The sequence below is a fragment of the Veillonella parvula genome, assembly GCF_032472435.1.
GTDB classification, from domain to species: domain Bacteria; phylum Bacillota; class Negativicutes; order Veillonellales; family Veillonellaceae; genus Veillonella; species Veillonella parvula_N.
Map to the genome: position 1 here is coordinate 1 of NZ_JAWEGM010000008.1, position 57,671 is coordinate 57,671.

The following is a 57,671-nucleotide window of genomic DNA, read 5'->3' on the forward strand; positions in this document are numbered from 1 at the left end:
TCATCCAAAGTATGTCTCGAAAAGGAAACTGTTTGGATAATAGCGTGATGGAAAACTTCTTTGGCTTACTAAAATCAGAGTTGTTATATTTAGAGGAATCTACTTCCTATGAAGATTTTATCAACAAATTAAAAGATTATATTGATTATTACAATACAAAACGTATTAAGCTCAAATTAAAAGGAATGAGCCCGGTAGAATACCGAACTCATTCCCAAAGAATAGCTTAATTATATCTGTCCAAGAAAATGGGTGCAGATCAAAAAGCGACCTTCACCCAAGGTTTTGTTAAATATCAGTACATTCCCCAAATCTAAATCACAGTTGTTAAAACATATTTCTCCTGAGAATGCTTTTTCTTCACCATCTACCAATTGATACATTTCGTCAACTGTTAACGTTAATGTTTTATTATGAATTTTAATTCTATTTACTTTACTACCATAAAGACTGAAAAGGATATTACTATGTCTATCATGTATAAAATCCATATTATCCCTCACAAGATTAAATCTAAAATTGTAATTTAAATGAATTCTAGGTTTTTCTATTTTAAATTTGATTATATGGGCGTCCTTTCACTCTTGGTAAGCAAAGCCACTGCCTCAGCGGTTCGGCGTTTCCAATCACACTTCGTCTTTCCCTCGTGTTCTTGGACGCCTATCGTATGGGCAGTGCTAATGCTCACTGCGTCGCTTCGCTCCTAGTAAGCAAAGCAACAGCTTCGACATGCGCTGTCATAGGGAACATGTCTACAGGTTGTACTTCTTGTAGTTCATAGCCGTAGTGTGTTAGTATTTCAATGTCTCGTGCCATGGTTGCAGGATTACAGGATACGTAGACAATACGTTTTGGTTCCATACCCGCCGCAGAGGTTAGTACTTCTTCTTTACAGCCCGCCCGGATTGGATCGAATACGATAACGTCAGGTCGTACGCCTGCTTTGTAAAGTTTTGGCATTTCTACGGCCGCATCGGCAACGATAAACTCTGTATTATCATAGCCATTGCGTTGGGCGTTTTCACGAGCATTGATAATAGCAGGTTCTACGATTTCAATACCGATAACATGTTTTGCCTTATGTGCCAAGAATAGTGAAATAGTGCCTGTACCACAGTACGCATCAATAACTGTTTCATTTCCTTTTAGATCCGCATAAGCTAGCGCTTGGTCATACAGCACCGTAGTTTGTTCAGGATTAACTTGGAAAAAGGAATGTGGAGATAAGGTAAACCGTAAATCCTTGATATGGTCTGTAATCGTTCCATCCCCATAGAGAACAGTATTTTTAGGCCCTAATATAACATTAGTACGCTTCCCATTTACATTATGAACAATGGTTTCCACTTGGGGAACTCGTTCAGTTAATTTTTCAACCCACTTCTCTTGATGTGGCAAGTGTTCTGTCGCGGTTACAAGGATAATCATCCATCCAGATTGTCCAATGCGACCGATTACATGACGTAGCACACCTTTACCAGTATGTTCATCATAAGGCTCAATATCAAATTCTTTAGCAATTTGGTAGCAAGCTTGAGCAATGATATTATTACCTTCATCTTGAATGGGACAATTCGTACCTTGCACAATATCATGTGATCCCATCGCATAGAATCCCATTTGAATATTCCCTTTAGTCCCACCCACAGGCATTTGCATCTTATTACGATACGCCCATGGTTCTTTAGGTCCCAATGCTGGTTTTACAAGTTCTGGATTTTGATGACCAATGCGTTCGATAACGTCCTTCACCTTTTGTGTTTTTAGTGAAAGCTGGCCTTCATAGGTAATGTGTTGCAACTGACATCCACCACAAAAGCCATAGAGATCACAGCGCGGATCGATACGATTAGGAGCCATGGTAACAATTTCTAACAGACGCCCTGTAGCATAAGTCTTTTTCACCATATTGATGGATACTTTCACGGTTTCCCCAGGCAAGGCAAAGGGAACAAAAACCGTAAAGTCATCTACACGACCTACACCTTCACCACTACTACCGATACCATGAATAGTAACTAATACTTCATCACCTAACTTAACTGGAGCATTGAGTATGGCCTGTTGCTTCTTAGATAATGTACTAGTAACTGATTGACCTGTATTCGCACGATTACCATTTCTACGTTGTTGTTTAGATTTCTTTTTACGAGATGTACAACTTGTACCGTTCATTACGAGTCTCTTTTCTTCCAAATTTTAATCATGCCAGTTACGATAAGTACGAAGAATACAGTGCCAAATTTCACGAGCAATTCTTCACCTTGAATATATGGCATAAGAAGTGGATCTTCCACAATCATTTCACCAGCAACCCAACCTAATAACGCACCACCAGCCCAAAGAATGACAGGAAACTTATTGATGATACGAGCAAATAGTGTGGAGCAGAACACAATGATGGGAACAGTAATCAACATACCAACAATAACGAGCTCTAAATGTCCTTTAGCGGCACCAACTACGCCAATTACATTATCGATACTCATCATCGCATCAGCCACAATGATTGTCCAAATGGCTCCCATTAAGGAATTCTTAGCTTCGATATGTGCCTCTTCATCTCCGCCTTTTAAGAGTTGAATGGCAATCCATACAAGTACAAGGCCACCACCTAAGTGAATAAGAGGAATTAAAGTAAGTGCTTCCACTAAAAGAGTGGCAAATACAAGGCGCATTCCAATAGCCCCTACTGTACCCCAGATAACGGCTTTCTTTTGTAATTCTGGCGCCAATTTACCCGCTGCCATACCAATAACGACGGCATTATCTCCTGCCAATAAAATATCGATCAAAATAATTTTGCTAATCGTTATCCACGTTGCAGCTTCTAAAAATTCCATTCTATACTTACCTCAATTCACTCTGCTAATTCAATAACTATCCCTTAACTATACCACAAATTCTCTATTTTCTCATCTAAAAGAAAGCTCTTAGATTACCACTGTTATTCTTAAGATTAGCCTATAAGGTTCTTTATAATGGCTATACTTTTACGAAAAAATATCTCTCCTCCTATGACTAGAAGAAGAGATTTATTACATTATTTTTTAAGTTTCTTAGCTAACAAAGATGCCCCTACTACGAGGATAACAGCTCCGACTTTGATGAGTAATGCATACGGTTCTACGGTATGTGAAATTAATTTATCTTCCACACTCATCGCTGCACCCACCCAGGCAAGGATACCGCCACCAACGTAAAGGATGATTGGAAAGCGTTCGATCACTTTTACAAATAAAGTACTACCATAAATGATAATAGGTACTGTAATAAGCATACCAATAGCAACTAATGTCATATCACCACCAGCGGCACCAACTACACCAATAACATTATCAATACCCATAATTCCATCTGCAATAACAATGGTCATGATAGCAGCGCGCAAGTTATCTTTAGCCTCAATATTGTGCTCGCTTTCATCATCAACAACAAGCTTGTAACCGATCCATAAAAGAAGGATACCACCTACTAAACGTAAAGCAGGAATATTGTTCAATGCCTCTACAAATAGGAATGCCATAACAAGACGTAAAATAATGGCGCCAGCTGTGCCCCAGAAAATCGCCTTCTTCTGTAAATTTGCGGGTAAGTTGCGAGCCGCCATACCAATAACAATGGCATTATCACCAGCTAATAAAATATCAATAACGATGATTTGAAGCATCGCCAATAATCCTTGTACAGTTAAGATGTCCAATGTATCCTCCTTAGAATAAAATAACAGTGTATATATTATAATCGATATAGTAAGGTAGTGTAAAATTCAATTATCAACATATATATACGTTTTTATCATAACTCTATCTTATTAAATAAGATAGTTTATATAAGCTCATTTCTCCCCTTACATAATCATAATATGGGCTCTATTTCTTTATATATTTAATTCCTTTTTTTCTTAGGTTTTGGCTATTAAATTAAGCTACTTTATGGTATGGTATAGTATATCGTTACTAGGGAGGTTAGTATGTATCAAACATATTCTATACTGCAAAAATTATGGTTGTTCATAAAACTATTTACTCCAATGTGCATCACTCAATTTTCCCTGATTGGGGCTACCTTCATCGCCATCTTTTTAACGGGGCAATATAGTACGACTGATTTAGCTGGTGTCGCTACGGGATATAATTTGTGGCTCCTCTTCTATATCTTTGCACAAGGTACATTAATGGGTATCACGCCAATCATTTCTCAACTATTAGGAGCTAAGAAAACAGATGATATTCCAATAATCTTTCATCAAGGCCTTTTCATCGGTACAGGACTAGCATTTTTAATTTTATTAATTGGTATATTCGGCTTACGCCCTTTATTGACATATTTAAATCTTGAACCCGCTGCCACCGAGGTATGTATTAGTTATCTGAAAGCCTTTGCACTTGGTTTATTCCCATTACTCTGGGTAAATACCTTGCGTAATACAGTCGATTCTCACGGATTGACGCATTACTCCATGGCCATTGTCTTTACAAGCTTTGTGATTAACGTATTCTTAAACTACGCACTCATCTTTGGACATTACGGCTTTCCTGAAATTGGTGGCGTTGGAGCTGGCTACGGTATTGCTGGTGCCTGTTGGACGAACTTTATTCTATTTAGCTTAGTCATTCTATTGCATCCTAAGTTAAAAGGCTATCGCATCTATAAAGATTTCCATAGTCCTAATTTCCACTATATCCGTGAACAATTACAAGTTGGTATTCCCATAGGTTTTTCCATCTTCTTTGAAGCTAGTATCTTTAGCATTGCTGGTCTCTTAATGGTTCACTTTGGATCTGCTGTAGTAGCAGCTCATCAATCGGTTATTTCCTTTACTAATGTATTCTACTGCTTACCATTAAGCATTGCCATGTCTTCTACCATTGCCGTTGCTTATGAACTCGGTGCAGGGCGAAAAAAGGAAGCCATTCAATACTCTTATATTTCTCGTGTATTGGCCATCATCATAGCCGTTCTCATTTGCGCCTTTACGTTCACTCATATGGATAATATTGCTGATCTATTTACCAATGATGATGAAGTATATGAGCTTATTTATCACTTCCTTGGGTATGGCGTATTTTTTGCTGCCATCGATGCCATAGGTACTCCATTACAAGGTATTCTAAGAGCCTACAAGGATGTTAAAGTAGTTCTTTACATCTCACTCATTTCCTATTGGGGTGTATGTTTTCCAACAGCTTATACCCTTGCTAAAAATCCTAATTATGGACCATTTGGCGTATGGATTGGCTTACTCTCTAGCGTACTAGTAGCAGGTATATTATTCACATGGCGTACATGGTACATTCAACGTAAACAAAACTAAATAACAGTTAATACAGTAAAAGAGCATCTTATGTAAGATGCTCTTTTTTATTTCAGTATATCTTGTTTTTCTACTTTGGACATACGGAAGAAATTATATAGTGTTTCTGCCGTCTTATAATTCATAGATTCTACATTTGCTAGTTCATCAATAGATGCCTCTTTCATGGCCTCTAAACTATTAAAGTGAGCCCATAAGGCCTTACGGCGTTTAGGACCGATGCCTTCAATATGATCTAGAATAGATTCAAGATTTCGCTTGCCCCGCAACTTACGGTGATAAGTAATGGCAAAACGATGGGCTTCATCACGAATTTGTTGGAGTAATTGAAGTTCCGGCGTGTGATGACTCAAAATGATACTTTCAGATTGCCCTTCTACAAAGACCTCTTCAATACGCTTAGCCAAAGAGATAACTGGCACATCAGTAACACCTACTGCACGAATCAACGGCAAAGCTGCATTGAGCTGACCTTTACCACCATCGATAATAATGAGGTCTGGCATAGGCCAATCTGTTTCATTACCATAGCGTCGTTCCATAATTTCAGCCATAGACTTAAAGTCATCAGATTTACCTTGCGTAGTTTTCAATTTAAAACGACGATATTCCTTTTTCGCTGGCTTGCCACCTTCAAAGACAACCATGGACGCCACGGTTTCAGAGCCTTGTGTATGGGAGATATCGAAACATTCCATGCGTTCCGGTAAGCGTGGTAAGTCGAGAATCTCGGCTAGCTTCTTAATCGCTCCGCCAGTCTTATCGATTTGGTGCTGCCACTGACGGCGACGTTCTTCAAGGAAGGTTTCCGCATTTTCATGCGCCATCTTAATCATATCCATCTTATAGCCACGTTGTGGCACAGATACATCTACATGTTGACCTTTGAGCTGTGTAAACCATTCTGTTAATAAGTCTCTATCTGTACTCTCCATAGGTAGTAACAACTCTTTAGGAATAAAGTTTGTATCTCCATAGTATTGCTTGATAAAGTCTGTCATAATGGTTTCTGAACTATCGCCATCATGTTGCACAAAGTAATTCTCACGGCCTAACAGACGACCACCGCGGATGAATAGCAACTGTACACAGGCCATCGATGTATCTACAGCCAATCCTAAGACGTCTAAATCGCCACGTTGAGTAACCATGCGTTGCTTTTCTTGTATCTTTTCAATGCTAGACAATTGATCACGATAACGTGCAGCATCTTCAAAGCGCAAATCTTCTGCAGCAGCCTCCATCTTTGATTTAATTTCCTTTAGCAATGGTATAGGTTTACCTTCAAAAAGTTCTATGATTTCGTCAATATACTTCCGATAATCGGGTACCGATATTTTATTAAAACACGGCGCCTCGCAGTAATGCATATGATACTGTAAGCATGGGCGTTCTACCTTCATAGACTTACAGGTACGCAATGGATAGTACTGTCGTATTAATTTCAGTACCACATGAACAGATGTGACATCTGTAAAAGGGCCAAAGTACTTGGCTCCGTCCCGCTCTAAACGACGCGTCATATATACGCGTGGGTAATCCTCTTGCACAGAGACTTTTACATATGGGTATGTCTTATCATCACGAAGTCTAATGTTATATTTCGGTTCATGCTCCTTGATAAGTGTATTCTCCAAGATGAGCGCTTCCATCTCCGTTTTTGTTTGAATGACTTCCACATCGACGGCTCGTTTCATCATGGCCGTAACCTTTGGTGCGCGATTTGCATCGTTACGCACATAGGAACGCACACGATTTCGCAAGTTAATAGCCTTACCTACATAAATAATTCGGTTATATTGATCACGCCACAAATATACGCCTGGTGTAGTTGGCAAATGGCTAACCTTTTCCAGTAATTCTTCAGACGGCATATTTCCTCCTTTCCTTGTAGATTTTTAGATGTTTTATTTCTTATTTTTTGCAGCTTTCATAAATTTCTTAGTCTGTTCCAATACAGGACCTAAGAATTTCCCGGTATAGCTTTCTTTCACCTTAACAATTTCCTCAGGCGTACCAATTGCCACGATAGTGCCTCCGCGATTACCACCTTCAGGACCAAGATCAATAATGTGATCAGCCATCTTAATAACATCTAAATTATGTTCGATAACGACAACTGTATCGCCACCCTCTACGAGTTGTTGCAATACGTGTAATAACTTGCGAATATCCTCGGCGTGAAGACCTGTAGTAGGTTCATCTAGGATGTATAGCGTTTTACCTGTGCTGCGACGAGCTAATTCAGTAGCTAATTTAACGCGTTGTGCTTCACCACCAGATAAGGTTGTTGCGGCTTGACCTAAACGAATATAGCCAAGACCCACCTCTTGCAAGGTAACCATTTTACGATTGATCTTCGGAATAGCGCTGAAGAACTCAACCGCATCATCTACCGTCATATCTAGTACATCTGCAATAGATTTACCTTTGTATTTAACCTCTAAGGTTTCTCGGTTATAACGGGCTCCCTTACAAACCTCACAAGGTACATACACATCTGGTAAGAAGTGCATTTCAATTTTAATGATACCGTCACCACGACAAGCTTCACAACGGCCACCTTTTACGTTAAAGCTAAAGCGCCCTTGTTTGTAACCGCGCATCTTTGCTTCCGGTGTTTGACTATATAGTTCGCGTATGGCATCAAATACACCTGTATATGTAGCTGGATTGGAACGAGGTGTACGTCCGATAGGGCTTTGATCAATATTGATGATTTTATCGATATGTTCAAGACCACGGATTTCTTTATGAGCCCCTACTTTGTGGTTAGAGCGATATAATTGATTAGCTAAACCTTTGTAGAGAATTTCATTAATCAAGGTAGACTTACCAGAACCGCTGACACCAGTAACAACATTAAACAAGCCAATAGGAAATTTTACATTTACATTTTGTAAATTGTTTTCCTTAGCACCGCGAATTTCAATGCAGTTCTTACCTGGTTTACGGCGTTCTTCCGGAAGAGCAATAAATTTACGACCACTCAAATACTGACCAGTAATAGAGTCTTTTACCTTCATAACTTCGTCAACAGAACCAGCGGCAATAATTTGACCGCCATGCTCACCTGCACCTGGACCAATGTCCACGAGATAGTCAGCCGCACGCATCGTATCTTCGTCGTGTTCTACAACGAGCAAGGTATTACCTAAGTCCCGCAAGCCTTTTAAGGTATCGATAAGTCGATCATTATCTCGTTGATGTAGACCTATGGACGGTTCGTCTAGGATGTACAATACACCTACCAAACCAGAGCCGATTTGCGTAGCTAGACGAATACGCTGTGCTTCACCACCAGATAATGTGCCTGCACTACGGTTCATTGTTAGGTAATCGAGACCTACATTATTAAGGAAACCTAGACGAGCATTGATTTCCTTTAAAATTTGAGCACCAATCACTTGTTCACGTTCAGTTAACTGTAGATTACCAAAGAAATCGAGTGCTTCTTTAATAGTTAACTGCGTTACTTCGTTGATATTCTTATCCCCTACAGTAATAGCTAATACTTCAGGTTTAAGACGAGCCCCATGACATGTAGTACACGGCTTAATAGACATAAACTTTTCAAATTCTTCACGCATAGAGTCTGTAGAGGCTTCACTATGACGGCGCTTAACCATCGGTAAAATACCTTCGTACTCAGTAAAGAATTCCTTTATCTCACCTCTCATATTTTCATAGGTGAAACTTACCTTATCCGTCGTACCGTACATCACCTTTTTCTGTAATGCTTTCGGCAATTCATCATAGGTGGAGTCTAAGGAATATCCATTAGCTTTTAATAGACCTTCTACTTGACGCATAAACCAAGCATTAGGATTGGAGCTCAAGGCTTGCACGCAACCATCGGCAAAGCTAATAGATCCATCTGGAATAATGCGCTCCTCATCAACCTCCATAGTAGAACCAATCCCTAAACAAGATGGACACGCACCAAACGGACTATTAAAAGAGAACATACGCGGTTCAATTTTAGGTAATGAAATATGACAATCTGGGCACGCAAAATGTTGGCTATACATGTGTTCAGGTCCGTCTACCTCTTGAATCACAACGATGCCTTCTGCCCATTTTGAAGCGGTCTCCATAGAGTCAGCCAACCGAGATTCAATGCCTTCTTTTACAACGAGACGGTCCACAACGATATCGATGGAATGCTTCTTATTTTTCTCTAATACAATTTCTTCGTCCAAGGTACGCACTACACCGTCTACTCGAGCACGAACAAAGCCTTCTTTGCGAAGTTGTTCAAACACCGATTTATGTTCCCCTTTTTTACCTTGAATCATAGGGGCCAGCACTAAAATCTTTGAACCTTCGGGAAAGCTCATTACATCGTCGGTCATTTGTTGTATTGTTTGCTGGGTAATAGGCTTACCACATTCTGGACAGTGTGCATGACCTACGCGTGCAAATAAGAGACGTAAATAGTCGTAAATCTCCGTTACGGTACCAACCGTAGAACGAGGGTTGCGACTCGTCGTCTTTTGGTCGATAGAAATGGCGGGAGATAAACCTTCAATATAATCGACATCGGGTTTATCCATTTGTCCCAAAAATTGACGTGCATACGCAGACAGGGACTCAACATAACGTCGTTGTCCTTCTGCGTAAATCGTATCAAATGCTAGGGATGATTTACCAGAACCACTGAGGCCAGTTAAGACGATAAACTGATCACGTGGCAAGGATATATCAATATTTTTTAGGTTATGCTGACGCGCACCTTTTACAATCAATTGATCTTTCATTATCTTTCCTATTTAAAGAGATGATACCAAACGGCATCATCTCTCCGATTACTAACATGAAATAATATATGTATATTATCGCACATATAGTCTATATAATCTATGTGTTTTCTTACAATCTTTTAAAATTGCTCTTAAGATTTACTTTTTGGACTCGTCCGCTTTCTAGATTTGGTAGAAGCAGGCTTCTTCAACTTGCTATCTCCTGCACTATGCATATCGGACCATTGTTGACGTAATACGCCCAATTGATCACGTAATTTAGCAGCGGATTCAAATTCAAGCTGCTTGGCGGCGGCCTTCATTTGACGATCTAGCTCTTCAATCTTATTGTACAATTCTTCCGGTGTTATATCTGCCACCTTAGGTGCTGATGTATCTTGAACATATGATTCGTGTCCATGGTCCATGCCCTCTGAGGATTTTTTTTGTTTTCCTTTTTTCGGTGAAAGTCCCTTTCCCTCGGTAACCATATCTTCTTCGATTTTCGTTAATTCGATAAGCTCTTTTACATCTTTAGATACAGATTTAGGCGTGATATTATGTTCAATATTATAAGCCTCTTGCACGGCACGACGACGATCGGTTTCATCGATAGCTCGTTGCATGGAACCTGTTACACGATCTGCGTACATGATAACATGACCATTCACATTACGAGCCGCACGACCTATAGTTTGAATCATGGCCGTATCGGAACGCAAGAAACCTTCCTTATCCGCATCTAAGATAGCAACCAAGGAAACCTCTGGCATATCGAGACCTTCACGAAGCAAGTTAATACCAACTAATACATCGAATACGCCAGCCCGCAAATCACGAATGATTTCAGCCCGCTCAATAGTAACAATATCGGAATGAAGGTAACGAACTCGTACGCCCATTTCCTTCAAAAATTCCGTTAAGTCCTCAGCCATCTTCTTCGTCAATGTCGTAACAAGAACCCGTTCATTCTTGGCAGCTCGTTTGTGAATTTCTCCAAGCAAGTCATCCATTTGCCCCTTAATAGGACGAATTTCTATAGATGGATCTAATAGGCCCGTAGGACGAATGATTTGCTCTGCAATATTCGTTTCTACTTCCATTTCGTATGGGCCAGGTGTAGCCGATACGTATACAATTTGATTGATACGCTCTACAAATTCATCGAATTGAAGAGGTCTATTATCTAATGCAGAAGGAAGACGGAAACCGTATTCGATAAGAGATTCTTTACGGGCACGGTCACCATTATACATAGCACGAATTTGAGGCATCGTCACATGCGATTCGTCCACCATGATGAGGAAATCATCTGGGAAATAATCAATCAATGTAAACGGTGCTTCCCCAGCCTTACGTTCAGACATATGACGGGAATAGTTTTCGATGCCCGAGCAATAGCCCATTTCTTGCATCATTTCTATATCGTAACGGGTACGCTGTTCTAAGCGCTGAGCCTCCAATAGACGGTCAGCAGCTTTTAACTTCGCCAACTGCTCATCTAATTCGGCTTCAATACGCTCTACAGCAATATTCATCTTCTCTTTCGTCGTTACATAGTGAGATGCTGGATAGACAGCAACGTGTTTTCTTTCCGCAATAACTTCACCCGTCAAGGAATCTACCTCTACGAGGCGGTCGATTTCATCACCAAAGAGCTCCACACGAATGGCTCTTTCACTATAAGCGGCAGGGAAAATATCAATTGTATCCCCTTGTACACGGAAGGTACCGCGGATAAAGTTCATATCATTTCTCGTATATTGAATATCTACGAGTTTAGATAAGATTTCATCGCGCGATTTAGTTTGACCTAAGCGCAAGGACAATACAAGATCAGAATAGTCCTCAGGGTCACCTAAGCCATAAATACAGCTAACAGAGGCAACGATAATGACATCGCGGCGCTCAAAAAGGCTCATCGTAGCACTATGTCGCAGTTTATCGATTTCATCATTAATAGACGCATCCTTCTCGATATATGTATCACTAGAAGGAATATAGGCCTCCGGTTGATAAAAATCGTAGTAAGATACAAAGTATTCTACCGCATTATTTGGAAAGAAACTTTTAAATTCACTACATAATTGAGCCGCCAAGGTTTTATTATGAGCAATGATCAAGGTCGGCTTTTGAACTGCTTCAATAACCTTAGCCATTGTAAAAGTCTTACCAGTACCAGTGGCACCGAGCAAAACTTGCGCCCATTCACCACGTTCAATACCTTCTGTTAAAGATTGAATCGCGGTAGGTTGGTCACCTGTAGGCGTAAAGGGCGCCTCCACTTTAAATGGTTGGCCCCCCTCGTAATTATATGTACTATGCTTCATTACTGTTCATCCTGATGTTTACGGATGGCTTTCATTTCTTCATCCGTCAAACGACGACCTACATTTTCCGCTTGATTCAACGTATCCTCACCTTCTAAGACTTCGATGAGCATAGCAATAGAAAAGCGATCTAGTGTAGGTGTGGTCTTCTGGATTTCATCAGCCATCATCCAATCTGATTCAGTATAGTTATTAATACGTTCTGTAATTTCTTCCCAGTTTGAAAGTAGCAATCTCGTAATGGGGCGATATAGTTCAATACCGAAGTACTCGATTAAGCTAACTATCTTATTCATATTTTCTAGGCTAACATTACATTCATTTTTTTTATTTTCAGATTCTACATATTCAAGTAAGAATTCCCGGTTATATTTATTTGTCACCTTGAATCATTCCTTTATTAAATAGTGCATTAGCAAATTCTTTTGCATTAAATGGACGCAAGTCATCCATACCTTCGCCAACGCCAATCCAGCGTACGGGTACGCCCAGTTCCTCTTTAATAGAGATAACTACGCCGCCTTTTGCTGTACCATCTAGTTTAGTTACTACAATACCATTTACTGGTACAGCTTGACCAAATAATTTAGCTTGGCTTACTGCATTTTGACCCGTAGTACCATCTAAAACGAGCAATGTTTGATGCGGCGCACCTTCTACGTGGTTATTCGCTACGCGCCCCATCTTTTTAAGCTCTTCCATAAGGTTAACCTTAGTATGTAGACGACCAGCCGTATCTACGATAACAAGGTCTGCATTACGAGCTTTCGCAGCTTCCATTGCATCATATACAACGGCAGCAGGGTCTGCGCCTTCTTTATGTTTAACAATCGGCACACCAACGCGATCAGCCCAAATGGATAATTGGTCAGCTGCAGCGGCACGGAATGTATCACCTGCAGCAATGATAACCTTTTTACCTTCTTTAGTATAATAGTTAGCCAATTTAGCGATTGTCGTTGTTTTACCAACACCATTTACACCAACTACGAGGATAACCTCAGGATGGTGCAAAGTAATTTCATCTTCTTGATCGATGAGCATTTCCGTGATGCGGTCTTCCATAAACGGCATTACATCGCCTGTATGATTGATGATACCTTCTGTTACACCACGACGAATTTCTTTCATCAAGTATTCTGTCGTCTTAGGGCCTAGATCACTAGTAAGCATAACTGCTTCTAAATCATCTAAAAAATCATCATCGATTTGCGCATAACCAATAACGATGCTTTCTACATTTTTTACAAAAGACTTACGAGTTTTCTCTAAACCGTCTTTAATTCTATCAAAGAATCCAAATGCCATTATGCTAGATCCTCCTTCACATCTTCAAATGCTACTGTTAATAATCGCGATACACCGCGTTCCACCATGGTTACCCCTTGAAGTACTTCGGCAGCTTCCATCGTCTTTTTACGGTGAGATACAACGATAAATTGTGTTTCTTTATTTATTCGATTTAAGTAAGAGCTAAATCGTTCAACATTAGCTTCGTCAAGCGCCGCGTCAACTTCGTCAAGCACACAGAACGGAGCTGGACGATAGTCAAGGAATGAGAACAATAAAGCGATAACCGTAAGAGCACGCTCACCACCCGATAAAAGTGTCAATTGTTGACGCTTTTTCCCTGGTGGTTGAATGTAGAAGTCGATACCACCCGTCAAGATATTATCTGGATCAGTAAGTACAATTTGCGCAGTACCACCGCCAAACAATTGGCTGAATACTTCTTGGAATCTACGGCCTACCACATCCAATACATCATATAGCTGTGTACTCATCGCCTTATCCATTTCGGCAATAACCGCCTGTAATTGCGCCTTTGCCGTATCTAAATCAGCTAATTGTGTGGTTAAGAAATCATAGCGTTCTTTAGTCTCTTCGTATTCCTCAACGGCATTTGGATTGACTGGACCCAATTCGGCAATTTCGGCTATCAAACGAGCTTGCTCATCCTTCCAATCGCTAACGGAGCCTTCAATGCGAAGGACTTGAGCATCTTCCAAAGTAAAGCCTAGCTCTTGTAATTCTTCTACAAAGCGCTCACAGTCCATGCGATGACGTGTAATTTTACCTTCCATATCAACAAGGCGACCTTGCACCACTTTGTAGCGTTGATTCAATCGGTCTTGCTCACTGAGGATAGATTCCATTTCCTCGCGCCCCGTAGATGTTTTATCATAAGCTTCATCGCGAAGGGCACGTAATCGTTCAACCTCAGCCGTAGCAGAGGTCAACTCTTGTTCTGCAACTTCCTGAGCCAGAGGGATATCCTCTTCATAGCGTTGTGTAGTACTAACTAACAAATTACGAAGTGGTGTTAAACGCTCAATAATACTAGAAATAGACTGATTACGCTGTTCACGTTGTGATTCCCGTTCCTGAATGGTATGTCGCAAGGTATCACAAGTAAGGCGAGCTTCTGTAAAAGCTTCATACGCCTCTTGTTGCACCTTTTGCAACACGGTTAATCGACCCATCAACGCCCCTTGATTACCATCCATACCATGATCCTCTTGCAAGGAAGCTAATGCTGTTTCTTGATCTTTCAAGTTAGCTGTTGTAGTAGCCAAATCAATATCAATTTGTACTAAACGTTGCTCTTCTTCATGGAGAACACGTTTCTTACGATCCAGCTGATTTTGTATATTTTGTACCTTTGTTTCACTAGCCACATAGAGTAAGTTCGTATGTTGATAGCTTTCATCAAGAGTCGCTTGATCCTTTTCAGTCTCTTCAACCCGTTTTTCAAGGCTTTCTAAGTTAGCTATTAAGGAGCGAATTTGTTCTTCAATTTGTACCAGTTCTTGTTCAAGACTAGCAGCCTCTTCCTTGCGGCTCAATACAGAAGCACGCTTACGTTTTGTGGCACCACCGGTTAGAGAACCACCAGGTTGAAATTGTTCCCCTGTAAGAGTTACGATGCGCAATTGCTGATTGTATTTTTTCTGTAATCCAATGGCATCATCCATGGAAGACACTACCAAGGTGCGCCCCAATAAGTATTGGAAAATATGGGCGTATTTATTATCAAAAGAAATACAATCAACAGCAGTGCCTAATACACAGCTTTCATGTAAAGCCGGTGTATCATATGGTTTACCTTTAACAGAATCCATCGGCAAGAAGGTTACGCGACCACCTTGGATAGATTTCAAATAATTGACACCCTCCGCAGCAGCGCGAGCTGTAGTAGTTACAACGTGGTTAACACTACCGCCTAAGGCCGTTTCGATAGCCGTAGTATATTTCTCCTCTACCGTAAAGAGATCGCCAACAGCGCCCGTGATCTGTTCGCGCCAAGAACCTTTACCATTGAGGATGTTCTTTGTGCCTTCTAAGTAACCTTCGTGCTGTTCCTCCCACTGTGCTAATAGTTCTAATCGACCTTTTGCACGTTGTTCTTGAGTGCGCAGCTTTTGTAATTCCTTACGCTCTTCACGCGCTTTCATGACCGCATCCTTAGCATCATCAACGAGGGCTTGTCGTTGAGCAGATAAGGCATTAAACTTTTGACCTAGCGCTTCAAATTCAGAACGAGCGACTTGTAGTTCACTATCTACCTGTGCTATTTCAGATTCTAGAATAGCACATTGATTTTTACTTTCCCCCTTGCGAGCTTCTAAGCTCCGAATACTAGCCTTAGCCGTTTCAATAGCACTCACAACTTCTAATTGACGTTTCTCAAAAGCCTCTCGATTGGATTGCAAGGATTGGAACTTAGCTTGTTCTGACCTTACATCTTCAACAGCCTTTTTGTAACTCGCTTCTAATTCTTCTAGATTAGACTCTTTTTCTACTAATTGAGCACTTTCATCTTGAATCAATTGATTTAAGATGCACAATTGTTGCTCCTCGCCCTTTTGCGTAGCCTCTAGCTCGCTAATGCGCATAGACGTTTCATCTAATTCACGGCGCGCTGTTTTTAGTTGCTCTTCTAAGAGACGTAAATGACCAGATAAGCGTTCTTCATCGCGTTGCTTTTCAGTATATTGAGCCTCCCACAACTTAAGCTGTTCCTGCTCTTTTGACGAGGACGATTGCAATTCGTGACGACGAGCCTCTAATTTAGACAATTCAGTTTGAAGCTCAATTTCTTCATCTTTAAAGGCAATATTATCGTTTTCAAAACGTGTTAAAAGACGATCAGAGGTCTTATAATTGTGGAAGCCTAATGCCCCATCATAATCGCGCTTTGCGCGGCTTAAGGTCATATATTTTTTAGTCTTTTCCGCTTTTTCAGACAAAGGTCCTAATTGCTCTTCAATGGTAGCCATTACGTCTCGTACACGCTCCATATTACGATCTGTACTGGCAATACGACGCAATGCATCTTCTTTATTGATCTTAAAGCGAGAAATACCTGCTACATCTTCAAAGATAAGGCGCCGTTCTTCAGGTTTAGAATTTAAAATAGCATCAATTCGGTTCTGCCCAATGATAGCCATGGAGTCTCTACCAAGACCGGTATCTGCTAGTAAAAGATGTATGTCCTTTAAACGACAAGATCGCTTATTAATGAGGAACTCACTTTCACCAGTGCGGTATATACGGCGTGTAATGGCTACCTCAGCCATATCTATATCTAATTGTTGGTCACTATTGTCAAACACAAGTGTAACCTCAGCAGCGCTCATAGGTTTGCGCTTTTCCGTACCAGAGAAAATAATATCCTCTGCTTTTTGACCGCGCAAATTACGGACATTGGATTCTCCCAATACCCATTTCATAGCATCCGTAATATTACTTTTACCACTTCCGTTAGGACCAATAACGGCAGTCATTCCTGGTGAGAATTTTACAATCGTTTTATCCGCAAACGATTTAAAGCCCTTTAATTCCAACCGAAGTAATTGCATGACTGCCTCCTTTCTACCAACAACCCTAAATAATCATATCTTTTATTATAACACATATTGCAGGCCATCAATACAGCAACGAACGGTATTTCTCGTGCGTTCTTCACACCATTCAAATGCATACTGCGGATACTGAATCTGAAAGTATTTAACGTTTCGATTATTAAGGCCTCGCACCTTAGATGTTAAGCATCTCGGATAAGAAATAACAATATTATGCTGTACTGCAATACCATTATTCCTAATATAATTTGTTCTATCATTATTAGTGTTATCTATATATCCACTATTATCAGCATTATAAGCACTAACTCCACTAAATCCTAGATTTTCATAAGTAGCGTAGTCAGTTAGATTAAAACAATCGTTACTTAGTGCGTACGTATACTGAGATGCATGCTCATCAATACAACGTTCAATTCGCTGCTTATACTGTTCGTTCACAACCAGCTCCCCCATAGCGGGCTCATATGGCCCCGCTACTAAGCTATTCCTAGAATCTAATTCTTCTGTACTTTGTAAACCCGTGCGAATGACTTCAATGCCATGCTGTTCAAACCAATCTTTTAAAAATGAACAATACTGTATAGCTAGCTCAGTACTTAGTGGTTTATATTCTCCAGCTCTATACTGTTCGGCTAGCTCTGTATTTTCTATAACTAGTACGGGATAGATACGTACAAAATCAGGTCGTAATGCGGCTACTGCAATGGCCGTTTCTATTATGGTTTGCCAAGTCTCTCCTTTTAGTCCCGGTAAAAGTTGAACCCCAACGGTCATATCACGATGTTTTAATCGTGTAACAGCCTCTACTACCTCTTGTGCCGTGTGCCCCCTCTTAGCATCGACTAAAATACCATCATTCATAGACTGCACACCAAGTTCCACAGTTTTTACTCCATAAGACTGTAATAATGTAATCGCTTCATCTCCTACAGCATCGGGCCTTGTAGAACAGCGTATGCCATCAATGAGGCCCTGTTGAAGCATTTCATAGGCAGGCATTAATAATTTATGTTGTAAATCTTTAATAATAGCCGTAAATGATCCACCATAAAAGGCAACCTCCCAAAACTTTTCATTCCGCTTTGTTCCTACATAGTCTTTGATTGTTTGTTGTATATATTCTGGAGTTAGGTGACTAATACCAGATTGGCCTGTAATACGAGATTGATTACAAAATGTACACACATAGGGACAACCTACGTGAGGTATAAAAAAGGGAATCATACCAAATGGTTTCATAGACACCTCCTCTTCTTATGTAAAAATTATTATTCATCTATTATTATATAGATTATTGTTCATCTATCATTATATAGATCATTATTCATCTACCATTATATAGATTATTACTCACATACTATATATTACTCACATACTATTATACAAAAAAAGCGCCATTCGGCGCTTTTCTATTTATCAGCCATCAACTTTTCTAAAGTCAATTGAGCCGCATGTTGTTCTGCAATTTTTTTACTTTTACCAGAGCCGGCCTCGTAAGTAACACCATTGATTTCAACCTCCATAAGGAAGGTTTTAGCATGGTCGGGACCACTTTCACTGAGCAAATGATAGACAATATGTTTATCCCCATCTCTTTGCACATATTCTTGTAATAATGTCTTATAATCTTTGCCCCGCTTACCTTCTAAGGCTTGCATGATATAAGTAGTTAAATGTTTTAAAACGAAGACCATAGCTGTTTGATAATCTGTAGAAATATAAATAGCACCGATGAGAGACTCAAAGGTATCCGCTAATATAGAGTTTCGATCATTACCACCGGAAGCGCATTCTCCATGACCGAGCAATAAATATTGTCCTAGTTGCAAAGAACGGCTCACAGATGCTAAAGAATCTTCACACACTGTAGCGGCCTTAATTTTCGTTAAATTACCTTCAGCCATATCTGGATATGTCTTAAATAGGTATTCCCCAATAATAAGATCCAAAACAGCATCGCCTAAAAACTCTAATCGCTGATTGTGATGAATATGCTTTGATTTATGTTCATTCGCATAAGAAGTATGTGTAAAAGCACAATCTATAATGGATATATCTGACACAGGTATGTCTAAACGAGCAACAAGCTCATGAAGAGATTCTTCACGAGCTTGTGTTATCTTACTCTTATGCGTTTCGATAGTAACCATTAAGCTTCATAACGGCGAATGCAAAGTGTACCGTTATGACCACCAAAACCGAAAGAGTTAGAAAGTGCACATTTTACTTGAAGTTCACGTGCGCCTTCACGAACATAGTCCAGATCCAAACCTTCATCAGGATTGTCACAGTTAATTGTAGGGTGAACTTTACCAGTTTCGATAGCCATCGCCATTACGATAGTTTCGATAGCACCAGCAGCACCTAACAAGTGACCTGTCATGGATTTTGTAGAGTTAACAGCGATATTTTTAGCATGATCGCCGAACAATTCTTTAATAGCTAATGTTTCATTTTGGTCATTAAGGCCAGTAGATGTACCATGAGCATTGATATAGTTAACGTCTTTAGGGTCGATACCTGCATCTTTAATGGCTAATTCCATACATTTACGAGCTTGAACACCACCTGGAGCTGGTGCAGTGATGTGGTAAGCATCACCATTACTACCATAACCCACAACTTCAGCATAGATATGTGCACCGCGTGCTTTTGCGTGTTCTAATTCTTCAAGAACTACGATACCAGCACCTTCACCCATTACGAAACCATCACGGTCACGATCAAATGGACGGGACGCTTTTGTTGGCTCGTCATTGCGTGTAGACATAGCTTTCATAGCCGCAAAACCAGCTACAGCAGCCGGAGATACCGCAGCTTCAGTGCCACCAGCAAACATCACGTCAGCATCACCACGTTGGATAATACGGAATGCATCACCAATCGCATTTGTACCAGAAGTACAAGCAGTTACGTCGGTAATAACTGGACCTTTAAGCCCAAGGCGAATAGATACGCGTGCAGATGTCATATTTGCAATCATCATAGGTACTGCAAATGGACTTACCCGGCCAGGACCTTTCTCGAATAATGTTTCATACACCTCATGGATAGAGTCAATGCCGCCTATACCTGTACCAACTACAGTACCACAGCGATCTAAATCCGCTTTATCTAAATCAAGATCAGCATCTTCACAAGCAAGAACAGCTGCACCGATAGCAAATTCTACAGAACGGTCCATACGACGAGCTTCTTTTTTGTCTACCCCATAGTTTGTAATATCAAAATCTTTTACTTCACCCGCAATGCGTGTTGCATAGTCAGATGCGTCAAAGCGTGTAATCGGCCCAATACCAGATTGACCTGCCAATAACGCATTGTAGAAGTTCTCTTTACCGATACCTACAGGAGTCACTGCCCCTAAGCCAGTAATTACTACACGTTTTTCCAATTATTCCACCTCTTATAGCTATACAGCCCTTTAAATTAATCAATCTCTGCTACTTGCTGTTTTAATTGAGCAAAGATATCTTTAACTGGCATAATCCTATCGACTTTTCTCATATTATTGCCAGAGAACACCAACCCCGTTTCCACATCACCTTGTTGTGCGCGAGAAAGAGCACGGATAATGCAGAATTTATGGGAACAATGTTTTAAACAGTTATCACACACCGTTGGAGGCGCTACAGTACCATCTAAAACAGATTCAGCAAATTTGTTTTTTATTGCTTGACCAGGCAAACCAACAGGACTTTGAATCAATACTATATCCTCAGGGTTTGTAGCTCGTACATACATTTTTTTCAATTCATCAGATGCATTACATTCATCAGAAGCAGCAAAACGGCTACCCATTTGAACACCACTAGCACCGATTTTTAACATTTCAACGATATCACGGCCATCTAGAACACCACCAGCAGCAATTACTGGAATGTTTTTTACCGCTGCTACAACTTCGGGAACGATTTCTCGAGCAGAACGATCCGTCCCCAGGTGTCCACCAGCTTCACAGCCTTCTACGATTACAGCTGCAGCACCTAAACCTTCAGAAATGCGAGCTAATTTTGCGGACGAAACAATTGGTACAATAGGAGTACCAGACTCTTTGCCCATTGAGAACATATCTCTTGAAAAACCAGCACCTGCTACTACAAGATCAATGCCTTCTTCGATGGCAGTCTTTACTAAACCAGCAAATTGAGTTGCTGCTACCATCGCATTTATACCAATAATACCCGTAGGTGATAATTTTCTAGCTAATTGTATTTCGTATCGTAATTCATCGAAAGGCAAGCCCGATGCCGCAATAAGGCCGATACCACCTTCATTTGCAACGGCTGCTGCCAAGCGAGCTGTAGACAATCTAATCGCCATACCACCTTGAATAATAGGTACTTTGGCCACTAGATTCCCAATGCGAAGTTCAGGGAGCTTCACTATCAAATCCTCCTGTAAATAAAACCGGTTGGGAGGCCACTCGGCCTCCCGTTCGGTTGAATTGTTAGCTTTACAGCTTATTTAGCAGAATCAATATATTCTACTGTATCCTTAACGGTTTTAATTTTTTCTGCAACGTCGTCAGGGATTTCAACATTGAATTCTTCTTCAAATGCCATGATCAATTCAACGATATCTAAGGAGTCAGCGCCTAAGTCGTCGATGAATGTAGAATCAATGGTAACTTCAGCTTCATCAACGCCTAATTGTTCCACAACGATTGCTTTAACTTTATCGAAAGTGTTCATTAGTGGTTCACCTCCTTTCAAAGTGTATTTATATATAGTCTAATTTTACAACTACATTACCATGCCACCATCAACATTGATGACTTGACCCGTAATATAATTAGCAAAATCGCTAGCAAGGAATGTTACTACTGTTGCTACTTCTTCAGCATCAGCCATACGGCCCAATGGAATTTCAGTAACCATAGCTTCTTTAACTTTTTCTGGTAATACATCGGTCATATCTGTGTTGATAAAGCCTGGAGCAATAGCATTAACTGTAATACCACGGCTAGCCAATTCTTTAGCACAGGATTTAGTAAAACCAATTACGCCCGCCTTAGAAGCAGCATAGTTAGTTTGACCAGCATTACCTATAACACCTACAACAGATGTCATGTTAATAATATGACCAGAACGTTGTTTCATCATGATTTTAGATACTGCTTTAGTTACCAAGTAAACACCTTTTAGGTTAATATCGATAACAGCATCAAAATCTTCGTCTTTCATTCGCATTAACAAACCGTCACGTGTAATACCCGCATTATTCACGAGAATATCAATATGACCAAATTCTTTATGAGCTTCTTCCACCATGGAAGCAACTTCATCAGCATTGGCTACATTGGCTTTAATTTTAATGGCTTTACGGCCTAACGCTTGTACAGCTTCAACAGTTTCTTGCGCTGCACCTTCGCTACCGCTATAGTTTACTACAATATCAGCACCAGATTGTGCTAGATTGATGGCTACAGCGCGACCAATGCCACGGGATGCGCCAGTTACAATGGCTACTTTACCCTCTAAATGCATTTTATCGAACCCCCTTCAAAAATTCAAGCGTTTTCTCTAAGGATGCAATGTCTTCAACATTAGCTAATTCCATATCTTTGTTGATCTTTTTAGTAAAACCTGTAAGTACTTTCCCAGGCCCCACTTCAACAAAACGAGTAACACCAAAGTTTACCATTTCAGCTACACAATCTTCCCACAAGACAGGGTTAGCGGCTTGAGTAACTAAGGACTCTTTAATGTCATTTGCATTAGTCAAAATCTTGCCAGTAACATTTGCAACTACAGGAATTTGGGCATCACACACTTGGATCTTATCCAACTCTTCCTTTAAACGAAGAGCTGCTGGTTCCATCAAACGGCTGTGGAATGGAGCACTTACCGGAAGCATTACTGCGCGTTTTGCACCTGCTTCTTTCATTTTTTCAGCTGCTGTTTCCACCGCTGCAGTTTCACCGGCAATAACGATTTGTCCAGGGCAATTGAAGTTAACTGCTTGTACAGAACCTACAGAAGCATTTACTTCTTCACAAATTTCTACAACTCGCTCACGAGGTAATGCCAAAATTGCTGCCATAGCGCCTTTACCCAATGGCACAGCTTCTTGCATATATTCACCGCGTTTATGAACTACATATACTGCGTCTTTAAAGTTCAATACACCGGCTGCTACTAGAGCACTATACTCACCAAGACTATGCCCGCCTACGATGTCAGGCGTAAAGCCTTGTTCTTTTAGAATTTCATAACAAGCTACGGATGCAGTCAAAATAGCTGGTTGTGTATTTGCTGTTTTAACGAGCTCTGTATCAGGACCTTCGAAGCATAATTTACTGATAGAATAACCAAGTGCCTCGTCAGCTTCTTCAAAACGTTGTTTCACAATAGGGTACGCATTATACAAATCTTGTAACATGCCAACTTTTTGAGAACCTTGACCAGGAAAAACAAATGCCGTTTTCATTAGGGGCCTCCTTATTTACTAAGACCTTGAAGATTCTTAATCACAGTTTCAGCTTCAGTCATAATATCTTTAATGATAGTTTCACATGGTTTAACATCTGTTAACATACCAGAAATTTGACCGATCATTACAGAACCTTCTTTTACATTACCCTCAATAGCAGCTAAACGAAGTGTACCAGCACCTAATGCTTCCAATTCCTCTTTAGATCCACCACTGAATTCAAGGGATTTATATTTATGAGCTAACGCATTATCTATAATACGTACAGGATGACCTGTTGTTAAACCAGTCATAACTGTAGCACGATCTTTTGCTTTCAATACAGCGTTTTTATAATTTTCATGGGCAATACATTCTTCGGATAATACGAATCGTGTCCCCATTTGTACCGCTTTAGCACCTAATGCAAATGCCGCAGCCATACCACGACCATCTGCAATACCTCCGGCAGCAATAACTGGTACATCTACAGCATCAACTACTTGAGGAATTAATGCCATAGTTGTAATATCACCTACGTGACCACCAGACTCTGTACCTTCAGCAATAATTGCATCAATACCGCCACGTAATAAGCGCTTTGCTAGTAATACTGATGCAACTACAGGAATAACTTTTGTACCAATTTCTTTCAAAGCGGGAACATAAACACCAGGATTACCTGCACCTGTAGTGATAACAGGAACACGTTCTTCCACGACTACTTCCATAACCTCTTTTACAAATGGAGACATGAGCATGATATTACAGCCAAAAGGCTTACTAGTGCGCTCTTTTAATTTATGGATTTCATTACGGAAAATATCAGGAGGCATATGACCAGCACCAATAATCCCAAGTCCACCAGCTTCAGAAACGGCTGCCGCTAATTCTGCAGTACCGAGCCAAGCCATGCCACCTTGAAAGATTGGATACTCAATCTGCAATAAATCACAAATGTCAGTCTTAATCATCTTGATGTGTCCTCCTTAATACCATTTCAAGACCAGGCTTGCCCATGTTAGGCCTGCACCAAATCCTGCAAACGCAACATTATCACCGCGTTTGAAACGTCCCTCGCGATTAGCTTCATCAAGTGCAATCGCTACAGACGCGGCAGATGTATTACCATACTTATGTAAATTAACAAAAACTTTTTCCATCGGCAGATGTAAACGTTTGGCTGCCGAATCAATAATACGAATATTCGCTTGATGAGGAATGAAGTAATCTAATTCATTTAACTCCATATCAGCACGTTCTAAGGATTTTAAAACCGTACGTCCCATCGTTTTAACGGCAAATTTATATACTTCAGGGCCATCCATATGAATAAATGTTAAGCCCTCTTCTACGCGTTGATCATTTGCTACTACAGCAGTGCCACCTGCAGGAATGCAAAGCGCTGATCCTCCAGTGCCATCGGCGCCCATGTCAATACCTTTAATGCCATAGCCTTCAGGTACTTCAGATACTACTGCAGCCCCAGCACCATCACCAAAGAGGATACATGTACCACGATCATTCCAGTTTACTCGACGAGAAAGAATTTCTGCCCCCACAACGAGTACTTTTTTATAAATACCAGAGCTAATATAACTAGCGGCAGTAATCAATCCATATACAAACCCAGAGCACGCCGCTTGTAAATCATAGGCTGCAGCGTTTTTAGCTCCTAAGTTTGCTTGCAATACACAAGCTGCCGAAGGAATAATCATATCTGGTGTTAAGGTAGCAAAGATAATCATGTCGATATCCTCTGCAGAGACATTAGCCATTTGCATAGCTTTTTTTGCTGCCTCGGTCGCCATATAGGATGTATTCATACCTTCCGGTGCAATGCGTCGTTCTTCTATACCCGTACGCTCTCTAATCCATTGATCATTGGTATCAACCATTTTTTCAAGATCAAAGTTTGTTACTACATTGTCAGGAAGGAAGCTCCCAGTACCAATGATTCCTACAGGTTTATTCATCATAGTCATACTTTAAGGCTCCTTCAATATCCATCGTTTCTCTTATGTGTTGAATAATTTTACGCTCTACTAAATCACTAGCAATTTCAATAGCAGTTTTTATTTCTTTTGCTTTAGAACTACCATGAGCAATCATGAATACCCCATTAACTCCTAAGAGCGGAGCACCACCATTTTCTGTGTGATCCAAACGTTTTGCCATCTTTTTCAAGGCTGGCTTTACAAGCATAGCTCCTATCTTGGCGAAAATACTTCCTGCCATGATGCTATCCTTTACTAATTGCGTAAGACCTGTTACTAAACCTTCCGCAAATTTAAGTACCACATTGCCTACGAATCCATCACATACGACAACATCAACGGTACCTTTAGGAATATCGCGACCTTCAATATTACCTTTAAAATTGATAGTCTTCATACCCTCCAAAATCGGATACGTCGCCAATACGACATCGTTCCCCTTTGTGGCCTCTTCACCAATATTTAACAATCCCACAGTAGGATTTTCTTTTCCTAATAAAAGCTTAGCGTATTCAGAGCCCATTAAAGCTCCTTGTACAAGATGTTTAGGTTTACAATTAGAATTTGCACCAGAATCTAACATAACTGTTATACCACTTACCGTTGGCATTGGAGTTGCAATGACAGGGCGATCAATACCTTTAATGCGACCAAGCCCAAATAAAGCCGCTGCAACAGCAGCTCCCGTACTACCTGGAGCAATCACAGCATCACAACGATTATCCCGAACCAACGAAGTAGCGACCACAACAGATGCATCTTTTTTCTTGCGCAATGCTTGACCTGGATGTTCATCCATACCGATTACCTGGCTAGCATGATGTACAGAAATACGTGGATTCTTAGCTTCATTATTAGCTTCTAATATATCAAAAATTTGCTGCTCATCGCCGACGAGCACCACTTCAATGTGTTGATTTGCTCGTACGGCTTCAATGGATCCAAGTACAGTCTCCATTGGAGCAAAGTCGCCACCCATGGCGTCTATTGCAATTTTCATAATTTACACCCTATTCTCTACGGATTCCATAATAAATTTTGCGCGAAACACTTCTTTTATTTTATCTCTTATTATAACCCAAATAAAGAACTTATTACCTCGGCGACGAATAATTTCTGCTTTCGCTACCAAATTAGTACCAGATCCTACTGGGTTCTTATATTTTATATTTCCAACTTCCGCAGAGCAAACAGTCGTCCCCATAACCGCTTTTGCAAGGGAATTTGCTTGAGCATATAAATACTGCGGTTCTACATATCCGAATTGATCTTCCATATCAGCCGTAGTACGCAACATAGATAATGCTTGGTGCCCCTCGGTGACATCAATCAATTCGCCAACCACTTCATATGATACATGTTCTGCCATTTCATGTGATTGACCTGTAGCCATAACACGAATGCGTTCACGCAATTCAGGAATACCCAATTCTAGTCGATCGAGACGAATTGTTGGCACACTTACACCAAAGTGTGTTGCCAATTCTTCATCAGTAAGAAATGGCGTAATATTCAGTTTTTCTTGTAACTGCTTCTGGCGCTCTTGCTTCTTTAACCGACTCATGGGACCACCTTTTATGACCTAGTATTAATATTACATCCTAAGTATATACAATAATTCCCTTATTGGCAAGACTTTTCATACATATAGTAAGATATTTTCATAGCATATACAAAATATAGTTGTTTTTTTATATTTTAGTATTATTGTTTATAAAAAATAAAAATGTGTCACCATCTTATAGAATAATCTTACTATAAAATAGTGACACTTGCTATTGATAACAAAACATATAAAAATATGAGTGTATATTTTGAAAGCATATAAAAAAGACGCCTACAAAGTAGGCGTCTCTCTCTGCTCACATATTAAGCATTAGCTACTACTTGTTCACCTTTATAGTGACCACATGTAGGGCAAACACGATGAGGCATCTTAGGTTCGTGGCATTGTGGACATGCTACATAACCAGGAGCTTCTAATTTCCAATTAGCACGACGACGATCGCGACGGCATTTAGACAATCTACGTTTAGGTACTGCCATTATCTGCACCTCCTTAGTACAATCATTAGGATAATCTATCATCTTTCTCATCAAGCAAAGCACGTAACTCTGCAAATCGAGGATCCACCACAAAGGATTCACAAGAACAAGGTGAAACATTTAAATTTGCTCCGCAATGAACGCACAATCCTTTGCAATCATCCTGACATAACACTTGAGAGGGCTCATTGATGATTAATGTATCCCTAATTAGTTCAGTTAAGTCAATTTCTTCTCCATCAAAAGAATTCACATCATCTGCAGCATCTCGACAATCACTAAAGATTTCCTCAAAGAAATCTTTTCGATAATGTTCTGTGGTATTTAAACAACGGGAACAATCATAATCGCCTTTAGACTGAATCGAACCTTGAACGATGTAATTTTGACCATCAAACCAAAACTCACCACTAATGGTTATATCATGACGGCTCCAAGGAAAAGCAGTTACGTCACCAAGCTCAGAGGCTGATATCGTATAGCTATAAGGAAATTTCTTTCCTATATGTTCTTTTGCTTGCTCTACTTGCAGTTTCATAATCTTACCTCGACTCATAATATTATAAACATGACATGGTGCTTTGTCAAATAAAAAAGACTATCTCAAGTGGACTCAAGATAGCCTTTTGGTAAGTCAATTACATTTTTTCGAATTGGTCTTTACCAACACCGCAAATTGGGCAAACATAATCAGCTGGTTGATCTTCGAATTTTACGCCTTCAACAGCTTCGTCATAAACCCAACCACATACTACGCATACATATTTTTCCATGTGTATTTCCTCCTTCACTTGAAAATTATTGTTTAATGTTTATCTTTAATTAATTCAGATACTCTATCTGTAATGTAGTATATCAAAGACATCGAAACTTTTCAATACTCATTTTCTTATTTTCTCATTTTTTATAATATTTAATAATCATAGATACTATGCGGTTTTCTACTACTTAACTCATTTGAAATATATTATCATTTAGTTTTTTTATCTTTAGACTACTGCTGAATATTTTATTTTAATCCAATAATTGGAAATTAATTTTGAAAGCATATTGTTTAAATAAATAACTATAATAACCTTATCTAAGGTGTACATAATTACTATATTATACTATTATATAGAGAAGAGATTATATGATTACATATAATCTCCAAATAATATTATGCTTAATCTCTTTAGTATATAAGTATATACTGATGAATATTCTTGACTTTATTAATACTCTATTTTTATATAAGAAAATAAAATCATTCTTATATAAAATTCTCGTATAAAGGTATAATAAAGTTTCAGTAAATCTAATTGTTATCATAGGAGGCTTTATGAGAACAGCATTAACACAACTTTTACAAATCGAATACCCTATCATCCAAGGTGCTATGGCTTGGGTATCTGAACACAAACTAGTTGCTGTCGTAGCTAATGCAGGTGCTACAGGTGTAATTGCTCTTGGTGGTCGTGATGCAGAATGGACGCGCAACGAGATTCGTGCTTGTAAAGACTTAACGGATAAGCCTTTCGGAGTCAATCTCATGTTAATGGCTCCCAATAAAGACGAATTAGTGGATATTATCATTGAAGAAAAGCCTGCATTTGTAACACTTGGAGCAGGCAATCCTGTACCATATATTAAACCATTGCAAGATGCAGGCATTAAAGTTATCCCTGTTGTCCCATCTCTAAAACTTGCTAAACGCATTGAAGAAGCTGGTGCTGATGCAATTATTATTGAGGGTATGGAAGCTGGTGGACATATTGGTAGCCAAACAACCATGTCCTTGATGGAAAATATTTTACCTGAGATTTCCATTCCTGTTGTTGTAGCAGGCGCTATCGTAGATGGTCGTGGTATTGCAGCAGCATTGTTGATGGGTGCTGAGGGTGTACAAATGGGTTCCCGTTTTTTGTTAGCTGAAGAATGCCAAGCCCACATAAATATGAAAGAAGCAATTATCAAAGCCACAGATACAGACTCTGTTGTAACGGGTCTCCTCTCCGGTCACGGTGGAGTACGTAGCTTGAAAAACGAATTCACTACACGTTACTTAGCTGCCGAAACAGATGGTGTCACTACTCCTGAAGAACGCACCAAAATGTCCCAAGGCACTAACAAACGTGCTGCTATCGATGGCGATGTTGTAAATGGTGCTGTACAAGTTGGACAAGGTTTAAACCGACTTACTACTATTGAACCTGCTCACACTATAGTACAAACAGTAATGAACGAAGCTATTATGTCTATTCGTAAAGCACAACGTCTTATTGAAATCGTATAGTTAATAAATTAGGAGTTCCTTATGTTACCATTTCACGGAAAATACCCCAAATTAGATCCCAAAAGTTGTGTTATGCCTTGTGCAGAACTTGCAGGTGATGTTGAACTAAAAGAATATGCTTCCATTTGGCAAAACTGTGCACTTCGCGGTGATGTAAATAAAATTGTAGTAGGTCGCTATTCCAATGTACAGGATAACTCTGTATTACACGTTGATGACGACAGGGCTTGCATTCTTGGAGATTATGTAACAATTGGCCATGGTGCAATAGTACACGCTAGTACTATCGAAGATAATGTATTAGTTGGAATGGGCGCTATTGTATTAAGCGGTTGTCATATTGGCTCTGGCTCTATTATTGCTGCTGGTGCAGTCATAAAGGAGAACACTGTAATCCCACCTAACTCTTTAGTTGTTGGAATCCCAGCTCGCATAGCTCGTACAGATGAAACGCAAATCGAACGTATTCACAATCAAGCACTAAAATATAAACACTTGTGGACTGTAGAATATGGCATGCTTCCTGATGCGGGTGGCGAGGAATACGATAAGAACGCCAAAATCGTATAATTACATATACATTAAAAGCGGATAGTTGATTAACTCAACTATCCGCTTCTTTTCTATATATTATATTTAACTTTTATTAACTGCTATTTAGTGCTGCTTAGCGCTATTTAATTTTGATTGAATAATTTGCTCTACCATAAGGGCTGTCCCCATTGTTAAAGCTATAGGAAACAACATCTCTACAGAGAAACGAGATAATTCAAGCATAAATACACAAGATGTCATAGGCATTTTTTGTGCAAGGCCTAAGAATACTACGGCCCCCACAAAAGCAGACATTCCCAAAGATACTGGCGCTATAGCAATAGCCCATACGGTACCAAATACGATTCCCAAAGTACTACCTAACATCATAGATGGTGTAATACGACCACCATATGCACCAGCGGCCAAAGCAAGTAAAACAGCTACCCATTTGGATCCAAATAAACCCAATGCATATGTCCATGTGATATCGTTCGTAAAAGTCAACTCATTGCCTGCTTTACCATTTCCAAGAATTTCAGGAAAATACATAGCTAAAACACCAATTAGTGTAAATGCTACGATAGAAATGGGAATCATTACAGGACTACTACGATGAATGGCGGGTAGCTTACTTTGTGTAATATTAAATAAAACAACACCAATTGCAATAATAGCGCCTAAAACGATAGAAAACTCTACATAATGACTCCCCAAACTGGGTTGTGCCATTGTATATTGTATAACATCTCCTACACCAGCTTGTCGCGTCACAAATGTAGCCAAACCACAACATAAGAGGGCTGCACTCATAGCCCGTATATTCCAAGTAAGAAGCAAAGTTTCTAATGTGAAAATTGCCGCAGATAATGGTGAATTATAAACTGCAGCTAAACCAGCGCCTGCAGCACATGCAACTAATAATTGACGGTCTTCTTGTTTTATATCAAAATGTTTAACTAAAAAGGTAGTAATACCAGCGCTAGCCTCACGTGGTGCAACTTCTCGACCTAATGGAGAACCAATACCTACCGTAATTATTTGCAGTGTTGCATGTAAAACAGTAGTAATTGGATTCATATCCATTTTACCAGAAACTGCCGTTTTTATATCTACAACGCCTTTACCATATCTGTGAATCAAAACCCAACCTACGCCACCTATCACGCCACAGACGATTAAGGGTATTAATCGTTCTATCGGTGATACTCGAGCCACAGCTGCACCAAAGCTCAGATGATCAGCAGAGGAGTAATTATATACGAAATGTTGGATTCCATGTAATAAATGCGTATAGGAAGCCCCTACTAGCCCTGCTATAAAGCCAACTATAATAATGAGTCCTATAAATCGTTTATCATATATCATATTTACTCCATCGCTAATACAATTTCCCCAGCCGCTAATGTCTTTTTAACATCAATGATACGCTGATTTGAAGAACCTCTGAAGCGCAAAGCAGGATCCTTAAGTTCATCTACAAAGCGGCCATCTACGAGAATGTCGATTTCTTGTAATAAAGCACTTCGCAACTCATCTTCTAAGATATCATCTATTTCATAGCCGGAATAGGCCCAAATCTTCTTTTCTGGCGCCGCTGCTCGAACAGCTCTCACCACCGGTAATAAGCCTTGTACATTTTGAAATGGCTCCCCACCTAATAATGTTAACCCTGAACATGTAGGATTCTTCACATAGGAAACCACTAAATCTGTCTCAGCTTGCGTCCATACCTTACCAGCATTAAAATCTTGGTATTCTTCATTAAAACAATTATAACAACAATGTGTACAACCTGTTACAAATATAGATGTACGAATCCCTTCTCCATTGGCAATATCATATTGTCTTATTTGCCCATATCTCATCATAACCTCCATAGTAGTGCCTATCAACTTTGATCAACACTATATAGATATATTTCAATTTCTCATATATACAGTAAAAGCTGTGCCTTAGGCACAGCTTTTACCATTTAAAACTATCGTATTTAGAACTAAAATCGTATCCCACATCATTAGATGTCTATGATAATTATATTAATCTATATAACAGTTTATCTTAATATGCTTAATATACAGAATAATTATTAAAACTATAACTCTAATAATCTTAAATGTGCATTACACGATCTTTAATTTCCTTTGTGCGCCCTTCATTCCAGAAGTTTTCGCCAAGGTATCCACAAGTACGACGGATAACAGTTAATTTATCGCGATTTGTATTGTGGCAACGAGGGCATTCCCACTCGTTATGTTCATTTACCTTAATTTCTCCATCAAAGCCACATTCGTGACAATAGTCAGACTTGGTATTAAATTCAGCATAAGAAATATGATCATAAATATATTGAATCATAGTCAAAACAGCTGGAATATTATTAGTCATATTAGGAATTTCTGCATAGGAAATACAGCCACCTGTAGATTTCTTTTGGAACTCAGATTCAAAGGAGAACTTATCAAATACATTAATCTCTTCTCGTACGCTTACATGATAACTATTAGTATAATAACCCTTATCCGTAATGTCCTCAATAATACCAAAACGAGCGCGATCCAAAGAAGAGAATCGATGGGTTAAACTTTCAGCAGGTGTACCATATAATGCAAAGCCCATGTTATGTTTAACTCGCCATTCATCAACAGCTGCATTTAAGCGATCCATAATCTTCATCGCAAAAACGCGACCTTTCTCGCCTGTATTCGATTCACCGGTAATTAAACGAGTTGCTTCATAAATACCAATATATCCCAAGGAAATAGTCGCATAACCGCCAGTCAAGAATTTGGCAATTTTCTCGCCTTTTTTAAGTCTTGCAATAGCACCGTGTTGCCAATGGATTGGTGACACATCACTCACTACGTCCTTAAGTAATTCATAACGAAGCATTAGTGCTTTTTCTGCCAACTCAAGTCGTTTATCTAAGATTTCAAAATATCGTTCTTCACTACCGCGGGCTAGAATGCCAATTTGAGGTAAGTTTAAACTTACTACACCAATGTTAAAACGTCCATCAAACTTGTATTCACCATTTTCATCCTTCCAAGGAGATAAGAAGGATCGACAGCCCATAGGACTAAAGACATTACCTGAGTAGTTTTCCTTCATTTTTTTTGCAGAAATATAGTCAGGGTACATGCGCTTAGCCGTACATTGTGCTGCCAATTCAGTTAAGTAATAGTATGGACTATCTGGTGTTACATTATGCTCATCAAGAACATAAATCAACTTAGGAAAGGCTGGTGTAATATATACATCGGCTTCGTTTTTTACACCTTTAATACGTTGGCGCAAAATTTCTTCTGTAATAAGAGCCGCTTCCTTCGCGTATTCATAGTCTGGTTGGAAATACATAAATAATGTAACAAATGGAGATTGACCATTTGTGGTCATCAATGTATTGATTTGGTATTGAATAGTTTGGATACCATCTTTAACCTCTTTACGCGTACGTTTCCACGCTATTTCACGAGCCTTTTCCATATTAGGCTCCATGCCATAAATCTCAACTTGCTCTTCAATAACATTATTGAGGATTTTTTCATAAGATTTACGTACAAATGGTGCCAAAATACGGTCAATACCATTAATACTTTGACCACCATATTGACCAGATGCTACTTGTGCAATGATTTGTGTTGTTACAGTACAAGCAACTTGGAAAGACTTAGGTGTATCGATTTTTTTACCATTAATTACTGTGCCATTTGTAAGCATATCTTCCAAATTAATCAAGCAACAGTTAAACATAGGTTGAATAATATAATCCATATCATGGAAGTGGATAGCTCCACTATCATGGGCTTCCAAAATATCGGTAGGAATCAATTTACGACGAGCAATATCCTTAGATACTTCACCAGCAATTAAATCCCGTTGGGTAGATACAATAGCAGCATCCTTATTAGAATTTTCATCAAGAACACTGATATTACTACGATCTAATAAACCAATTACATCATCATCAGTTGTATTTTGACGGCGTTTAAAAGCTTGAACAGCTTTGTAACCTTCATAGGCACGTGCCGTTGCAGGATTATGATACTCAATCAACTTATAATACACTTGATCTTCAATAGCATAAATTGTCATGTCTTTTTGAAGCTTAGTAGCATATTCCTCAATTTCATTTGCAATACGCTGTGCCAAGCCCTCTTCGTACAACCCAGTACTACTATGTTCAGCTTTTTCAATAGCCAAAGCAATCTTGTTTTTGTCGAATGGTACCTTCGTGCCATCACGCTTAATGACCTGCAACATATTGGCAACCTCCCCATCTTGTTACTGCCAAAATATATGTTAAGAAGTATAAAAAGTATGTCTAATCACACTTTTTATAAATTTATATGTAAAAATGTAAAGAATTATTAGAAACCCCCTCTATTTTTACCGCCTTCTCAGTATACTATATATGGTGGTTGTTTTCAACCCTAAATACAATATAAAGTAAAAATAGGTCCCTTTATCTATGCCAATATGACATGGATAAAAGAACCTATATAAATTATAATGCAAAGCCAAATAGACGAGTTAAGAAATTACCCTTTTTCCCCACCCAACTAGATGGGACAGAAGGATAAAATGTGCGATTAGCTAAGAGGTCGCGTTCATTAAGATGGATATTTGGCAACAAATCTTTTTTATACGTATTGTCTAATTCAGAAATTGCTTCCACATAACCTTGGTACGTCTCAACATCACAGCCATCGCTGTAACCAGTACCAAAGAAATGAATTAAACCATTTCGATATAATTCAATGGCCCTATCATAGTTAGCGTTACCATGATCAAAAGATGCCATATTACATTGAATCAAAATACCTCTATCAACCCATGCTAGTAATTGTTCAGGTTTAGTAAATAATTGTCCATAAGTTTCTACTTCACTAATAATAGGTACAAGCCCCATATCTAGTAGACTTAATAACCACGCATTAATATGATGCACTTTGCTATTTTGTGGAAGAGCAACTAATATAAAATGGCTATCTCCCAACGTATATTGATTGCGATGAGAAGCTATATATGCAACCATTTCATCACAAAGCATTACGCGAGCTCCACTGTGAATAGTTATATCTACTTGTTGCTCCTTAACCATAACTTTTACTTTATTAACTAAAGAGTTTATAGCATTCCATGTGTTCAGATCCATAGATACTGTTACATCAGGCGTACTAAAAATATCTGTAATACCTTGTTCAGACAAGGACTTAATCATTTTTACTGATTCTGCCATTGTTTGAGGCCCTTGTGGGCCTAACACAGCTGGCAAAATGCAACCATGTAAATCAACCACGCGACTCATAATCTTTCCCTTCTACTTTCGATTTTCTTTTCAAAATCGACCTCTTTTATAAAGTTCATGTTCTTCTCATTTAAGTTTATAATTCATTTTACATTCACGATTATAACAAGGGACCGGTCGCTTGTATAGTGGTTTTTCTATAAAAATAAATAAATTATTATATGTTCATTTAATACAATTTTTATATATTCATTTATCCTTCATAAAATATGACCCATAATTTCTACAATTATGAGTCATATTTTACACATTATTATATTAATAATTATTTAATTTTTAAATGTACTTTTATCTTTTATCATGACTAATATAATAAGTTAATTTCACTACCGATATACCGATGATTATACCAACTGTATCAATCAGTACATCAGACAGTTGAGAGCTGCGTCCTAGAGAAAATAATTGTATAAATTCATCTAGACTAGCTATTACTATACCCACTACTATTGTTTTTACTACTGTGCCATATTCAATATAGCGGCGTAGAACTACATATAAAACACCACCAAGGATTGTGAACTCTGTAAGGTGGGCTAATTTTCGAATAATCCTATTTAAGGCCCATATATTTCCGTAAAAGCCTAATTTATTAGCTATAGGGGCAATCCACTTTGCAAAAATAAGACTAAACCCATCAGAGGTTCCTCCATTTTGCAAGGAATTATCCCATATAAAAAACACAATTAGACATAACACAATATATAGTATCCAACGTTTCATACTACTCTCCTAAACGCCACAATACATATAGCTGTATTAATCTCTATCAAAAATATCTCGTGTATAAACTTTATCTTTTACACCTTCTAAGCTACTATCCCAGCGATTAGCTACAATGACATCACTAATACGCTTAAAATCTTCAAAATTACGTATAACTGGCGAATTAAAGAAATCTTCTGCATCTAGTGTAGGTTCATATACTACCACAGCAATCCCTTTCGCCTTAATACGTTTCATAACACCTTGAATGGCTGATGCTCTAAAATTATCAGAGTTCATCTTCATGGTCAAGCGATAGATACCAACAATTTTCGGATTTTTAGCAATAATAGTATCTGCCACATGATCTTTACGTGTTCTATTCGCATCGACAATGGCAGAAATTAAGTTTTGTGGTACATCATTATAGTTAGCTAATAATTGCTTTGTATCTTTTGGCAAGCAATAACCACCATAACCAAAGGAAGGATTATTATAAAAATCTCCAATACGAGGATCTAAACAAACCCCCTTGATGATTTGACTTGTGCTAAGGCCACGTACTTCAGCATAGGAGTCTAACTCATTGAAATACGCTACACGTAATGCTAAATACGTATTAGCAAACAATTTAATTGCTTCCGCTTCCGTAGAATCAGTATATAATTGTGGAATATTTTCTTTAATAGCACCTTCCGCTAGTAATTGGCCAAAACGACGTGCTCTGTCAGAATCCTCGCCCACAACAATACGGGATGGATGTAAATTATCGTATAAGGCTTTACCTTCACGCAAGAATTCTGGCGAGAAAATTAAATTCTCCGTATTAAATTCTTTACGCATTTGTACCGTATAGCCCACCGGTACAGTTGATTTAATAATCATTACTGCATCAGGATTAATCTCTAGCACAGTTTTAATGACTTGTTCAACAGAAGATGTATCGAAAAAGTTTTTTTGAGGATCATAATTTGTAGGTGTCGAAATGATAACATAATCTGCACTGTTAAAAGCTTCTACTGGGTCAAGTGTAGCTTTGAAGTTTAACTCCTTAGTAGCTAAATACTCTTGCAATTCAGCATCTACAATAGGTGTCTCTTTGCGATTTAACATATCTACTTTTTCTGGGATGATATCGAGGGCCACCACTTCATTGTGTTGAGCTAACAACACACCATTGGAAAGGCCTACATAGCCTGTACCAGCAATTGCAATTTTCATTTATTTGCCCTCCATCATATAGAAATCTTTATACCATATGGCAAAACGCTTTAACCCTTCTCGTAAGGTTGTATTAGGTTTAAAGCCAAAATCTGCTTCTAACGCACTTGTATCAGCATATGTAACAGGCACATCCCCTGGTTGCATGGGTACTAATTCTTTATGCTCCTCAAAATTATAATCTTCTGACAATACGCCAGCAGAAACCAATTCCTCTGAAAGAATGCGCACAAAATCAAGTAAATTTTCTGGGTTGCTATTGCCGATATTATAAATAGCGTACGGTGGAACTGGCAAGCCATCCGCACCATTGCGACGCTCTGGTGCAGTAGACATAACCTTAGAAACGCCTTCTACGATATCATCGATATAGGTGAAATCACGCTTACAATTGCCGTAGTTAAAAATTTTAATTGTCCCACCATTACGTAATGTATTTGTAAAACCAAAGTATGCCATATCTGGACGCCCTGCAGGACCGTATACAGTGAAGAAACGAAGCCCCGTGCTAGGGATGTTATATAATTTAGCATACGAATAAGCCAATAACTCATTTGATTTTTTTGTAGCTGCATAAAGAGATACAGGATTATCTACTTTATCCTCTGTAGAGTATGGAATTTGTTTATTTGCACCATATACAGAAGAAGATGATGCATACACTAAATGCTCTACACCTCTTTCACCATCATCATAAGAATGACGACAAGCTTCTAGAATATTATAAAATCCAATAATATTAGACTCGATATAGGTATCGGGATTAGTAATAGAGTAACGAACCCCTGCTTGAGCTGCTAGATTCACTACAACTCGTGGTTTATAGATAGCAAAAATTTCATCAACAAAGAACTTATCTGCAATATTCCCTTTTTTAAAAATCCATATATTCTTATTATCTTTGCTAAGTTCATCAATCTGTTGCAATCGATACTCTTTCAATGCTACATCATAGTAATCATTAACAGAATCTATGCCAATAATTTGAGTCCCTTCTGCTTCAGATAGTAAGGACATAACTAGATTAGCCCCTACAAATCCAGCGGCACCCGTTACAAGGATTACCGTGTTGTTTAAATCTACATTTTTTGAAAGCATATGTACTCCTTTCATAGTTCTGTTAATTATGTCGTTTTACTTTACTTAAGACTTTTTTATAGCCAGAAGCAATAATTATGCGCTCAGATGGAATGACGTATAAAATGGCCACATATAATACAACACATAAAAGCATACAGACGACGGTCCACCATACTGCATCATAGAGATGTAAAATACTATAGGCAATTAACCCAACTATAGATGCTGTAATGAGATATACACTGATATTAGATATTATGCGAAATGTACTCATATTGACAAATAAAGCTAATAGCAACATAGAAGCTGCTAGCATTTCCATTCTTACTAACGATCGAGCATATACAAAGGTACTGAAATCATATTGAATACAAATATAAATAACTGGTATTAAAACTACTAGATGTAGTATTTGAGTCCAAAATGATAGATTAGGCATCCCTTTTGCACGAAATATTTCGGAAATCAAATTAGCTGTTACAGTCATAATAGCCGAACTCAATGCCCATGAACCTAATACAATGCCCGCTAACGTCCATTGTGGCCCTAGTAAAAGCTGGACAACAAAGTCTTGAAATACAAATAAGCCTACACCTAGAGGTACCAAAAATAGAGCCATATAGCGTTGGAATGTAAAGAATGTATTCGAAAAGGCCTGTTGATTATTTTGCACACGACTTAAAGCCGCGAATAATACAGGAGCCAAAGATGCTGTAGCCATAGCCATTACAGTCGTAACAATAGCCATTGGCATCTTATATATACCCAAATAATAAGCATCTAAAAAACGGCTAATAATGAATGTATCCACCCAAGCAGTGAGCCATATAGAAAATGCTTCAGCTAAAGACCATGCACTATAGTTAAACATGTTCATAAAGACGCGGCTACTAAAAAACAGATGAATTTGATTCTTCCGACTCTTTAATAATGCCAACACCGTAAATAGCTGAGACCCTAGCATACCAGCAATTAAAGACCAATAATCGTACCCCATAAGCGCCATTGGTATAGATATCAATATAGGTGTAAGAATTGTTATGAGCCTAATATTTAAAAGAAACTTGAAATTAAAATCTCTTCGATACAATGCCATTTGGACACTACTAAAAGCAGATAAAGGAATCATAGCGCCCATCACGGCTAAAGGTATACCTAAGCCATCATTACCTACTAATACAGCCAATTCATCACGACCGATTATGATAGCGCTCCATAAAACTAGAGAAAACACTAGGTTGGCAATAAATGCCACATCTGTAGCCTCTTGCTTATCTTGGGCACTTTCAAACTCATGCTGAACAAGAAATTTTTGAAAACCCGCATCAGCAAGCATTTCCGCAAAAGATATAACCATCATAATCGTCGCCAATATGCCGAATGCGGTCGGTGCTAACATATGGGCCAATATTATATTTGTCAGTGGTGTAATAAGCTTTGCCAAAACCTCTGTAATAACAGACCATTTAGCAGCAGCTACGATTTTAGTATCCATTATTTCTTATTGATATTCTTAATGCCTCTCAAGAATAGTTCATGATGAGCTTCACATTCCAAATAATTTTGTATTGCTAAATAACTCGTTTTGCCCAAAATAAGTTCTACCAATTTTCGGCCCAATAAAGCATTAATAGCGCGTACAATAAATGATCTACCTAAAAACTCACGCAAATAACGTTTTACATGTGTATCAGCAAAGACCTTATAAGCTTGAGTCACAAAGTGAGGGTCTTTAATTTCTTCACTACGTTTTCTATAAGCCTCTAATGTTTCTGTAGCTTCAACTTCTGTGGCTAATCGTGTACCATTATCGGTTCTACGAATAGGCAATTCAGACACCACAAAATCATCCTTAGTTACGTCTACAGTAACTAGTATTGAATCTTTAATAAATTCTTGATGGTTTACAAAAAAATCGGAATTAAAGATAAAGTTGCCTTGTCCATAAATGATAGTGCCTCCCTGGTAATCTTCACGAGACCCTACACAATGATTATGTTGACAGATAACGAGATTCGCTCCACTATCGACAAATTTACGGCAATATCTCTGTAGCATAGGAGATGGATAGCGATAGAATTCCTTGCCGCCGTGATATAGAACGATGACATAGTCGCATTGTGCCTTTAAAACTTTCACTTCGTCAAAGCTTTCTAGCACATCAAAAGGATTAGCCCCCATTGTATGACAAGTAGCCATAGTAAACTCATTCTCTGTACAAAGATAGAATCCAATACGTATATCATCTTTTTCAAAGATAAATGGCTTCTTAGCCTCTTTCAAATTAGCTCCAGCTCCAGCATGAGCAATCTTATGCTGCTTCAACAAATTTAATGTTGTCGTCAACCCTTCCACCCCTTGATCTAAGGAGTGGTTATTAGCCAGTGTTAAAAATAACGGCTCTAACACCTTATATCCATTAATTGTTTTTGTAGGCGCAATTAAATTATTACCAAATTTTACGATGGGTGTCTCTATATCAGTAAGAGGAACCTCTAAATTGAAAACATTTAAATCCGATTGCTTCAAAATTTCATAAAGCTCTTTTCCTACAAAAGCTTCTCCATTACCGTTTTCAAATAATGTTTTATTAATATCCGTAGGAACTAAATCAGCCCCGATGTACATTCTCAAGATGTAACCACTCTCCTAATTCATAATCCTTTGACATAGGACGAAATCTTTCAAATCCAGCACCAGGAAAAAATGTTAATTCTCCAATAAATAGATGCCCTTTAATTTCATAAAAATCAACACGCAAAAATGGACACCCTTTGCTAAGCTCCATCGCAACCTGTTGCATTTCACCATATGTGTCTGGCTTTGGAAACTTTGTAGGTAACGGTGGATAATGTCCAAAATGAATTCCCATAGGATTCCAATCGATATCATAGAAGTTCATACGCGTTCCTGTTTTAGAAAAACGATTAGAACATACTACTGTTAACTTTGGTTCACCATGAAAGCAATACATCTTATAATCTAATATGTCATTGCTACCTAACTCCGACAAATATTCCTCTCCGATAATACGTCGAGGAACATTCTTATAAGGCCACTCTCTAGCAATACGTGAATAATCCCGTTTTAAGAATGTTCTTAATTTAGCTTTTGCTGCTTCCCAATCAAGTGTTGATTTATCTTTACAAATAACGATGCCTCCACTATCATGTGTACATTTCAAAACGAATTGATTAGGCAATCTATCAAGATCAATATCATCTACAGAGTTCCATACGGAAATCGTAGGTATTATATACTGATTACCTACACGTTGAGCAATAAAATGTTTAGCTTCATGTTTATCAACCATCACTGTTTGTATTGGGTCTCTAAAATTAACCTTAAGCCATTGTAACTTTTCGCTGAAAGTTTTTGGATTTTCTAGATCTAAAGGGTATCCCATATACTTAGGAAATACCTTCTTCAAAAAGTCTTCATCAGACAAAGAGTCATAATAACCCGATTTAATTAATACCCTCGTACGATAGTAAGGTTTTGTTAGAAAGGACATGCCAACATTACACAATTTTCTGAACTTCATGTTTTCGTCCTTTCCGAAGCAGTTGCACTTCTAAATAAAACAACATCATATAAAAATAAGTGCTCTTACTTTCATAAGAAACCATACCCATATCCATAACAATCTGTGAAAGGAATAGAATGAGTACCATTATATATTCATTACTATGGATATCACGATAGCGAATTAAATTATAAGCCACATAGAGATACATTGAATAATAGGCTAGTAAACCAATGACACCCGTGCCAGCTAATAACTCAATATAATTGTTATGCAAGTAGTAATTATCTTTGCCATACACGAAAAAAGTATATACAGATGGATTATTGATACCTACACCAGTTATGGGAGATTGATAAAATAAGTCCCATCCAATATCTACCAAAGCTAACCGAATAATAGTGGATGAGTCCCCCCCTGTGCCTGTAAAGGCTTCTACCATGTTAGACATTCGGTCTAATACTTCAGAGAACATCGGCAATTGCAATACCGCAATACCTATAATGGTAAGACCTAATAAGGAACCAATAACTTTTACAATAGAATTGACCGCATTAGCACTACGAAAACTTTTAAAAATAAAGAGTAATACTGTACCAACACCGACAAAAACTAAGGCCTTACGACTACCTGTAGCCGCTAAAATACCAAGTGTTGGTAATGCAATAATATGCCACCAACGAGGACGATCGTATAGCATATAATACAAGGTCATAACAATAGCATTGGCACCCAATAGCCCTACCGTATTCGCATTCAATGCATCATTAGCAATACGTGCTGAGGATGATAAAACAGTAATAAAATAATCTAAACCGTAGAAATAAACAGTATAGAAACAAACTATATAGCCTGTCCACATGCCAATCTTTAATAATGTATCCACCGATTTCTTATCTTGATAACACATGTATAAAATGATGAGCATAAAGAATATCTTGACCATATCAAAACTTCGGCTCATAGCTACGGAAACATCTGTGGCATTAATCGCACTTAGATAACAAGCACCAATAAAAATTAACATATAAGCATGCATCCAATTAAACCGCAGTTTTATAACACCCTGTTCTCGTATAAGATAAAAAATGATGAGGCCAAATAAGCATACAAATAATACATACGCACCATAGTTCGCTTCGCCAAGGGCAAAGGAAATGGTCAACGACAACACTAAAAAGATTAGAGTTATGAACCATATCATGCGATCAGCAAGAGCCGTAATATTTAACTTCAATGGTTCTCCTCCTTACAACTCATAAAACTTCTAACCAACGTTTTGCGATTTTCCATAATGGAAATTCATCGCGTACTTTGATGGCATTCTGTGAAAGTTTAGCCGCTAGTGCAGGATCTTTTAATATACTGCGCATAGCTTCATACATAGCCTGCGTATCACCTACAGGCACAAGGATACCATTCTCTCCACTTTTAATTACCATACGAGCACCGCCTACAGGACAGTCTGTAACTACTGCCGGCAGACCCATGCCCAATGCTTCCAACATAGAATTTGAAATGCCTTCAAAATCAGAAGATGATACAAACATGGAACAAGGGGCTACCTTTTCTAAAATATTGCTAGCAAATCCAGGCAATAAAACGCGATTCTCTAAATTAAGAGACTTAATTTGAGCTCGTAGTTCATCCTCTAATACACCTTGACCATAAATGACAAGTTTATATTCTGGAAACTCATCTGCCAACATACTAAAGGCTTTAATCATCATAGGCAAATTCTTTTGCGGATGCAAACGACAAGCTGTAACGATTGTCTTTTCTCGTTCCCCTTCTATAGGTGGCGGCAATTTACCATTAATAGGATTGGGGATAATAACACCGCGATTTTGGACAGATTTTGGAAAATAAGAACGAGCATCTTCCGTCTGAAATACTAGTGCATCTGCAAATCGAAAAGCAAAATTGCGCAACGCTTGTTGATGCCACCCAATAGGTACCATACGCGGGTTATTGCGTTCAGAAAAAACAATGCGATTTTTTATAAACCAAGAACTAATCGATAAGATAAAACTCGATGCAGACAAAAAAGATAAGCATGTCGCATTTGGCCTAGTCTTTAAGATTTTGATTAGTTCTTTTATTTCTTGCATAAAGCGAATGACTTTATTAGAGCTTGTAGTATGAATTTCGATTTGTTCAATACCTTCCTCTAACGCATATTCATTACCATATCGATTAGGGCTTGTTTGGATAACTGTAATATGATGACCATCATGTACCCACTGACGAGCCAACTCTGTTAAGATTCGTTCAGCCCCATCATTACCAAGGGAGATGGTGACAATTATTATTTCCTTTTTCATAAGCCTTCCTCTTGGATATATTCTGCCAGTCTTACATAGGCTTGTGCCATTGATACCTTAGGTTGCCAACCTAGGGATTTTAACTTCTTAGAACTTAAGAACATATGCACTGTCGGTGCATAGCCGAGCCCTTGTACATCTTTTGGAATATCAAAGATGACTTCACTCTTATCATTGCTAACATGAGTTGCCACTAAATGAGCAATGCTTGCAATAGAACGCGTCTCCTCATCATGACAAACATTATATGCTTCACCAGGTAGTCCCTCTTTTAAAAGAGTTAAAAGCCCAGTTAAGGCATCGGTAATATAGCAATAATTCGACATAGAATCACCCTTTGTATGAAGTACAATAGCTTCTTTTTTAATAGCACTCTTAGTAAACTGCATAAAAACGCGATTATCAGCTACTGGAACACCTGGACCAAAGGTTTGAGCTAGTCTAGCTATTACAGCAGGAACGCCATATTCCACAGCATAGGACTTACAATAACATTCACAAAGTCTTTTGCTTTCGGAATAAGAACTACGAACATTTAGGTGATCCAAATAGCCTAATCTTTCCTCTGTCATAACTTGGCCAGATTCATACGGTACCCCATATTGCTCCATACTGGATAAGTAAACTAGTTTCTTTACCTTTTGACGGCGACCTAACTCAAGCATGGCCTCCGTACCATAAAAAGAGGTACGGATAGTTTCTACAGGATGTTCTACAAAAAACTTAGACTGTGTTGGTGCGGCTCCATGCAAAATATAATCACATGGCACATCAATAGATTCTAATGAACCATCTACTAGGGTTAATGACTTATTGTCTAAATACTCACCGAGAATATTTTTTGCCTTTTCATGGCTTCGCACATGACCAATCACTTTTAAATCCAGGTCATGAGTCTCATTGGCAAGTATAAGTAATTTTATAAACATCGATCCAATAAGCCCCGTTGCACCTGTTATAAGAATGCATTGATGACGGAGGAAATGAAAGTAATTTTTTTCATGTACTAAAGCCGTTAACTCGCGTTGAATAACGGAATTACTCATCTTTTAATCCTCCTAGCTCACGATTTTTAATAATCCCTGTGAACATATAATAATCAGATGGAGTTGTAATCTTTATATTTTCAGTTTCCCCTAACACAGGATATAGAGTATATCCATAGTGCATCATCATCGATGCGGAATCAATAAAGTCATGAATGCCCTCATCTTTTGCACGGTTATGAACTGATATAATATCATCTAATCTAAAACTCTGTGGAGCTTTAGCCATAAGACATTCATTGCGATTTAAAATATGCTTAATAGAACCATTTTGGGTAACCATAACCGTTTCTATAGCTGGAGTAACAGTAATGGCAGACCCCTTTGACTCAACAGATTCTATGTTTCTCTCTATGGTAGAGTTATCTACAAGTGGACGAACCCCATCATGAATCAATACAGTCACCGCGTCATCAGGGAATAAACGCTTAGCCTCTACTAGCCCATTATATTGGGATTCCAAAGCACTTTCACCACCAGGCACAATGGATAATACCTTTTGTAACCCCGCCTTTTCTATGAGTTGTTTAGTATGATCAATCCATTCTACTTTACAGGCAAGAACAATCCCATCAATAGTCTTCGTTTGTTCAAATACATCTAAGGTTTGAATCAAAATCGGTCTACCGTTCCATTCTAAAAATTGTTTTGGCGTCTTACTGTTTTTCATACGAGCACCTACGCCCCCCGCAAAGATTACTGCTATTCGTTTCATAGGCCCTCCTTATGGTTGAGCTTCTTTCTTAGCATAATGTATGCCTTTATACTCCTTGTAAGGTGTGTGTAAATCAGCAAATACTGCATCATGTTTTGCTACACGTTGCTCTACAGGTGGTAATTGCATATAGTCTCCCCAAATGAGATGCAAATATCTCTCATACCCTTTCATAACAGGTATTTGATGACCTTCAAAGTCTTTATATACAACATAAGCAAAGTCCTCTCTAGGATGACGTAGCTTCATACCTTTTAAGCTACCGATTAACTCCGTACACTCATCACTCGTATCAAAGTCGTATTGAGACATTCTCTTTTCTGCAAATCGCCAAATATGATAGCGTATAGATTGACTGGAAAAAATCTTATAAATATAACCAGCTAAAGCACGATATGTAGGCCCTTTATTATCTGGTAAACGCTGCGCATTAAAGAGTGCAAACGTCATGGCCCACATCAATTGCAATAAACGACTAATTTTGCCGGGTGCACAGCCATCAATAGGCATAATTTCAAGTGCTAAACCATGACAAACATCTTCATGCATACTATGACGATTAATAAAGGTCGTATTATTATCTCTTATAGATGCACCTGCATCATGATAGATGTGATCTCGATCAGTACGACAATACGTAAATCGTTCAGTGTCAGCATATTTTGGCCATAATTTAGCTAACTTTTCATAATCTGGACGAGGCATAAATAGATCTAAATCATCATCCCAAGGGATAAATCCATTATGCCGAATAGCCCCAATGAGACCACCGCCGCAAAGATAAAAGCGCAAATTATGTTTATCACAGAACTCTTTAAAGTACAGCAACATATTCAGCTCTTTTTCTTGTATTTCCTTTGTCATAGATGTACTCATAGGGACCTCTTTCAACGTAATACAGCTAATACTGTATCAATCATCGTTTTTATATCTTGTAAAAAAGAAAACTCCTTAATACTCTTTAAATTCCAAGCCATCTTGCCCGGTAAAACCTCATTTATATAGACTTCATCAATATTTTGAGCATTTTGTAAAAGTTGATCTTCATCCTTATAAGTAATACTGGCATTACTGGTAACCCCAGCTGGTAATAATAAGGTAGCTTTCATTTCATCTGTATAAGCAGACACGTAACGTGGAACCTCAGGTCTTGTACCAACAAAACTCATATCGCCTAAAAGGATATTGATAAGCTGAGGCAATTCATCGAGGCGACAGCTGCGAAGCATATTTCCGACCTTAGTGACACGCATATCATTTTGCGACGTCACTTGTGATCCTAAAGATTCTGCATTTTTTACCATAGTACGAAATTTATAGATGCCAAAGGTGCGACCGTACTGTGTCACTCGAGTTTGACGGAAAAAAACCTCTCCCTCACTATCTCGTTTAATCATGATGGCTAGTACCAAAAATACAGGACTTAATGTAATAAGCAGTCCCGCTGCCATTACGCGGTCAAAAATGCTTTTACAAAGAAGGCTTGTACGTCTTTGATTTAATATTTCAAAATAGGGACGAACCGCTTCACACTGTAGCTCTTGTGGTAGATCATGAAAGTTCTTTACTAGCATTCGGTAATAATCCTTTTAAACTGTTCAATGATATATTGCACTTCTTCATCTGTAAGGAGCGTATGAAGTGGCAATGTAATTTCATTCTTAAATTGGTCATAAGCATTTGGATAGTCATCGATTGTAAAGCCTAAGTTTTTGTAAGCCGTATGCATTGGAATTGGCTTATAGTGAACATTCGTTGCAATGCCAGCCTCAGCCATAGCTTCTATAACCTTATTTCGATATTCCGCATCACGGCCATCTAAACGGACTAAATACAAGTGACCACTACTCTCATGCTCATCTGTATAATGGTTCAACAATGTAACAGGTAAATCCTTAAATGCTGTATCATAAGCTTCGATAATTTCTTTACGACGTGCCAAAAGTTTTGGGTATCTTTCAAATTGAGCTAGCCCAATAGCCGCCATGATATCCGTCATATTACATTTATAATAGGTACCTTTAATATCATATTCCCAAGCACCTGCTTTTGTTTTTGCAAGAGCATCCTTATCTTGACCATGCAAAGATAGCAATTGGAATTGCTTGTAAATAGTTTCATCATCAATACCATCTATATGACGCCATGTAGCACAGCCGCCTTCAGCAGTAGTAAAATTTTTTACTGCATGAAAGGAAAAACTACTAAAATCTGCAACATTACCTGTTGATACTCCTTTATAAGATGCACCAAAGGAATGAGCACAATCAGCCACAATAGGGATATGGCCTAATGCTTTTTGAATATCATTAGATGGTGTGAAGAGAGATTTCTTTTCCTCTACAATGGAACGCAAGCGATCATAATCACAAGGCACCCCCGCAATATCTACAGGGATGATTGCTTTTGTTTTTGGTGTAATAGCGCGAGCGACTGCATCGTAATCCATTTCATAAGCATCTTTCTGTGTATCAACGAGTACTAAGGTAGCACCTACATGAACTACAGGACTCGCACTAGCTGTATAAGAATAAGCACTAGTTATGACTTCGTCTCCAGGTCCAATACCCAATACACGAAGAGACATTTCAAGCGCTGCCGTAGCAGAGTTTAAACAAACGGATTTAGGTGTACCTAACTGATGAGCTATCTTTTTTTCTAATTCTTTAGTACGAGGACCCGTCGTAATCCACCCACTTTTTAAGGCTTCAACGACTTCATTGATTTCTAACTCTGTAATATCTGGAGGAGAAAAATTAATTCTCATATAAATCACCTCAATACTTTCTGTACCATATTGATACGTTTGATTTATCACATAGAATACTGATTAAAACAGTTATATTAAGCATCAATTACGATAGATCCTAAAAGAGAAATACCTACTTGTGAAAGCCGTTTCTTAGCTTCAATCAAATCTTTTGGACTAGCTACTTCATTTTTAACAACTAACACAACACCATCTGATTTTTCTGCCAATACAACCGCATCTGTAACAGACAATACGGGTGGTGTATCTATGATAATCACATCATATTCATCACGTACATACTCAAAAATCGCAGGTAATTTGCTAGAATCTACAATATCAGATGGATATTCAACAACTTCACCCGCCGTAAGAACATCCAAATGAGGCACTACATTACGATGAATCGTCAAATCTTCATCCATCACCACCGCATTTGTAAGGCCCTTATTTTGTACATTAAAGGCTATATGTTGTGTTGGATTACGTAGATTACCATCTACTAGAAGAACTTTATTATTATTTTTAGATAAAGCTAATGCAGTATTAGCAGCCACCTCAGAAGTGCCTTCACAACTAGTGGCTGCAGTAATACAAATAAGCTTATACTTATATTGGTTACATACATATTGAAGATTGCTACGCAATGTACGGTATGCTTCCACAAGTGGTGTATCACCACGTTCATTAGAAATTAGTCTAATCATATTAACCTCTCACTTTGCGCAACAATGCTACGAAACGATTACTAGGCTCTTCGTATTCTACTTCTTTATGATTTGGAATCACGCCCAAGTTTTGAATGCCAAGGATGTCATTAATCTCTTGTACAGATTGGACTTTGCGATTACCGAAGAATTGGACCAATGTATAGAGACAACCAAAGAGGACCCCTAAAATGGCAGCGCCTAATAAAATAAGTACTTTACGCGGCGCAATTGCTTTTTCTGGTAATGTTGGAGCATCTACGATTTGAACTTCATTTGGTACCATAACCTCTGCTACCTTCGCTTCTTCTAAGCGAGTGGATAGCATTTGATAGATATCTTGTGCCACATCTACATCACGTTTTGCTTGGATATAACCGCGTTCTTTTTCAGGTAATCCCTTTATAGCTTCTTCGTTTGCTTTATCTAACTCAGCTAATGTAGATTGTTTACCTTGAGCTACAGCTAACGCAGCTTCATTTTTGAACTTATCCGCTAGCAATCCTTGTTGTGCAGAGTTGCTTGAAGGTGCTTGTTGAGAGGCAATAGCGTTGATTTCAGCATTTAGACCACTTTTAGCTTCTTCAATTTGTTGATTAATTTCTTTCATCGCAGGATGTTCATCAGTATATTTACCAATATAAGAAGCTTTACGAGATTCTAAATCTGCTAACTGACCCTTGTAGGCTTGAACCGTAGCACTATCAGCGATGCTTTTACCTGCAGAACCTAATTGCTCATTGATACTGCCAAGTGCAGCTTGTGCCGTTTCTAAATCGAGTTGATTTTGAGCCTTCTCACGATCAATTAGAGTAATCTTATCAGTTAAGCCTTTCATCTGATCAGCTGTAGAGTACACCTTATTATCTACTTGGAATTGTTGCAATTTATTTTCTGCTTGCTCTAATTCAAATTTTGCAGTAACAACGCGTTTTTGTAAGAATTCACGAGTAGTTCGTTGTTCAACATGAGAAATTTCGGCAAGACGTTTCAAGAAGGTATCAATAAGTAATTGATTAGCTTCTTGTGCTTGCTCAGGGCTCTTACCAGTTACGCTTACTTGTAATAACTCGGTTTCTTTATACGGTTTAGTTTCAATGCGAGTTTTAACAAAATCTTCATATGTTGGCGCATTACCGGTACCTTCAGGATCTTCTATAGCAGTAATTACTGGCTCTACTACATTACGACTTTTTAAAATTTCTGCATCTGTGTTCATCAATTGACGAGACATAGAATCAGAATAGGCATTAGCACTAGATAATACAGAATTTCTCAAACCTTGAGCTTGTTTAATGCGCAACATCGATGTAGATTGATATGTAGATGGTGCAAGAAAGGCATACGCACCACCTAAAACCATACATGCTACCGTAATATTAATAATTTTACTGCGCTTTTTAATGAGGACTCTGCCTACCTCTTTTAAATCAATAATTTGTTCCACCCATATACCCCTTTCTGTAAAAGTATACAAACAACAGGGTCTCTCCCACTTAGAATATTAACTGTACCTAACCCTCTCAATAAAGGCACAATGTATCAAAATTAAAATAGTCTTATACATATATCGGGTAATAAATGTATCATCCACGACCTATACATTATGATTTGGATCGTATGTAGGAATGATATCCTGCAATACATTAATCACATCTATATCGGTTTTACATGTATCAAAGCGCTCTATTTCACGACTCAGCCATTCTTGATCAACATCTTCTAGAGCTGCTTCAAAAATTTTCTTATGCGTAGTAGTATTCGTACCTTCTCCGGCAGTTAATAGTTCTTCATATAACTTTTCACCTGGACGTAAGCCAGTAAATTCAATACGAATATCCTTATTAGGCTCAAAGCCAGAAAGGCGAATCATATTCTTAGCCAAATCGACAATTTTAACCGGTTCACCCATATCCAAAAGGAACACTTCTCCTCCATTCCCCATGGCACCAGCTTGAAGTACTAATTGACTGGCTTCAGGAATAGTCATGAAATAACGTGTCATTTCTGGATCTGTAACGGTTACAGGACCACCTGCTTCAATTTGTTTACGGAATAAAGGAATAACCGAACCACGGCTACCAAGTACATTACCAAAACGAACTGTTATAAACTTAGTATCATATGTGTGATTCATACCAAGTACAACTTTTTCAGCAACCCGTTTTGTAGCGCCCATAACGCTAGTTGGATTCACCGCTTTATCCGTGGAAATCATAACAAATCGATCTACCCCATGAGCTCCGGCTACATCCGCAACATTACGAGTACCATAAATATTATTTAATACCGCAGCAATTGGCTGGATTTCCATAAGAGGCACATGTTTGTGAGCTGCCGCATGAAATACTACATCAGGATTATAGTTTTTGAAAATTTGTTCTAATTGATTCTTATCGCGAATATCTGCAATGATTGGAACCAAGGTATCTTGGGGCGCAATATTGCGCAATTCTTGATGAATAAGATAAATACTATTTTCACCATGACCTAGAAGCAATAGCTTTTTAGGCTTTACACGTAAAACTTGACGACAAATTTCAGAACCAATAGAGCCCCCTGCACCAGTAACTAAAACCACTTTATCCTTAAGATATGTTTCAACCTTGGACGTGTCGAGCTGAATCTCATCACGCTCCAACAAGTCCTCGATTGAAACAGGATGTAAATGAGATACAAGAACTTCATCATCAAGTAATTGATACATCCCCGGTAAAATATTGATTTTACATTTTAAGGGAGAACAGATTTCCATGATTTCTTGAATAATATCTCGCTTCACGGAAGGCATGGCAATAATAATTTCTTCTACCTTATATTTAGCAACTAATGCTGGAATATCTTCACGATTACCGAGAATTCTAAAACCATTCATAAGACGATTATGTTTAAACATGTCATCATCAACATAACCAATCACTCGACGAGAACGCTTATGATATCGTTCAATTTCACGAGCTATAGTTGCACCTGCATCACCGGCGCCTATGATCAATGTATTCACTTGGCCACTTTCACCATCATCCCCACTGCTATAGTGAAGTGCCACATAATGAAGCAACATACGTCCCATACCTACAGCACCTGTAGTGAGGAACCATGTAATAAAATAGACAGAACGTGGTAATGACTTACCAAATACAAACATAGAGGAATAGAATAAAGCCGTACCAATTGTAGTCGCTACAAATACTGCTAATACCTCTCGCATCCCTGCATAGCGCCAAATACGTGTATATAAATGCATTATCAAGAACATCAACATATACGAAATAAGTAATAACGGAAGTGCATCCACCATTTGATTAATATATTGAGGTTCTATGTGTCCATCAAATCGAATAAAAAGACTGATAAAAGCAACGATTACAATCGTCACAATATCGGTAATAAACAATATGGATGGTAATAAATATGAACGCAAAAAAACGCCCCCTTATATGATAGATATCGCCTTATCTTTAATCCTTACCTATTCGTGATACCATATAAGCCCCTGTTAAGATTGGAGCAATATCACGAGCAAAGTTGATACGACTATTCTTAGTTAAGTAAAGAATATCACCTTCACGCATGATGTAGTTTTCAGACATATCTCCAGTTTGTAAAATACGATTCAAATTGATAGGAATCGGTTTCTCTGGATTATCTTGATGAATCAAGTAAATTTTCTTCTTTGCTGTATCCCAGTTAAAACTACCTGCAGCCCCAATCGCATCAATAACTGTACTAGATTTAGTCAACGTATAGGCGCCAGGCTTATTAATTTCACCAAATACATATACGCGAACACCGCCCAATTTCGATACATTTACTGTGATATCAGGATTAATGATATAACGAGACAAACCTTGCTGTAATTCAGCTGTAAATTCATCTACAGTTAAGTCATCTGCTTTTACAGCACCAACCATAGGAAACGATACATATCCATCTGGTCTGACGGTATACACAATGTCATTACCATTACGCGTACCAAGCTCTGCCTGCTGAACCACTTGAATATTCAGTTCATCGCCTTGACGCAGACGATATTCTTTATCAGAGCTAATTACAGATGCACTATTTTCCAATGGTGCATGGCCTTCCATTTGTACATTCTTAGCATTATAAGGCTGATTAGTATTTATATTAACTGGTGCAGCCATAGCCATTGTTGTAGTACATAAGAATGTAGCCATCATCATATACTGTTTCTTCTTCATACTTACCTCTTTTTTATTCAACTTATTTAATTCATCACTTAATTATTGATGTATCTTATATCTAAAAAATCAGTCATGCTATTTTATCATTTTTTTAAATATACTTCTACAAATCTAGTATCTTCCAGGCGAACTTCATATAATCTTCAACAACAATTCCCTAAAAATACAGTATTTTCAATATATGTTCATTAATTATTATTTGCTTTTTTCATTCTTAATTCACTAGATTTATTATTGATTATCTTAAAAATAATAAAAAATTTATAAACTCACTTCATTATCAGCTCACATAGTGCTGCTATTTCTATCAGAATTAGTGATAAAAAATAAGGTGTATATACTAGAAATCTAGTATATACACCTTATTCAAAGTTTTGACAATAATAATCGCTTTATATAATTACTTATTCAACACGACCGCCTAAATAAGCTTCCATAACACGAGGATTATGGCGAACTTCATCAGCAGATCCAGATAATACCATTTTACCAGTCTCTAAAACATACGCATAATCAGCAATCTTCAATGCTTGACGTACATTTTGTTCTACTAAAAGAACTGTTGTTCCATCGGCACTAATTTCTTTAATGGTTTCAAAAATCTCATTTACTACTAAAGGCGCAAGCCCCATAGATGGTTCGTCTAGTAATAACAACTTTGGACGAGCCATAAGTGCACGGCCAATAGCTAGCATTTGCTGTTGACCACCAGATAAAGTACCACCCAATTGATAGCTTCGTTCATCAAGAATAGGGAATCGTTTAAATACCTTTTTGATATCTGCTTCGATTTCTTTATCTTTACGTGTATAAGCACCCATTTCAAGGTTCTCATAAACACTCATATCTTGTAGTATTTGACGCCCTTCAGGAACTAAAGAGATACCATTCTGTACAACTTGATGAGTTTGACGACTCGTAATATCTTGACCTTCAAAAATCACTCGACCAGATGTGGGTTTTACAAGTCCCATAATAGTCTTCATCGTAGTAGTCTTACCAGCACCATTAGCACCAATAAGAGATACAATCGAACCTTGTGGAACCTCTAGGCTTATATCTTTTAGGGCTGTAATATGTCCATAACCAGCCACAATATTTTCTAGTTTTAACATATTACACCTCTTCTTTACCTAAGTATGCTTCAATTACAGCTTCATTATTTTGAATTTCTTGAGGTGTACCTTCGGCAATTTTCTTGCCAAAGTTAAGTACTACCAAACGATCACAGATATTCATCATCAATTCCATGGCATGTTCAATAACCACAACGGTAATACCTAGATCACGAATCTTGCCAATCAATTGACGCAAAACTTCAGTTTCACTATCATTCATACCGGCTGCCGGTTCATCAAGCAAGATTAACTGAGGATGTGTCGCTAAGGCACGGGCAATTTCAAGACGACGTTGCTTACCATACGGTAATGATGTGGCAACCTCTTCCGCATCTTCTTCAAGCCCTACAAGCTTTAAAAACTCATAGGCAATACCACGGCAACGTTCTTCTTCAATACGTTGACGTTTTGTTTTCAAGAAGCTAGATAGGAATCCAGAGCCAGTGCGACAATGCATACCGGTTAATACAGTTTCAAGAGCTGTCATATTGCCAAAGAGACGAATATTTTGGAATGTACGAGCAATACCCATTTCAACAGTTCTATGAGGCTTAATCCCTACAGCAGACATACCATCAAAAACAATTTCGCCCGAACTTACTGGGAATACACCTGTAATCAAGTTGAACAGTGTCGTCTTACCAGCACCATTTGGACCAATAACACCAAATACTTCACCTTGTTTAACGCCAAAAGATACTCCTGTGAGGGCTGCAACGCCACCAAAGCTTTTACTTACGTCATTTAATTCTAATAGCATTCAGTTCCCTCCTATCCTTGTTTTTCTTCTTGTTGTTTGCGTTTATATGCTTCAAAACGTTCTGTCAACACTTGTGATTCAGGAATATATGGAGCCTTTTTAAAGCCTAATTTGCGACTAATTTTGTCTACCATCGATTCTGTCAGAATACCATCTGGGCGAACTGCCATCAAAATAACGAGTAATGCACCGTAGATGATGTCCCGATAATCGGATAAGAAGCGCAATACTTCTGGCAATAATGTAAGAATAAAGGAACCTAATACTGAGCCCCATACTACATTAGAACCACCAAATACAGGGAATAATAAGATTTGAACTACCTTATGGTAGCTAAAGTCTGTAGGATTTATAAAGTTTGTAATATGCGCATACAAACCACCGCCAATACCAGCGATGAAAGCACCAATGATAAAGGCCATCATCTTATAGTATACAACGTTAATCCCCATCAATTCTGCTGCATGATCATCAGCCTTAATCGCTGCAAAGGCACGGCCCACACGACTATTATTGATTCGTACACAAAAGGCAATAATCAATACTAAAATAGCTAACAAAATAATGATAGCCATTAGATTGCCCCATGCAACAGCATCAATGCCCATTAAACCATCGATATCAAGTTCATAGGCTAAGTTTGTTAATTCTTGAGGAATGGATGGAATACCAGAAAGGCCTAATGCACCATTAGTAATATCCAAATTCAAGAAAATAACACGCACAACTTCGCCAAAACCAAGAGTAGCAATGGCAAGATATAATCCGCGAAGACGTGTTGTTGGTAAACCGATAATAACGGCTACAAGGCTAGCAACTAAACCACCAATGATAATGCCTAAAACGATAGGCAAATCAGCTTTCAAAGAAAGGATAGCGCCTACATATGCACCAACGCTCATAAAGCCAGCAGCCCCTAAAGAAAGCTGACCACTTGCAAGTGTGAAATAAATTGAAATACCCATGATGGCATTGATGATGAAAAACATCACGATCTGTAGATAATACGGGTTCAATAAATCCATTATGGTCTCCCCCCTTTATCTTTAGATCCAAACAAGCCTTGTGGGCGCCAGAATAATAATAGGATGATGAGACCAAAGGCCACAGCATCACGGAATGTAGATGCGCCATATGCAACAGAGAAGATTTCTGCTACGCCTAAAATGAAGCCGCCAACCATGGCACCTGTAATATTACCAAGGCCACCTAAGATAAGTACTGCAAGGCCTTTAAAGCCTATAATAACCCCCATCGTAGGCTCAATAGCATTAAAGGACAAGCCTACCAACACGCCTGCAGCAGCACCTAAAGCAGATGCAATCATAACTGTAACAGATATAATCATTGTTGGATTAATACCCAAGAGAGCTGCTGTTTCCGTACTCATAGATACAGCGCGAATAGCCTTACCAATCTTAGTTTTCTTAATAACTATATTAAGAATCAGCATTAAAACAATAGAAACGCCTAAGCCAATAATTTGTACCATGGAAATTTTGAAAGCTCCAAAGTCGATTAGGCCACCAATATAGTCTGGTGGGAACGATCTAGTTTGAGGGCCCCAAAGCAATAATGCCAAACTTTCAAGGAAAATAGAAACACCAATGGTACTAATAAGTGGTGCCAAGTGAGACACCTTTTTCTTACGAAGTGGACGAAGCGCCACAAATTCTAA

General features: G+C 38.4%; 53 protein-coding genes (1 of these 53 running past the window's edge). 4 read left to right on the forward strand and 49 right to left on the reverse strand.

All coding sequences use genetic code 11. The features are described 5' to 3' along the window. The coding region (locus tag E7A03_RS09155) for an IS3 family transposase (RefSeq protein ID WP_287509257.1) at nt 1–230 on the forward strand (230 nt) is incomplete at its 5' end. On the opposite strand, the gene E7A03_RS09160 is transcribed toward E7A03_RS09155, so the two are convergent. The 4 genes from E7A03_RS09160 to E7A03_RS09175 all read right to left on the reverse strand — a co-directional run bounded on the left by E7A03_RS09160 (nt 231) and on the right by E7A03_RS09175 (nt 3,703). Beyond that, nucleotides 231–491, reverse strand: a complete 261-nt coding sequence (locus E7A03_RS09160) for a hypothetical protein (protein WP_024062202.1) — start codon at nt 489–491, stop codon at nt 231–233. A 193-nt stretch (nt 492–684) separates the two neighbouring features. Next, nucleotides 685–2,175, reverse strand: coding sequence for a 23S rRNA (uracil(1939)-C(5))-methyltransferase RlmD (gene rlmD, locus E7A03_RS09165; RefSeq protein WP_278472357.1), 1,491 nt, complete (start codon nt 2,173–2,175; stop codon nt 685–687). After that, the gene (locus tag E7A03_RS09170; protein ID WP_101928184.1) at nt 2,175–2,843 is read right to left on the reverse strand and encodes a TerC family protein; all 669 of its coding nucleotides are present in this window, start codon (nt 2,841–2,843) and stop codon (nt 2,175–2,177) included. Before E7A03_RS09170 ends, rlmD begins: the two co-directional genes overlap by 1 nt. Nucleotides 2,844–3,043: 200 nt before the next feature. Further along, entirely contained in the window at nt 3,044–3,703 is a 660-nt protein-coding gene (locus E7A03_RS09175) for a TerC family protein (RefSeq protein ID WP_278472361.1), read from the reverse strand. A 270-nt stretch (nt 3,704–3,973) separates the two neighbouring features. Between E7A03_RS09175 and E7A03_RS09180 the strand changes: the two genes are divergently transcribed. Next, complete coding sequence (locus E7A03_RS09180; RefSeq protein ID WP_101928182.1) at nt 3,974–5,317, forward strand: MATE family efflux transporter; 1,344 nt, start codon at nt 3,974–3,976, stop codon at nt 5,315–5,317. 47 nt (nt 5,318–5,364) lie between these two features. Here E7A03_RS09180 and uvrC read toward each other — a convergent pair whose 3' ends face one another. The 20 genes from uvrC to E7A03_RS09280 form a co-directional block, all read right to left on the reverse strand. After that, nucleotides 5,365–7,191, reverse strand: coding sequence for an excinuclease ABC subunit UvrC (gene uvrC / locus E7A03_RS09185; RefSeq protein ID WP_101928181.1), 1,827 nt, complete (start codon nt 7,189–7,191; stop codon nt 5,365–5,367). Nucleotides 7,192–7,224: 33 nt separating this feature from the next. Beyond that, nucleotides 7,225–10,077: an excinuclease ABC subunit UvrA gene (gene uvrA, locus E7A03_RS09190; protein ID WP_278472365.1), complete on the reverse strand. Its 2,853-nt coding sequence runs from the start codon at nt 10,075–10,077 to the stop codon at nt 7,225–7,227. 134 nt (nt 10,078–10,211) lie between these two features. After that, a complete protein-coding gene (gene uvrB / locus E7A03_RS09195; RefSeq protein ID WP_004697449.1) occupies nt 10,212–12,389 on the reverse strand; it encodes an excinuclease ABC subunit UvrB in 2,178 nt (725 codons plus the stop codon). Then, nucleotides 12,389–12,685: a hypothetical protein gene (locus E7A03_RS09200; protein ID WP_227036835.1), complete on the reverse strand. Its 297-nt coding sequence runs from the start codon at nt 12,683–12,685 to the stop codon at nt 12,389–12,391. The genes uvrB and E7A03_RS09200 overlap by 1 nt, the downstream gene beginning before the upstream one ends. 76 nt (nt 12,686–12,761) lie before the next feature. Beyond that, nucleotides 12,762–13,697, reverse strand: a complete 936-nt coding sequence (gene ftsY, locus E7A03_RS09205) for a signal recognition particle-docking protein FtsY (protein WP_004693455.1) — start codon at nt 13,695–13,697, stop codon at nt 12,762–12,764. Beyond that, nucleotides 13,697–17,251, reverse strand: coding sequence for a chromosome segregation protein SMC (gene smc, locus E7A03_RS09210; RefSeq protein ID WP_287509252.1), 3,555 nt, complete (start codon nt 17,249–17,251; stop codon nt 13,697–13,699). Before smc ends, ftsY begins: the two co-directional genes overlap by 1 nt. Nucleotides 17,252–17,296: 45 nt before the next feature. Beyond that, the gene (locus tag E7A03_RS09215) at nt 17,297–18,496 is read right to left on the reverse strand and encodes an elongator complex protein 3 (RefSeq protein ID WP_024061460.1); all 1,200 of its coding nucleotides are present in this window, start codon (nt 18,494–18,496) and stop codon (nt 17,297–17,299) included. Between the two features lie 170 nt (nt 18,497–18,666). Next, nucleotides 18,667–19,407 carry a ribonuclease III gene (rnc, locus tag E7A03_RS09220; protein ID WP_287507843.1) on the reverse strand — a complete coding sequence of 247 codons (741 nt, stop codon included), beginning with the start codon at nt 19,405–19,407 and terminating at the stop codon, nt 18,667–18,669. After that, a complete protein-coding gene (gene fabF / locus E7A03_RS09225) occupies nt 19,407–20,651 on the reverse strand; it encodes a beta-ketoacyl-ACP synthase II (RefSeq protein WP_004693446.1) in 1,245 nt (414 codons plus the stop codon). Before fabF ends, rnc begins: the two co-directional genes overlap by 1 nt. 35 nt (nt 20,652–20,686) lie before the next feature. Next, the gene (locus E7A03_RS09230) at nt 20,687–21,643 is read right to left on the reverse strand and encodes an NAD(P)H-dependent flavin oxidoreductase (RefSeq protein WP_278457414.1); all 957 of its coding nucleotides are present in this window, start codon (nt 21,641–21,643) and stop codon (nt 20,687–20,689) included. A 77-nt stretch (nt 21,644–21,720) separates the two neighbouring features. Beyond that, on the reverse strand, nt 21,721–21,951 hold the full coding sequence (locus tag E7A03_RS09235) for an acyl carrier protein (RefSeq protein WP_004693441.1): 231 nt from the start codon (nt 21,949–21,951) through the stop codon (nt 21,721–21,723). A 51-nt stretch (nt 21,952–22,002) separates the two neighbouring features. Continuing rightward, on the reverse strand, nt 22,003–22,746 hold the full coding sequence (gene fabG / locus E7A03_RS09240) for a 3-oxoacyl-[acyl-carrier-protein] reductase (protein ID WP_195394914.1): 744 nt from the start codon (nt 22,744–22,746) through the stop codon (nt 22,003–22,005). A 1-nt stretch (nt 22,747) separates the two neighbouring features. Then, on the reverse strand, nt 22,748–23,689 hold the full coding sequence (gene fabD, locus E7A03_RS09245; RefSeq protein ID WP_021148003.1) for an ACP S-malonyltransferase: 942 nt from the start codon (nt 23,687–23,689) through the stop codon (nt 22,748–22,750). Between the two features lie 11 nt (nt 23,690–23,700). Then, on the reverse strand, nt 23,701–24,645 hold the full coding sequence (gene fabK / locus E7A03_RS09250) for an enoyl-[acyl-carrier-protein] reductase FabK (protein ID WP_008600662.1): 945 nt from the start codon (nt 24,643–24,645) through the stop codon (nt 23,701–23,703). Between the two features lie 15 nt (nt 24,646–24,660). Beyond that, nucleotides 24,661–25,656: a beta-ketoacyl-ACP synthase III gene (locus E7A03_RS09255; RefSeq protein ID WP_008713708.1), complete on the reverse strand. Its 996-nt coding sequence runs from the start codon at nt 25,654–25,656 to the stop codon at nt 24,661–24,663. Beyond that, nucleotides 25,640–26,668, reverse strand: coding sequence for a phosphate acyltransferase PlsX (plsX, locus tag E7A03_RS09260; RefSeq protein WP_287533052.1), 1,029 nt, complete (start codon nt 26,666–26,668; stop codon nt 25,640–25,642). The genes E7A03_RS09255 and plsX overlap by 17 nt, the downstream gene beginning before the upstream one ends. Before the next feature lie 3 nt (nt 26,669–26,671). After that, on the reverse strand, nt 26,672–27,232 hold the full coding sequence (gene fapR, locus E7A03_RS09265; protein WP_221741044.1) for a transcription factor FapR: 561 nt from the start codon (nt 27,230–27,232) through the stop codon (nt 26,672–26,674). Nucleotides 27,233–27,537: 305 nt separating this feature from the next. Further along, nucleotides 27,538–27,714, reverse strand: a complete 177-nt coding sequence (gene rpmF / locus E7A03_RS09270; protein ID WP_004693428.1) for a 50S ribosomal protein L32 — start codon at nt 27,712–27,714, stop codon at nt 27,538–27,540. A 25-nt stretch (nt 27,715–27,739) separates the two neighbouring features. Then, nucleotides 27,740–28,252 (reverse strand): YceD family protein, encoded by a 513-nt coding sequence (locus E7A03_RS09275; protein ID WP_004693424.1) that lies wholly within the window; start codon nt 28,250–28,252, stop codon nt 27,740–27,742. A 100-nt stretch (nt 28,253–28,352) separates the two neighbouring features. Further along, on the reverse strand, nt 28,353–28,487 hold the full coding sequence (locus E7A03_RS09280) for a rubredoxin (protein ID WP_004693422.1): 135 nt from the start codon (nt 28,485–28,487) through the stop codon (nt 28,353–28,355). A 548-nt stretch (nt 28,488–29,035) separates the two neighbouring features. Between E7A03_RS09280 and E7A03_RS09285 the strand changes: the two genes are divergently transcribed. Both E7A03_RS09285 and E7A03_RS09290 read left to right on the forward strand, forming a co-directional pair. Beyond that, complete coding sequence (locus E7A03_RS09285) at nt 29,036–29,989, forward strand: nitronate monooxygenase (protein WP_316074051.1); 954 nt, start codon at nt 29,036–29,038, stop codon at nt 29,987–29,989. Nucleotides 29,990–30,010: 21 nt separating this feature from the next. Then, the gene (locus tag E7A03_RS09290) at nt 30,011–30,559 is read left to right on the forward strand and encodes a gamma carbonic anhydrase family protein (protein WP_316074052.1); all 549 of its coding nucleotides are present in this window, start codon (nt 30,011–30,013) and stop codon (nt 30,557–30,559) included. Between the two features lie 87 nt (nt 30,560–30,646). Here E7A03_RS09290 and E7A03_RS09295 read toward each other — a convergent pair whose 3' ends face one another. The 25 genes from E7A03_RS09295 to E7A03_RS09415 form a co-directional block, all read right to left on the reverse strand. Continuing rightward, nucleotides 30,647–31,891, reverse strand: coding sequence for a chloride channel protein (locus E7A03_RS09295; protein WP_155086274.1), 1,245 nt, complete (start codon nt 31,889–31,891; stop codon nt 30,647–30,649). A gap of 2 nt (nt 31,892–31,893) precedes the next feature. Continuing rightward, the gene (gene nrdG / locus E7A03_RS09300; protein ID WP_004697282.1) at nt 31,894–32,391 is read right to left on the reverse strand and encodes an anaerobic ribonucleoside-triphosphate reductase activating protein; all 498 of its coding nucleotides are present in this window, start codon (nt 32,389–32,391) and stop codon (nt 31,894–31,896) included. Nucleotides 32,392–32,635: 244 nt separating this feature from the next. Beyond that, nucleotides 32,636–34,786, reverse strand: a complete 2,151-nt coding sequence (gene nrdD / locus E7A03_RS09305) for an anaerobic ribonucleoside-triphosphate reductase (RefSeq protein ID WP_004693410.1) — start codon at nt 34,784–34,786, stop codon at nt 32,636–32,638. Between the two features lie 244 nt (nt 34,787–35,030). Then, nucleotides 35,031–35,834: a tyrosine-protein phosphatase gene (locus E7A03_RS09310; RefSeq protein ID WP_008600644.1), complete on the reverse strand. Its 804-nt coding sequence runs from the start codon at nt 35,832–35,834 to the stop codon at nt 35,031–35,033. A gap of 288 nt (nt 35,835–36,122) precedes the next feature. Further along, on the reverse strand, nt 36,123–36,557 hold the full coding sequence (locus tag E7A03_RS09315) for a VanZ family protein (RefSeq protein ID WP_008600642.1): 435 nt from the start codon (nt 36,555–36,557) through the stop codon (nt 36,123–36,125). 36 nt (nt 36,558–36,593) lie between these two features. Then, nucleotides 36,594–37,760, reverse strand: a complete 1,167-nt coding sequence (locus E7A03_RS09320; protein ID WP_008600640.1) for a nucleotide sugar dehydrogenase — start codon at nt 37,758–37,760, stop codon at nt 36,594–36,596. Then, nucleotides 37,761–38,858 carry an NAD-dependent epimerase/dehydratase family protein gene (locus E7A03_RS09325; protein WP_287509246.1) on the reverse strand — a complete coding sequence of 366 codons (1,098 nt, stop codon included), beginning with the start codon at nt 38,856–38,858 and terminating at the stop codon, nt 37,761–37,763. Nucleotides 38,859–38,880: 22 nt separating this feature from the next. Continuing rightward, complete coding sequence (locus E7A03_RS09330) at nt 38,881–40,335, reverse strand: lipopolysaccharide biosynthesis protein (RefSeq protein WP_278472381.1); 1,455 nt, start codon at nt 40,333–40,335, stop codon at nt 38,881–38,883. Next, nucleotides 40,335–41,468, reverse strand: a complete 1,134-nt coding sequence (locus E7A03_RS09335) for a CapA family protein (protein WP_227037153.1) — start codon at nt 41,466–41,468, stop codon at nt 40,335–40,337. Before E7A03_RS09335 ends, E7A03_RS09330 begins: the two co-directional genes overlap by 1 nt. Further along, nucleotides 41,452–42,384 (reverse strand): ATP-grasp fold amidoligase family protein, encoded by a 933-nt coding sequence (locus E7A03_RS09340; RefSeq protein WP_205112300.1) that lies wholly within the window; start codon nt 42,382–42,384, stop codon nt 41,452–41,454. The genes E7A03_RS09335 and E7A03_RS09340 overlap by 17 nt, the downstream gene beginning before the upstream one ends. Then, a complete protein-coding gene (locus E7A03_RS09345; protein ID WP_004693397.1) occupies nt 42,362–43,603 on the reverse strand; it encodes an O-antigen ligase family protein in 1,242 nt (413 codons plus the stop codon). The genes E7A03_RS09340 and E7A03_RS09345 overlap by 23 nt, the downstream gene beginning before the upstream one ends. 19 nt (nt 43,604–43,622) lie before the next feature. Further along, nucleotides 43,623–44,690, reverse strand: a complete 1,068-nt coding sequence (locus tag E7A03_RS09350; protein WP_205112299.1) for a glycosyltransferase — start codon at nt 44,688–44,690, stop codon at nt 43,623–43,625. Further along, nucleotides 44,687–45,736 (reverse strand): NAD-dependent epimerase/dehydratase family protein, encoded by a 1,050-nt coding sequence (locus E7A03_RS09355; protein ID WP_205112298.1) that lies wholly within the window; start codon nt 45,734–45,736, stop codon nt 44,687–44,689. Before E7A03_RS09355 ends, E7A03_RS09350 begins: the two co-directional genes overlap by 4 nt. After that, nucleotides 45,729–46,451 (reverse strand): IspD/TarI family cytidylyltransferase, encoded by a 723-nt coding sequence (locus tag E7A03_RS09360; protein ID WP_205112297.1) that lies wholly within the window; start codon nt 46,449–46,451, stop codon nt 45,729–45,731. The genes E7A03_RS09355 and E7A03_RS09360 overlap by 8 nt, the downstream gene beginning before the upstream one ends. A gap of 9 nt (nt 46,452–46,460) precedes the next feature. After that, nucleotides 46,461–47,327, reverse strand: coding sequence for a LicD family protein (locus tag E7A03_RS09365; protein ID WP_205112296.1), 867 nt, complete (start codon nt 47,325–47,327; stop codon nt 46,461–46,463). A gap of 11 nt (nt 47,328–47,338) precedes the next feature. Further along, nucleotides 47,339–48,025, reverse strand: a complete 687-nt coding sequence (locus E7A03_RS09370; RefSeq protein ID WP_205112295.1) for a sugar transferase — start codon at nt 48,023–48,025, stop codon at nt 47,339–47,341. Beyond that, complete coding sequence (locus E7A03_RS09375) at nt 48,019–49,218, reverse strand: DegT/DnrJ/EryC1/StrS family aminotransferase (protein ID WP_060918977.1); 1,200 nt, start codon at nt 49,216–49,218, stop codon at nt 48,019–48,021. The genes E7A03_RS09370 and E7A03_RS09375 overlap by 7 nt, the downstream gene beginning before the upstream one ends. A 77-nt stretch (nt 49,219–49,295) precedes the next feature. Then, a complete protein-coding gene (locus tag E7A03_RS09380; protein WP_316074056.1) occupies nt 49,296–49,907 on the reverse strand; it encodes a CpsD/CapB family tyrosine-protein kinase in 612 nt (203 codons plus the stop codon). Nucleotide 49,908: 1 nt separating this feature from the next. After that, nucleotides 49,909–51,354 (reverse strand): GumC family protein, encoded by a 1,446-nt coding sequence (locus tag E7A03_RS09385; RefSeq protein WP_316074057.1) that lies wholly within the window; start codon nt 51,352–51,354, stop codon nt 49,909–49,911. A gap of 150 nt (nt 51,355–51,504) precedes the next feature. Further along, nucleotides 51,505–53,331, reverse strand: coding sequence for a polysaccharide biosynthesis protein (locus E7A03_RS09390; protein WP_004693378.1), 1,827 nt, complete (start codon nt 53,329–53,331; stop codon nt 51,505–51,507). Nucleotides 53,332–53,368: 37 nt separating this feature from the next. Then, nucleotides 53,369–54,112, reverse strand: a complete 744-nt coding sequence (locus E7A03_RS09395; RefSeq protein ID WP_316074058.1) for a polysaccharide biosynthesis/export family protein — start codon at nt 54,110–54,112, stop codon at nt 53,369–53,371. A 407-nt stretch (nt 54,113–54,519) separates the two neighbouring features. Beyond that, complete coding sequence (locus E7A03_RS09400) at nt 54,520–55,230, reverse strand: ABC transporter ATP-binding protein (RefSeq protein ID WP_004697319.1); 711 nt, start codon at nt 55,228–55,230, stop codon at nt 54,520–54,522. 1 nt (nt 55,231) lies between these two features. Beyond that, entirely contained in the window at nt 55,232–55,993 is a 762-nt protein-coding gene (locus tag E7A03_RS09405) for an ABC transporter ATP-binding protein (RefSeq protein ID WP_058948426.1), read from the reverse strand. Nucleotides 55,994–56,004: 11 nt separating this feature from the next. Beyond that, nucleotides 56,005–57,018 carry a branched-chain amino acid ABC transporter permease gene (locus E7A03_RS09410; RefSeq protein WP_024061205.1) on the reverse strand — a complete coding sequence of 338 codons (1,014 nt, stop codon included), beginning with the start codon at nt 57,016–57,018 and terminating at the stop codon, nt 56,005–56,007. Continuing rightward, nucleotides 57,018–57,671: the 3' portion of a branched-chain amino acid ABC transporter permease gene (locus E7A03_RS09415; RefSeq protein ID WP_316074059.1), read on the reverse strand. 228 nt of this gene lie beyond the right edge of the window; the window shows 654 of its 882 coding nt (coding positions 229–882); the start codon falls outside the window, past its right edge; its stop codon occupies nt 57,018–57,020. The genes E7A03_RS09410 and E7A03_RS09415 overlap by 1 nt, the downstream gene beginning before the upstream one ends.

Excerpts from the sequence above, each read along its gene's own strand:
- E7A03_RS09285 (WP_316074051.1), top strand. The coding sequence starts at position 29,036 with ATGAGAACAGCATTAACACAACTTTTACAAATCGAATACCCTATCATC.
- nrdD (WP_004693410.1), bottom strand. The coding sequence starts at position 34,786 with ATGTTGCAGGTCATTAAGCGTGATGGCACGAAGGTACCATTCGACAAA.
- E7A03_RS09325 (WP_287509246.1), bottom strand. The coding sequence starts at position 38,858 with ATGCTTTCAAAAAATGTAGATTTAAACAACACGGTAATCCTTGTAACG.
- E7A03_RS09170 (WP_101928184.1), bottom strand. The coding sequence starts at position 2,843 with ATGGAATTTTTAGAAGCTGCAACGTGGATAACGATTAGCAAAATTATT.
- E7A03_RS09395 (WP_316074058.1), bottom strand. The coding sequence starts at position 54,112 with ATGAAGAAGAAACAGTATATGATGATGGCTACATTCTTATGTACTACA.
- E7A03_RS09310 (WP_008600644.1), bottom strand. The coding sequence starts at position 35,834 with ATGAGTCGCGTGGTTGATTTACATGGTTGCATTTTGCCAGCTGTGTTA.
- E7A03_RS09330 (WP_278472381.1), bottom strand. The coding sequence starts at position 40,335 with ATGGATACTAAAATCGTAGCTGCTGCTAAATGGTCTGTTATTACAGAG.
- E7A03_RS09340 (WP_205112300.1), bottom strand. The coding sequence starts at position 42,384 with ATGAAGTTCAGAAAATTGTGTAATGTTGGCATGTCCTTTCTAACAAAA.
- fapR (WP_221741044.1), bottom strand. The coding sequence starts at position 27,232 with ATGAGTCGGTTAAAGAAGCAAGAGCGCCAGAAGCAGTTACAAGAAAAA.
- E7A03_RS09235 (WP_004693441.1), bottom strand. The coding sequence starts at position 21,951 with ATGAACACTTTCGATAAAGTTAAAGCAATCGTTGTGGAACAATTAGGC.
- E7A03_RS09280 (WP_004693422.1), bottom strand. The coding sequence starts at position 28,487 with ATGGAAAAATATGTATGCGTAGTATGTGGTTGGGTTTATGACGAAGCT.
- plsX (WP_287533052.1), bottom strand. The coding sequence starts at position 26,668 with ATGAAAATTGCAATAGACGCCATGGGTGGCGACTTTGCTCCAATGGAG.
- smc (WP_287509252.1), bottom strand. The coding sequence starts at position 17,251 with ATGCAATTACTTCGGTTGGAATTAAAGGGCTTTAAATCGTTTGCGGAT.
- E7A03_RS09315 (WP_008600642.1), bottom strand. The coding sequence starts at position 36,557 with ATGAAACGTTGGATACTATATATTGTGTTATGTCTAATTGTGTTTTTT.
- E7A03_RS09290 (WP_316074052.1), top strand. The coding sequence starts at position 30,011 with ATGTTACCATTTCACGGAAAATACCCCAAATTAGATCCCAAAAGTTGT.
- ftsY (WP_004693455.1), bottom strand. The coding sequence starts at position 13,697 with ATGGCATTTGGATTCTTTGATAGAATTAAAGACGGTTTAGAGAAAACT.
- E7A03_RS09400 (WP_004697319.1), bottom strand. The coding sequence starts at position 55,230 with ATGTTAAAACTAGAAAATATTGTGGCTGGTTATGGACATATTACAGCC.
- E7A03_RS09410 (WP_024061205.1), bottom strand. The coding sequence starts at position 57,018 with ATGGATTTATTGAACCCGTATTATCTACAGATCGTGATGTTTTTCATC.
- nrdG (WP_004697282.1), bottom strand. The coding sequence starts at position 32,391 with ATGAGATATGGGCAAATAAGACAATATGATATTGCCAATGGAGAAGGG.
- fabD (WP_021148003.1), bottom strand. The coding sequence starts at position 23,689 with ATGAAAACGGCATTTGTTTTTCCTGGTCAAGGTTCTCAAAAAGTTGGC.
- E7A03_RS09255 (WP_008713708.1), bottom strand. The coding sequence starts at position 25,656 with ATGACTATGATGAATAAACCTGTAGGAATCATTGGTACTGGGAGCTTC.
- E7A03_RS09355 (WP_205112298.1), bottom strand. The coding sequence starts at position 45,736 with ATGAGTAATTCCGTTATTCAACGCGAGTTAACGGCTTTAGTACATGAA.
- E7A03_RS09200 (WP_227036835.1), bottom strand. The coding sequence starts at position 12,685 with ATGAATAAGATAGTTAGCTTAATCGAGTACTTCGGTATTGAACTATAT.
- fabG (WP_195394914.1), bottom strand. The coding sequence starts at position 22,746 with ATGCATTTAGAGGGTAAAGTAGCCATTGTAACTGGCGCATCCCGTGGC.
- E7A03_RS09275 (WP_004693424.1), bottom strand. The coding sequence starts at position 28,252 with ATGAAACTGCAAGTAGAGCAAGCAAAAGAACATATAGGAAAGAAATTT.
- E7A03_RS09405 (WP_058948426.1), bottom strand. The coding sequence starts at position 55,993 with ATGCTATTAGAATTAAATGACGTAAGTAAAAGCTTTGGTGGCGTTGCA.
- uvrA (WP_278472365.1), bottom strand. The coding sequence starts at position 10,077 with ATGAAAGATCAATTGATTGTAAAAGGTGCGCGTCAGCATAACCTAAAA.
- E7A03_RS09160 (WP_024062202.1), bottom strand. The coding sequence starts at position 491 with ATGGATTTTATACATGATAGACATAGTAATATCCTTTTCAGTCTTTAT.
- rpmF (WP_004693428.1), bottom strand. The coding sequence starts at position 27,714 with ATGGCAGTACCTAAACGTAGATTGTCTAAATGCCGTCGCGATCGTCGT.
- E7A03_RS09375 (WP_060918977.1), bottom strand. The coding sequence starts at position 49,218 with ATGAGAATTAATTTTTCTCCTCCAGATATTACAGAGTTAGAAATCAAT.
- E7A03_RS09365 (WP_205112296.1), bottom strand. The coding sequence starts at position 47,327 with ATGAGTACATCTATGACAAAGGAAATACAAGAAAAAGAGCTGAATATG.
- E7A03_RS09295 (WP_155086274.1), bottom strand. The coding sequence starts at position 31,891 with ATGATATATGATAAACGATTTATAGGACTCATTATTATAGTTGGCTTT.
- rnc (WP_287507843.1), bottom strand. The coding sequence starts at position 19,407 with ATGGTTACTATCGAAACGCATAAGAGTAAGATAACACAAGCTCGTGAA.
- fabK (WP_008600662.1), bottom strand. The coding sequence starts at position 24,645 with ATGATTAAGACTGACATTTGTGATTTATTGCAGATTGAGTATCCAATC.
- E7A03_RS09215 (WP_024061460.1), bottom strand. The coding sequence starts at position 18,496 with ATGAAACCATTTGGTATGATTCCCTTTTTTATACCTCACGTAGGTTGT.
- uvrC (WP_101928181.1), bottom strand. The coding sequence starts at position 7,191 with ATGCCGTCTGAAGAATTACTGGAAAAGGTTAGCCATTTGCCAACTACA.
- E7A03_RS09370 (WP_205112295.1), bottom strand. The coding sequence starts at position 48,025 with ATGCTAGTAAAGAACTTTCATGATCTACCACAAGAGCTACAGTGTGAA.
- E7A03_RS09350 (WP_205112299.1), bottom strand. The coding sequence starts at position 44,690 with ATGAAAAAGGAAATAATAATTGTCACCATCTCCCTTGGTAATGATGGG.
- rlmD (WP_278472357.1), bottom strand. The coding sequence starts at position 2,175 with ATGAACGGTACAAGTTGTACATCTCGTAAAAAGAAATCTAAACAACAA.
- E7A03_RS09320 (WP_008600640.1), bottom strand. The coding sequence starts at position 37,760 with ATGAAAATTGCAATTGCTGGTACAGGCTATGTAGGCCTTTCCAATGGT.
- E7A03_RS09380 (WP_316074056.1), bottom strand. The coding sequence starts at position 49,907 with ATGATTAGACTAATTTCTAATGAACGTGGTGATACACCACTTGTGGAA.
- E7A03_RS09360 (WP_205112297.1), bottom strand. The coding sequence starts at position 46,451 with ATGAAACGAATAGCAGTAATCTTTGCGGGGGGCGTAGGTGCTCGTATG.
- E7A03_RS09180 (WP_101928182.1), top strand. The coding sequence starts at position 3,974 with ATGTATCAAACATATTCTATACTGCAAAAATTATGGTTGTTCATAAAA.
- uvrB (WP_004697449.1), bottom strand. The coding sequence starts at position 12,389 with ATGAAGCATAGTACATATAATTACGAGGGGGGCCAACCATTTAAAGTG.
- E7A03_RS09335 (WP_227037153.1), bottom strand. The coding sequence starts at position 41,468 with ATGTACATCGGGGCTGATTTAGTTCCTACGGATATTAATAAAACATTA.